General features: G+C 69.1%; 51 protein-coding genes and 1 tRNA gene (1 of these 52 only partly in view). 20 read left to right on the forward strand and 32 right to left on the reverse strand.

Going from position 1 to position 57,414, the window contains the following annotated elements:
- Positions 1-27 precede the first annotated feature (27 nt).
- The 11 genes from ADK55_RS32130 to dnaA form a co-directional block, all read right to left on the reverse strand.
- Positions 28-1,344 carry a hypothetical protein gene (locus tag ADK55_RS32130; RefSeq protein WP_107089370.1) on the reverse strand — a complete coding sequence of 439 codons (1,317 nt, stop codon included), beginning with the start codon at positions 1,342-1,344 and terminating at the stop codon, positions 28-30.
- 145 nt (positions 1,345-1,489) lie between these two features.
- Positions 1,490-1,624 carry a DLW-39 family protein gene (locus ADK55_RS40300; protein WP_208809277.1) on the reverse strand — a complete coding sequence of 45 codons (135 nt, stop codon included), beginning with the start codon at positions 1,622-1,624 and terminating at the stop codon, positions 1,490-1,492.
- A gap of 145 nt (positions 1,625-1,769) precedes the next feature.
- Positions 1,770-1,843: transfer RNA gene (locus tag ADK55_RS32135), tRNA-Ile, on the reverse strand.
- A gap of 153 nt (positions 1,844-1,996) precedes the next feature.
- A complete protein-coding gene (locus ADK55_RS32140; protein ID WP_234350344.1) occupies positions 1,997-2,545 on the reverse strand; it encodes a DUF3566 domain-containing protein in 549 nt (182 codons plus the stop codon).
- Positions 2,546-2,632: 87 nt separating this feature from the next.
- Complete coding sequence (gyrA, locus tag ADK55_RS32145; protein ID WP_053683919.1) at positions 2,633-5,254, reverse strand: DNA gyrase subunit A; 2,622 nt, start codon at positions 5,252-5,254, stop codon at positions 2,633-2,635.
- Positions 5,255-5,295: 41 nt separating this feature from the next.
- Positions 5,296-7,350, reverse strand: coding sequence for a DNA topoisomerase (ATP-hydrolyzing) subunit B (gene gyrB / locus ADK55_RS32150; RefSeq protein WP_053683921.1), 2,055 nt, complete (start codon positions 7,348-7,350; stop codon positions 5,296-5,298).
- Positions 7,351-7,770: 420 nt separating this feature from the next.
- The gene (locus tag ADK55_RS32155) at positions 7,771-8,346 is read right to left on the reverse strand and encodes a DUF721 domain-containing protein (protein WP_371591414.1); all 576 of its coding nucleotides are present in this window, start codon (positions 8,344-8,346) and stop codon (positions 7,771-7,773) included.
- Positions 8,343-9,479, reverse strand: a complete 1,137-nt coding sequence (gene recF, locus ADK55_RS32160; protein WP_053683923.1) for a DNA replication/repair protein RecF — start codon at positions 9,477-9,479, stop codon at positions 8,343-8,345. Before recF ends, ADK55_RS32155 begins: the two co-directional genes overlap by 4 nt.
- A 101-nt stretch (positions 9,480-9,580) precedes the next feature.
- Positions 9,581-10,456, reverse strand: coding sequence for a phosphogluconate dehydrogenase (NAD(+)-dependent, decarboxylating) (gene gnd, locus ADK55_RS32165; RefSeq protein ID WP_053683925.1), 876 nt, complete (start codon positions 10,454-10,456; stop codon positions 9,581-9,583).
- A gap of 178 nt (positions 10,457-10,634) precedes the next feature.
- Entirely contained in the window at positions 10,635-11,765 is a 1,131-nt protein-coding gene (gene dnaN, locus ADK55_RS32170; protein WP_053683927.1) for a DNA polymerase III subunit beta, read from the reverse strand.
- Between the two features lie 901 nt (positions 11,766-12,666).
- Positions 12,667-14,469, reverse strand: a complete 1,803-nt coding sequence (gene dnaA, locus ADK55_RS32175; RefSeq protein ID WP_078999675.1) for a chromosomal replication initiator protein DnaA — start codon at positions 14,467-14,469, stop codon at positions 12,667-12,669.
- Positions 14,470-14,834: 365 nt separating this feature from the next.
- Here dnaA and rpmH point away from each other — a divergent pair, with 365 nt between their 5' ends.
- The 9 genes from rpmH (at position 14,835) to ADK55_RS32210 (ending at position 21,284) form a co-directional block, all read left to right on the forward strand.
- Entirely contained in the window at positions 14,835-14,972 is a 138-nt protein-coding gene (gene rpmH, locus ADK55_RS32180) for a 50S ribosomal protein L34 (RefSeq protein ID WP_008741645.1), read from the forward strand.
- A gap of 22 nt (positions 14,973-14,994) precedes the next feature.
- Entirely contained in the window at positions 14,995-15,369 is a 375-nt protein-coding gene (gene rnpA / locus ADK55_RS37135) for a ribonuclease P protein component (RefSeq protein WP_078999676.1), read from the forward strand.
- Positions 15,366-15,647 carry a membrane protein insertion efficiency factor YidD gene (gene yidD, locus ADK55_RS37140; RefSeq protein WP_078950077.1) on the forward strand — a complete coding sequence of 94 codons (282 nt, stop codon included), beginning with the start codon at positions 15,366-15,368 and terminating at the stop codon, positions 15,645-15,647. Before rnpA ends, yidD begins: the two co-directional genes overlap by 4 nt.
- A gap of 3 nt (positions 15,648-15,650) precedes the next feature.
- Positions 15,651-16,757 carry a membrane protein insertase YidC gene (gene yidC, locus ADK55_RS32185; protein ID WP_053683931.1) on the forward strand — a complete coding sequence of 369 codons (1,107 nt, stop codon included), beginning with the start codon at positions 15,651-15,653 and terminating at the stop codon, positions 16,755-16,757.
- A 14-nt stretch (positions 16,758-16,771) separates the two neighbouring features.
- Positions 16,772-17,281, forward strand: coding sequence for a protein jag (locus ADK55_RS32190; RefSeq protein WP_053683933.1), 510 nt, complete (start codon positions 16,772-16,774; stop codon positions 17,279-17,281).
- Between the two features lie 110 nt (positions 17,282-17,391).
- Positions 17,392-18,108, forward strand: a complete 717-nt coding sequence (gene rsmG, locus ADK55_RS32195) for a 16S rRNA (guanine(527)-N(7))-methyltransferase RsmG (protein ID WP_053683935.1) — start codon at positions 17,392-17,394, stop codon at positions 18,106-18,108.
- A 285-nt stretch (positions 18,109-18,393) separates the two neighbouring features.
- Positions 18,394-19,485 carry a ParA family protein gene (locus tag ADK55_RS32200; protein ID WP_078999678.1) on the forward strand — a complete coding sequence of 364 codons (1,092 nt, stop codon included), beginning with the start codon at positions 18,394-18,396 and terminating at the stop codon, positions 19,483-19,485.
- Positions 19,482-20,570, forward strand: coding sequence for a ParB/RepB/Spo0J family partition protein (locus ADK55_RS32205; RefSeq protein ID WP_078999679.1), 1,089 nt, complete (start codon positions 19,482-19,484; stop codon positions 20,568-20,570). Before ADK55_RS32200 ends, ADK55_RS32205 begins: the two co-directional genes overlap by 4 nt.
- A gap of 90 nt (positions 20,571-20,660) precedes the next feature.
- Positions 20,661-21,284 carry a GNAT family N-acetyltransferase gene (locus ADK55_RS32210; RefSeq protein ID WP_053683939.1) on the forward strand — a complete coding sequence of 208 codons (624 nt, stop codon included), beginning with the start codon at positions 20,661-20,663 and terminating at the stop codon, positions 21,282-21,284.
- A gap of 84 nt (positions 21,285-21,368) precedes the next feature.
- Here the strand turns inward: ADK55_RS32210 and trxA are convergent, their stop codons facing one another.
- The 7 genes from trxA to ADK55_RS32245 all read right to left on the reverse strand — a co-directional run bounded on the left by trxA (position 21,369) and on the right by ADK55_RS32245 (position 31,025).
- Positions 21,369-21,713 carry a thioredoxin gene (gene trxA / locus ADK55_RS32215; protein WP_053683941.1) on the reverse strand — a complete coding sequence of 115 codons (345 nt, stop codon included), beginning with the start codon at positions 21,711-21,713 and terminating at the stop codon, positions 21,369-21,371.
- A gap of 54 nt (positions 21,714-21,767) precedes the next feature.
- Positions 21,768-22,727 (reverse strand): thioredoxin-disulfide reductase, encoded by a 960-nt coding sequence (gene trxB / locus ADK55_RS32220; RefSeq protein ID WP_053683943.1) that lies wholly within the window; start codon positions 22,725-22,727, stop codon positions 21,768-21,770.
- A 124-nt stretch (positions 22,728-22,851) separates the two neighbouring features.
- Entirely contained in the window at positions 22,852-23,781 is a 930-nt protein-coding gene (locus ADK55_RS32225; protein ID WP_053683945.1) for an anti-sigma factor family protein, read from the reverse strand.
- Positions 23,778-24,476 (reverse strand): RNA polymerase sigma factor SigM, encoded by a 699-nt coding sequence (gene sigM, locus ADK55_RS32230; RefSeq protein ID WP_053683948.1) that lies wholly within the window; start codon positions 24,474-24,476, stop codon positions 23,778-23,780. The genes ADK55_RS32225 and sigM overlap by 4 nt, the downstream gene beginning before the upstream one ends.
- Before the next feature lie 196 nt (positions 24,477-24,672).
- The gene (locus ADK55_RS32235) at positions 24,673-26,415 is read right to left on the reverse strand and encodes a protein kinase family protein (protein ID WP_053683950.1); all 1,743 of its coding nucleotides are present in this window, start codon (positions 26,413-26,415) and stop codon (positions 24,673-24,675) included.
- Between the two features lie 117 nt (positions 26,416-26,532).
- Entirely contained in the window at positions 26,533-28,710 is a 2,178-nt protein-coding gene (gene murJ, locus ADK55_RS32240; RefSeq protein WP_053683952.1) for a murein biosynthesis integral membrane protein MurJ, read from the reverse strand.
- 47 nt (positions 28,711-28,757) lie between these two features.
- Entirely contained in the window at positions 28,758-31,025 is a 2,268-nt protein-coding gene (locus ADK55_RS32245) for a DUF6049 family protein (protein WP_053683954.1), read from the reverse strand.
- Positions 31,026-31,211: 186 nt separating this feature from the next.
- Here ADK55_RS32245 and ADK55_RS32250 point away from each other — a divergent pair, with 186 nt between their 5' ends.
- Positions 31,212-32,654, forward strand: a complete 1,443-nt coding sequence (locus ADK55_RS32250; protein ID WP_053683955.1) for a CCA tRNA nucleotidyltransferase — start codon at positions 31,212-31,214, stop codon at positions 32,652-32,654.
- A gap of 66 nt (positions 32,655-32,720) precedes the next feature.
- Here the strand turns inward: ADK55_RS32250 and ADK55_RS32255 are convergent, their stop codons facing one another.
- The 3 genes from ADK55_RS32255 to ADK55_RS32265 form a co-directional block, all read right to left on the reverse strand.
- Complete coding sequence (locus ADK55_RS32255) at positions 32,721-33,989, reverse strand: MFS transporter (RefSeq protein WP_053683957.1); 1,269 nt, start codon at positions 33,987-33,989, stop codon at positions 32,721-32,723.
- A gap of 134 nt (positions 33,990-34,123) precedes the next feature.
- Positions 34,124-35,206, reverse strand: coding sequence for an inositol-3-phosphate synthase (locus tag ADK55_RS32260; protein ID WP_053683960.1), 1,083 nt, complete (start codon positions 35,204-35,206; stop codon positions 34,124-34,126).
- A 49-nt stretch (positions 35,207-35,255) separates the two neighbouring features.
- Positions 35,256-35,858 carry a PadR family transcriptional regulator gene (locus ADK55_RS32265; RefSeq protein ID WP_053683962.1) on the reverse strand — a complete coding sequence of 201 codons (603 nt, stop codon included), beginning with the start codon at positions 35,856-35,858 and terminating at the stop codon, positions 35,256-35,258.
- A 272-nt stretch (positions 35,859-36,130) separates the two neighbouring features.
- Here ADK55_RS32265 and ADK55_RS32270 point away from each other — a divergent pair, with 272 nt between their 5' ends.
- Together ADK55_RS32270 and ADK55_RS32275 are read left to right on the forward strand one after the other, a co-directional pair.
- Entirely contained in the window at positions 36,131-38,812 is a 2,682-nt protein-coding gene (locus tag ADK55_RS32270; protein ID WP_053683964.1) for a transglycosylase domain-containing protein, read from the forward strand.
- Positions 38,813-38,900: 88 nt separating this feature from the next.
- Positions 38,901-40,361 (forward strand): glycosyltransferase family 87 protein, encoded by a 1,461-nt coding sequence (locus ADK55_RS32275; RefSeq protein WP_053683966.1) that lies wholly within the window; start codon positions 38,901-38,903, stop codon positions 40,359-40,361.
- 10 nt (positions 40,362-40,371) lie between these two features.
- Here ADK55_RS32275 and ADK55_RS32280 read toward each other — a convergent pair whose 3' ends face one another.
- The 3 genes from ADK55_RS32280 to ADK55_RS32290 all read right to left on the reverse strand — a co-directional run bounded on the left by ADK55_RS32280 (position 40,372) and on the right by ADK55_RS32290 (position 43,040).
- Positions 40,372-41,403: an alanine racemase gene (locus tag ADK55_RS32280; RefSeq protein WP_053683968.1), complete on the reverse strand. Its 1,032-nt coding sequence runs from the start codon at positions 41,401-41,403 to the stop codon at positions 40,372-40,374.
- A 73-nt stretch (positions 41,404-41,476) separates the two neighbouring features.
- Positions 41,477-42,595 (reverse strand): lipid II:glycine glycyltransferase FemX, encoded by a 1,119-nt coding sequence (locus ADK55_RS32285; RefSeq protein ID WP_053683970.1) that lies wholly within the window; start codon positions 42,593-42,595, stop codon positions 41,477-41,479.
- Between the two features lie 130 nt (positions 42,596-42,725).
- On the reverse strand, positions 42,726-43,040 hold the full coding sequence (locus tag ADK55_RS32290) for a hypothetical protein (RefSeq protein WP_053683972.1): 315 nt from the start codon (positions 43,038-43,040) through the stop codon (positions 42,726-42,728).
- Positions 43,041-43,293: 253 nt separating this feature from the next.
- Between ADK55_RS32290 and rpsF the strand changes: the two genes are divergently transcribed.
- The 4 genes from rpsF (at position 43,294) to rplI (ending at position 45,001) form a co-directional block, all read left to right on the forward strand.
- Complete coding sequence (gene rpsF / locus ADK55_RS32295; RefSeq protein ID WP_004950685.1) at positions 43,294-43,584, forward strand: 30S ribosomal protein S6; 291 nt, start codon at positions 43,294-43,296, stop codon at positions 43,582-43,584.
- A 72-nt stretch (positions 43,585-43,656) separates the two neighbouring features.
- Entirely contained in the window at positions 43,657-44,256 is a 600-nt protein-coding gene (locus tag ADK55_RS32300) for a single-stranded DNA-binding protein (RefSeq protein WP_053683973.1), read from the forward strand.
- A 43-nt stretch (positions 44,257-44,299) separates the two neighbouring features.
- Positions 44,300-44,536: a 30S ribosomal protein S18 gene (gene rpsR, locus ADK55_RS32305; RefSeq protein WP_003956534.1), complete on the forward strand. Its 237-nt coding sequence runs from the start codon at positions 44,300-44,302 to the stop codon at positions 44,534-44,536.
- A gap of 18 nt (positions 44,537-44,554) precedes the next feature.
- Positions 44,555-45,001 carry a 50S ribosomal protein L9 gene (gene rplI, locus ADK55_RS32310; RefSeq protein WP_053683975.1) on the forward strand — a complete coding sequence of 149 codons (447 nt, stop codon included), beginning with the start codon at positions 44,555-44,557 and terminating at the stop codon, positions 44,999-45,001.
- A 210-nt stretch (positions 45,002-45,211) separates the two neighbouring features.
- Here rplI and ADK55_RS32315 read toward each other — a convergent pair whose 3' ends face one another.
- Positions 45,212-46,549 carry an MATE family efflux transporter gene (locus ADK55_RS32315; RefSeq protein WP_053683977.1) on the reverse strand — a complete coding sequence of 446 codons (1,338 nt, stop codon included), beginning with the start codon at positions 46,547-46,549 and terminating at the stop codon, positions 45,212-45,214.
- A gap of 435 nt (positions 46,550-46,984) precedes the next feature.
- On the opposite strand from ADK55_RS32315, the gene dnaB reads away from it, so the two are divergent.
- Complete coding sequence (dnaB, locus tag ADK55_RS32320) at positions 46,985-48,466, forward strand: replicative DNA helicase (RefSeq protein WP_053683979.1); 1,482 nt, start codon at positions 46,985-46,987, stop codon at positions 48,464-48,466.
- Positions 48,467-48,572: 106 nt separating this feature from the next.
- On the opposite strand, the gene ADK55_RS32325 is transcribed toward dnaB, so the two are convergent.
- Positions 48,573-49,136 (reverse strand): dihydrofolate reductase family protein, encoded by a 564-nt coding sequence (locus ADK55_RS32325; protein ID WP_053683981.1) that lies wholly within the window; start codon positions 49,134-49,136, stop codon positions 48,573-48,575.
- A 264-nt stretch (positions 49,137-49,400) separates the two neighbouring features.
- Positions 49,401-50,186 carry a DUF6193 family natural product biosynthesis protein gene (locus ADK55_RS32330; RefSeq protein WP_234350346.1) on the reverse strand — a complete coding sequence of 262 codons (786 nt, stop codon included), beginning with the start codon at positions 50,184-50,186 and terminating at the stop codon, positions 49,401-49,403.
- 257 nt (positions 50,187-50,443) lie between these two features.
- On the opposite strand from ADK55_RS32330, the gene ADK55_RS32335 reads away from it, so the two are divergent.
- Positions 50,444-51,826: a serine hydrolase domain-containing protein gene (locus ADK55_RS32335; protein WP_053683983.1), complete on the forward strand. Its 1,383-nt coding sequence runs from the start codon at positions 50,444-50,446 to the stop codon at positions 51,824-51,826.
- Between the two features lie 11 nt (positions 51,827-51,837).
- Here the strand turns inward: ADK55_RS32335 and ADK55_RS32340 are convergent, their stop codons facing one another.
- From ADK55_RS32340 to ADK55_RS32350, 3 genes are read right to left on the reverse strand one after another with little or no spacing between them, the layout of a single operon-like run.
- Positions 51,838-53,013 (reverse strand): winged helix DNA-binding domain-containing protein, encoded by a 1,176-nt coding sequence (locus tag ADK55_RS32340; RefSeq protein WP_053683984.1) that lies wholly within the window; start codon positions 53,011-53,013, stop codon positions 51,838-51,840.
- Positions 53,014-53,073: 60 nt separating this feature from the next.
- Complete coding sequence (locus tag ADK55_RS32345; RefSeq protein WP_053683986.1) at positions 53,074-53,538, reverse strand: GNAT family N-acetyltransferase; 465 nt, start codon at positions 53,536-53,538, stop codon at positions 53,074-53,076.
- 17 nt (positions 53,539-53,555) lie between these two features.
- Positions 53,556-54,452: a GNAT family N-acetyltransferase gene (locus ADK55_RS32350; protein WP_234350347.1), complete on the reverse strand. Its 897-nt coding sequence runs from the start codon at positions 54,450-54,452 to the stop codon at positions 53,556-53,558.
- Between the two features lie 241 nt (positions 54,453-54,693).
- Between ADK55_RS32350 and ADK55_RS32355 the strand changes: the two genes are divergently transcribed.
- Positions 54,694-55,344 carry an HAD family hydrolase gene (locus ADK55_RS32355; RefSeq protein WP_053683990.1) on the forward strand — a complete coding sequence of 217 codons (651 nt, stop codon included), beginning with the start codon at positions 54,694-54,696 and terminating at the stop codon, positions 55,342-55,344.
- 141 nt (positions 55,345-55,485) lie between these two features.
- Positions 55,486-56,673, forward strand: a complete 1,188-nt coding sequence (locus ADK55_RS32360) for a globin domain-containing protein (protein WP_420713708.1) — start codon at positions 55,486-55,488, stop codon at positions 56,671-56,673.
- A gap of 33 nt (positions 56,674-56,706) precedes the next feature.
- Here the strand turns inward: ADK55_RS32360 and ADK55_RS32365 are convergent, their stop codons facing one another.
- Positions 56,707-57,186, reverse strand: coding sequence for an NUDIX domain-containing protein (locus ADK55_RS32365; protein WP_053683995.1), 480 nt, complete (start codon positions 57,184-57,186; stop codon positions 56,707-56,709).
- 72 nt (positions 57,187-57,258) lie between these two features.
- On the reverse strand, positions 57,259-57,414 hold the final stretch of the coding sequence (locus ADK55_RS32370; RefSeq protein ID WP_053683997.1) for a LysR family transcriptional regulator. Its footprint extends 750 nt past the window's final position; the window shows 156 of its 906 coding nt (coding positions 751-906); its start codon lies off the right edge, out of view; it ends in the stop codon at positions 57,259-57,261.

The following is a 57,414-nucleotide window of genomic DNA, read 5'->3' on the forward strand; positions in this document are numbered from 1 at the left end:
ACCCCCGGAAGCCCCGTCCCCCGGAAGCTACCGGCGTCCCGCCCCGTCACCCCGCCGGGACAGCAGGATCCATCCCCCGAGCACGAGCAGCAGCACCGTCCCCGCTCCGAAGCCGCCGGTGGCCACCACCCGCATCACCGAGCGGTTGTCCTCGGCCGCGGCGGCCTCCGGCCCGGTGAGCCCCTCCTTGGCGGCGGTGCGGTCGGCGGCGTCCACCCCGAACCCGGCCGCGCTCAGGCTCTCCCGGTACGCCGGCGCCTTCCCGGGGGTCCCGAGGACGTCCATCCGCAGGGTCAGCGGCACCGGTACCGCGTCCTCGGTGAACTCCCCGACCTTCCCGCCCAGCGTCACGGCGACGTAGTACCAGCCGGCCACGCGCGTCCCGCGCATCTCCGCGTCGTCGGAGAAACGGTTCTCGTACGCCACCGGAGCCGTCTTGGGCAGCGTGATCCCGGCCTGCTTGCCGTCGTAGGAGGTCGCCTTGGAGTCGACCAGCGCCCGGTAGGGGCTGTAGACCGACACCGTGAGGCCATTGGACGCCGAGCCGTACTCCTTCGTCATCCTGGCGGCCGCGATCTCCGCGCCGATCCCCAACTGCTGTCCCCAGTCCAGCGGGACGCGGTAGTACCGGGTCTGCCCGGGCCGCAGGTCGTCGCGCCACACCCCCGTCCCGAGGGCGCGCGCGTCGTTGAAGCCGGTGCCGCCGGTCCGGGCGAGCGAGGCACCGCCGGGCAGGGTCGGCGAGGCCGAGGGCCAGACGCTGGGCGCGACCGTCGGGGAGCCGCCGCCGAGGGCCGGCTCGCGCAGGACGAGGAGTTCGACCGGCCAGCGCCCCCGATCGGAGTCCTTGGCCGCGGTGCGCGTGACCTTCGCGTAGTAGGTGGCGGCGGCCTGGCACTCGCCGTCCTCCTTGACCCGCCGGACGGCCGCCGCGCTCACCGGGACGGGGTCGTAGCCGAAGCCGGCCCGCGCGTTGCCGGAGCAGCGGGTCCCCGCGCCGGAGATGATCTCGACCTCGATGCCGTCGCCGTAGCCGACCTTGGCGCCGGCGGGCGGGCGGACCACCGCGGAGACGTACACGTCGGACGTGGCGTCGAGCCGGAGTTGGTAGAAGCGTTCCTCCGGGCCGATGGTGTCCTCGTGGACCGTCCCGATCTCCAGCGGCGCGGTGTCCGCGGTGGAGGGCCTGCCCTCGACCCGCTTCGCACCGTCCGCCGCGCGGTACGTCGGCACCGGCTGCGGCGCCGTGCCCGCCGCCCACGCGGCCCCCGGCAGCGCCGCCACGAGCCCCAGCCCGGCGACCCCCGCCAGCACGACGCTCCGAATCCGACGTCCCCGATCCATCACACGCACCCCGAGTTTGCTAGCGCAAGCAAATTCTTTGCATATTGCAAGCTTCATCACGAAACAACACGCAGAACAGCACACAGAACAGCACAAAGCCCCGGCAGCAGCGGCAGCCGGGGCTTCATGGGATCAATCGTGGGTCTCACACGCCAGAACCAGAAGGCACGGAGTCGGTTGCCTCCGTCCACAGGTCCTGCTCGGCACGGTCCGCCTGGATCTGGCGGTACACGAGGAGCCCGCCGATGGCGGCCAGTGCGACCAGGAGCAGCTTCTTCACCGCGCGACCTCGTCTTTCGTTGACGTTGGGGACTTCTGGCGCCCAACAATACACACCGACCGATACCGATCGGTTATCTGGGAACCCCTCAACTGGCCCAACGACAAAGACCCCCAGGCCGGGGGCCTGGGGGTCTTCGACACTGTGGGGCTAACAGGATTTGAACCTGTGGCCTCATCCTTATCAGGGATGCGCTCTAACCAACTGAGCTATAGCCCCATCCGCGCTGCGCGCTGACTCCTGAAGGTTAGCGCACACACCCGGTAGGTCCAAAATCCGTTCCCGGGGGCTCTCCGGAGGTCGACCCGGGGGACGCCACGACGGCGTCCCCGCAGGTCAGTCAGCCGGTGAGCCGGCCCTCGAACGGGTCGGTCACTCGTCCTCGGCCAGCGTCAGCTCGACGCCTCCGACGAAGCCCGCCGACAGGTTGTAGATGAACGAGCCGAGCGTCGCCAGCGCCGTCATGAGCACCACGTCGATGACCGCGATCACCGAGCTGAAGATCAGCACGCGGGGCAGCGAGAGGAACGACTGGAGGTCGAACCCGTTGCTCTCGTTCGATCCGGTCGCCTCGCTGATCGTGCCGCCGACGGTCGAGAAGACGCCCATCGCGTCCATGACCATCCACAGCACCACCGACGCGACGACCGTGCAGACACCGAGCGCGATCGACAGGAGGAAGCTGACCTTCATCACCGACCACGGGTCGGCCTTGGCCACCCGCAGTCGCGCCTTGCGCGTCCGGGGCGCCGTACGGGCCCCGGTGCGCGGCCGGCGCTGCGTGTCCCCGGCCTGGCCCCCGCGCGCCGCCCCCGGGCCCGAGGGCGCCGAGTAGGCCTGCGGGGGCTGGTAGGGCTGACCGCCCCGGTTCTGACCGGCGTCGGTCGGCGACTTCGGCTGCGATCCTCGGGTATCCGTCACGGTTCCCCCCTGGGAGTCCGCGGCGGGGCCACGGGCACCGTTCGCTCCAGTCTTGGCCGGTCCGGCGCCCGCGGCTCCACTCACGACTTACTCCTCGTGCTCCCCAGCCGAGGGCTGCGTGCCCTCGGCGGCCTCGGCGGCCTGTCCGTCGGCCACCTCGGTCCCGATCTCGTTCTCGATCTCGTCGACCTCGTCGACCTCGTCAGCTTCCTGACCGGCCTCCGCGTTGCGCGCGATGCCGACCACGGCGTCGCGCTTACCCAGGTTGATCAGCTGGACGCCCATGGTGTCACGGCCGGTCTCCCTGACTTCGTTGACTCGCGTACGAATCACACCACCGCTGAGCGTGATGGCGAGAATCTCGTCCGTTTCGTCGACCACCAGCGCGCCGACGAGCGAACCGCGATCCTCCACGATCTTCGCCGCCTTGATGCCCAGTCCACCACGACCCTGGACGCGGTACTCGTCCACTGCCGTCCGCTTGGCGTAGCCGCCGTCCGTCGCGGTGAACACGAACGTACCCGGCCGCACCACGCTCATGGAGAGCAGTTCGTCCCCACCTCGGAAACTCATGCCCTTCACGCCGGACGTCGCGCGTCCCATGGGGCGCAACGAGTCGTCCGTCGCGGTGAAACGGATCGACTGCGCCTTCTTGCTGATGAGCAGGAGGTCGTCGTCGGCGGACACCAGCTCCGCGCCGATGAGCTCGTCGTCGCTGCCGTCCTCCGTCTCGCGGAGGTTGATGGCGATTACACCACCCGAACGGGGCGAGTCGTAGTCCTTGAGGGCCGTCTTCTTCACCAGGCCGCCCTTGGTGGCCAGGATCAGGTAGGGCGCCGCCTCGTAGTCGCGGATCGCGAGGATCTGGGCGATCTTCTCGTCCGGCTGGAAGGCCAGCAGGTTCGCCACGTGCTGCCCGCGCGCGTCACGGCCGGCGTCCGGGAGCTCGTACGCCTTCGAGCGGTAGACACGGCCCTTGTTCGTGAAGAACAGCAGCCAGTGGTGCGTGGTGGACACGAAGAAGTGGTCGACCAGGTCGTCCTGCTTCAGCTTCGTGCCGCGCACGCCCTTGCCGCCGCGCTTCTGCGAGCGGTAGTCCTCGGTCTTGGTCCGCTTGACGTAGCCGCCGTGGGTGATCGTGACGACGATGTCCTCTTCGGCGATCAGGTCCTCCATGGACATGTCGCCGTCGAAGGGGACCAGCTTGGAGCGTCGGTCGTCGCCGAACTTCTCGACGATCGCCGCCAGTTCCTCGCTGACGATCTGACGCTGGCGCTCCTCGGAGGCCAGGATCGCGTTGTACTCGTTGATCTTGGCCTGGAGCTCGTCGTGCTCGGCGACGATCTTCTGCCGCTCCAGGGCCGCGAGGCGGCGGAGCTGCATCTCCAGGATGGCGTTGGCCTGGATCTCGTCGATCGACAGCAGGCCCATGAGGCCCTCACGGGCGATCTCGACCGTGTTGCTGCGCCGGATGAGGGCGATGACCTCGTCGATCGCGTCCAGCGCCTTGAGCAGACCGCGCAGGATGTGGGCGCGCTCCTCCGCCTTGCGCAGGCGGAAGCGCGTGCGCCGGACGATGACCTCGATCTGGTGCGTCACCCAGTGGCGGATGAACGCGTCGATCGACAGGGTGCGCGGCACTCCGTCGACGAGCGCCAGCATGTTGGCGCTGAAGTTCGACTGGAGGTCGGTGTGCTTGTACAGGTTGTTCAGCACGACCTTGGCGACGGCGTCGCGCTTGAGGACGATCACCAGGCGCTGGCCGGTCCGCGAGGAGGTCTCGTCGCGGACGTCGGCGATGCCGCCGACCTTGCCGTCCTTCACCAGGTCGGCGATCTTCTGCGCCAGGTTGTCGGGGTTGGTCTGGTACGGAAGCTCCGTGACCACCAGGCACTGGCGGTTCTGGATCTCCTCGACCTCGACCACCGCGCGCATCGTGATGGAGCCGCGCCCGGTCCGGTACGCCTCCTCGATGCCCTTGCGGCCCACGACGAGGGCGCCCGACGGGAAGTCCGGGCCCTTGATCCGCTCGACGAGCGCGTCCTGGAGCTCCTCGTGGGAGGCCTCGGGGTGCTCCAGCGCCCACTGGGCACCGGCGGCGACCTCGCGCAGGTTGTGCGGCGGGATGTTGGTGGCCATGCCGACGGCGATGCCGGCGGAGCCGTTGACCAGGAGGTTCGGGAAGCGCGCCGGCAGGACCGTCGGCTCCTGGTTGCGGCCGTCGTAGTTGTCCTGGAAGTCGACGGTCTCCTCGTCGATGTCCCGGAGCATCTCCATGGCCAGCGGCATCAGCTTGCACTCGGTGTAGCGCATCGCGGCGGCCGGGTCGTTGCCCGGGGAGCCGAAGTTGCCGTTGGAGTCCACGAGCGGCATGCGCATCGACCACGGCTGGGCCAGACGGACCAGGGCGTCGTAGATCGAGCTGTCGCCGTGCGGGTGGTACGTGCCCATGACGTCACCGACGACGCGGGCGCACTTGTAGAAGCCCTTCTCGGGCCGGTAGCCGCCGTCGTACATCGCGTACAGCACACGACGGTGGACCGGCTTGAGGCCGTCCCTCACGTCGGGCAGGGCGCGGGAGACGATGACGGACATCGCGTAGTCGAGGTAGGAGCGCTGCATCTCGGTTTCGAGCCCGACGGGCTCGATGCGCATGACGGGCTGCTCCTCCGCGGGGTTCTCCGCGGTGGGGGTGGTTTCATCGGCCATTGCTGGTCAGAAGTCCTTTCAGGCGGTCAGCGAAGGCCGACTCAGATGTCGAGGAACCGAACGTCCTTGGCGTTGCGCTGGATGAAGGAGCGTCGGGCCTCGACGTCCTCGCCCATGAGCACCGAGAAGAGGTCGTCCGCCTGCGCGGCGTCGTCCAGGGTGACCTGGCCGAGCACGCGGTGGTCCACGTCCATGGTGGTGACGCGCAGTTCCTCGGCGTTCATCTCGCCCAGACCCTTGAAGCGCTGGATCGAGTCTTCCCTGATCCGCTTGCCCTGGCCCTTGCCGAGCTCGACGAGGGCGTCGCGCTCGCGGTCCGAGTACGCGTACTCGAAGTCGTCCCGACCCCACTTGATCTTGTACAGCGGGGGGCGCGAGAGGTAGACGTGCCCGGCCTCGACCAGCGGCCGCATGAAGCGGAACAGGAAGGTCAGCAGCAGGGTGTTGATGTGCTGGCCGTCGACGTCGGCGTCCGCCATCAGGATGATCTTGTGATAGCGGAGCTTCTCGATGTCGAAGTCCTCGTGCACACCGGTACCGAAGGCACTGATCAGCGCCTGGACCTCGGTGTTCTGGAGGATCTTGTCGATACGGGCCTTCTCGACGTTCAGGATCTTGCCGCGGATCGGCAGGATGGCCTGGTACATCGGGTTGCGGCCGGACTTCGCGGAGCCACCGGCCGAGTCGCCCTCGACGATGAAGATCTCGCACTTGGTCGGGTCGTTCGACTGGCAGTCGGACAGCTTGCCCGGCAGCGAGGCCGACTCCAGTAGACCCTTGCGACGGGTGAGGTCACGGGCCTTGCGGGCGGCGACGCGGGCCGTGGCGGCCTGGATCGACTTGCGGATGATGTCCGCGGCCTCGACCGGGTTGCGGTCGAACCAGTCGTTGAGGTGCTCGTGGACGACCTTCTGCACGAAGGTCTTGGCCTCCGTGTTGCCCAGCTTGGTCTTCGTCTGGCCCTCGAACTGGGGCTCGCCCAGCTTGACCGAGATGATCGCCGTCAGACCCTCGCGGATGTCCTCGCCGGCGAGGTTGTCGTCCTTCTCGCGGAGCAGCTTCTTCTCGCGCGCGTAACGGTTCACCAGACCCGTCAGGGCCGCACGGAAGCCTTCCTCGTGCGTTCCGCCCTCGTGGGTGTGGATCGTGTTGGCGAAGGAGTAGACACCCTCGGTGTACTGCGAGTTCCACTGCATCGCGATCTCGACCGAGAGGAGGCGCTCCTTGTCCTCGGCCTCGACGTCGATGACGGTCGGGTGGATCATCTCGCCCTTGCGCGAGTTGAGGTACTTCACGAAGTCGACGATGCCGCCCTCGTAGTAGTACTTCACCGTGCGCGCCTGGTCGTCGTCGGACTCCTCGGCGGAGTCGGCGCCGACGGTCGCCTTCGCGGACTCGCGCTCGTCGGTCAGCGACAGGGTCAGGCCCTTGTTGAGGAAGGCCATCTCCTGGAAGCGCCGGGAGAGCGTCTCGAAGGAGTACTCGGTGGTCTCGAAGACGTCGGGGTCGGCCCAGAAGGTGACCGTGGTGCCCGAGTCGGTGGTCTCCTCGTTCTTCGCGAGCGGGGCGGTCGGCACGCCCAGCTTGTAGTCCTGGGTCCAGCGGTAGCCGTCACGCTTGACCTCGACCGAGACCCTCGTCGACAGCGCGTTCACGACGGAGACACCCACGCCGTGCAGACCACCGGAGACGGCGTAGCCGCCGCCGCCGAACTTGCCGCCCGCGTGCAGCACGGTGAGGACGACCTCGACGGCCGGCTTCCCCTCGGACGGCACGATGTCGACGGGGATGCCGCGACCGTTGTCGATGACGCGTACACCGCCGTCGGCGAGGATCGTGACGTCGATGGTGTCCGCGTGCCCGGCCATGGCCTCGTCGACCGAGTTGTCGACGACTTCCTGGACGAGGTGGTGGAGACCACGCTCACCGGTCGAACCGATGTACATGCCGGGCCGCTTGCGGACCGCGTCCAGGCCCTCGAGGACCTGGATCTGATTGCCGGTGTACGCAACGGGGTCACCGTTGTCGCCGGCTGTGGACTGGTTGTCGTTGGGGTTGCCGGAATCGGCCACGAAGCGCCCTTTCTGGCACAGCACAGGCCGAACTCCGGGCCAGCAGGCATGCAAGCAGGAGCGGCTGCGTCGATCTGCGTTGTCAGCGTGTATCAGCTGAATCCCGCGAACGCGCGGGATTCGGTTCAGTCTACCGGTACCACGGACCTGAATGGGGGTTTGCGGGTACCTGAGTCCGCATGTGCCGCCCTGAACCTCCACTCTCCGACTCCCCATATCCGGGGAGGGGCTCAAAGAGGCTCACACGGGCATTGAGCGCTTCGGCCTGTCAACCTCTCGCTACGGTGAGGGACACCACCCGCGGGAGCGCCCGCGGGGTCGTTCGCGGACCCGCCCCGACCCGGCCGAAACCCGCCCGTCGCCGGACCGTCTCCGCGCCGTGATCACCGTGCGCGGTCGGGCGCCGCGCGGGCGCGCGAGGACACCGCCCGCGGGCGGTGTCGCTCACCCGTAGGTGTCGCCCGGCCCCGTACTGCCCGGCGCGCGCCAGGGCCCGTGCCGTTTCGGCCGGCCACCCGGACCCGACACCTTGATCATCCGTACGGTGCCCTGCCCCAGCTCGGCGTTCAGCCGCGCCACGAGCTGCGGAGCCAGCAGTTTCAGCTGCGCCGCCCACGCCGAGGAATCACACCGCACATGAAGCTCACGGTCCTCGTACCGCTCCGGTTCACAGTGCGCGGCGATCTCCGGGCCGACGATCTCCGACCAGCGCTCCATGACGCCCGCCACCGCCATCGGCATCTCCCAGCCGCGTTCCGTGCGCAGCCGGTCCAACGCGGCCATCAACGGCATCGGGTCCCTGCCGTCGGCGCGGGCGCCGGATCGCAGACCGGGCTGCTGTCGGCGGTTCTTTCCCGTCGCCGCGTTGCCGCGGGCCCGCGCCTGTTCGCGCGCCGCCGCGAGCGCCTGTCGCGCCAGGTCCACCCCGGAGGGTTCCGGGGCCTTGCGCTCCGGCTGCCTCTGCTCCGGTCGCTTCTCCCCGGGGCTCTTCTCCCCGGGGCTCTTCTCGTGATCGCTCACAGTCGGGTCACCTCACCGCCGGACACCCCGAACCGCGTCCCCGCCAGCACCCCCGGGACGTCGTCGTCGACCGCCGCGGTCACCAGGACCTGTTCCCCGGGGGACACCAGTTCGGCCAGCCGCTCCCGGCGCCTGCTGTCCAGCTCCGCGAACACGTCGTCGAGGATCAGCACCGGCTCGCTGCCCTCGGAGCGCAGCAGCTCGTACGAGGCCAGGCGCAGCGCCAGCGCGTACGACCAGGACTCGCCGTGGCTCGCGTAGCCCTTCGCCGGCAGCTCGCCGAGCCGCAGCAGCACGTCGTCGCGGTGCGGCCCCACCAGGGTCACGCCCCGCTCGATCTCCTGCTTGCGCACGTCGGCGAGCGCCGCCAGGACGACCTCGTACAGGGCCTCGCGGGTGCGCGCCTCGCCGCTGTCCACCGCCTCGCCGGCCGAGGACCTGTACGTCAACCCGAGCGGTCCGCCGCCGGGCGCGAGCTGCTCGTACGCCTTGTCGGCCAGCGGCAGCAGGGTGGAGATCAGGTCGAGGCGTTGGGCCAGGAGTTCCGCGCCCGCGCGGGCGAGGTGCTGGTCCCACACGTCGAGGGTGGACAGGTCCATGGACCGGCCGCCGTGCCGGCGCGCCATGGCCGCCGACTTGAGCAGGGTGTTGCGCTGCTTCAGCACGCGTTCGTAGTCGGAGCGGACGGCGGCCATGCGGGGCGAGCGGGCGGTGACCAGCTCGTCGAGGAAGCGGCGGCGCTCCCCCGGGTCGCCCTTGACCAGCGCCAGGTCCTCGGGCGCGAACAGCACCGTCCGTACGATCCCCAGCACGTCCCGGGGCCTGACCTGCGAGGACCGGTTGATCCGGGCCCGGTTCGCGCGGCCCGGGTTCAGTTCCAGTTCGACGAGCTGCTGCCGTTCGCCCTGGGTGACGGCGGCTCGGATGACGGCCCGCTCCGCGCCCATCCGCACCAGCGGGGCGTCCGAGGACACGCGGTGGCTGCCCAGGGTGGCCAGGTAGCCGATGGCCTCGACGAGGTTGGTCTTGCCCTGGCCGTTCGGACCCACGAAAGCGGTGACGCCCGCACCGAGGGGAACCTCGGCCCGGGCGTACGAGCGGAAGTCGGCCAGTGAGAGATGCGAAACGTGCATGTGGCGCCGACCTCCCCCGGCTTCCTGCTTCTCGCTGTGGTGCTGTGGTCGTGTGGTGCGGCCCGGTGGCACGGCCGCACCGGGCCGCCGGGCCTTCCCGACTAGACCTTCTCGACCGCGTGGCCGCCGAACTGGTTGCGCAGCGCGGCGATCATCTTCATCTGCGGGGAGTCGTCCTGGCGGGACGCGAAGCGGGCGAACAGCGACGCGGTGATCGCGGGCAGCGGCACGGCGTTGTCGATGGCCGCCTCGACCGTCCAGCGGCCCTCGCCCGAGTCCGCCGCGAAGCCGCGCAGCTGCTGCAGGTGCTCGTCCTCGTCCAGCGCGTTCACGGCGAGGTCCAGCAGCCAGGAACGGATGACCGTTCCTTCCTGCCAGGACCGGAACACCTCGCGGACGTCGGTGACCGAGTCCACTGCCTCCAGCAGCTCCCAGCCCTCGGCGTAGGCCTGCATCATGGCGTACTCGATGCCGTTGTGGACCATCTTCGCGAAGTGGCCGGCGCCGACCTTGCCCGCGTGCACGGAGCCGAAGTCGCCCTCAGGCTTGAGGGCGTCGAACACCGGCTGGACCGCGGCGACGTGGTCCTTGTCGCCGCCGTACATCAGCGCGTAGCCGTTCGCCAGGCCCCACACGCCGCCAGAGACACCGCAGTCGACGAAGCCGATGCCCTTGGCCTTCAGCTCCTCGGCGTGCTTCTCGTCGTCGGTCCAGCGGGAGTTGCCGCCGTCCACGACGACGTCGCCGGGCGAGAGCAGCTCGCCGAGCTCGTCGATGGTGGACTGCGTCGCCGCGCCTGCCGGGACCATCACCCACACCACGCGGGGGGCCTGCAGGCTGTCCACGAGTTCCCGCAGGCTGTGGACATCGGCGAGGTCAGGGTTGCGGTCGTATCCGATGACGGTGTGGCCTGCGCGGCGGATGCGCTCGCGCATGTTGCCGCCCATCTTGCCGAGACCGACGAGACCAAGCTCCATCAGGTGGTTCCTTAAGCGTTGTGGCCGTCTGTGCCGGGGGCCCTGGAGTACCGGGGTCCGCCCCGGGATCCGAGCCTACGCCGGGCCGCGCCCCGGGGCGCCACGGACGCCCCGAACGTGCGCCGGACGCCGTCGGGCCCGGCCTCGCGGTGGCGAGGCCGGGCCCGACGGGACGAACTCAACCGGACAGGCGCACCGGCATGATCAGGTACTTGTAGGCCTCGTCGGCCTCCGCGTCGATCGCCGGGCGGCCGCTGAGCAGCGCCGGCTTGGTCGACGTGGTGAAGCTGAGCTGCGCGACGGGCGAGTCGATCGCGCTCAGACCGTCCAGCAGGAAGGTCGGGTTGAAGGCGATCGAGATGTCGTCGCCGTCGAGCTTGGCGTCGACGCGCTCCACAGCCTGTGCGTCGTCGGAGGAACCGGCCTCCAGGATCAGCACGCCCTGCTCGAAGCTGAGGCGGACCGGGGTGTTGCGCTCGGCGACCAGGGCCACGCGCTTGACGGCCTCGACGAAGGGCGCCGTCTCGATCACCGCGATGGAGTTGAACTCCGTCGGGAAGAGCGTGCGGTACTTCGGGAGGTCGCCTTCGAGCAGCCGGGTGGTGGTGCGGCGGCCCGCGCCCTCGAAGCCGATGAGGCCCTCGCCGGCGCCGGATCCCGAAAGGGCCAGGGTGACGGTGTCGCCGCTGGTCAGGGACTTGGCGGTGTCCAGGAGCGTCTTGGCGGGCACCAGGGCCACGGCCGAGGCGTCCGGGTTCTCCGGCTTCCAGAGGAACTCGCGGACCGCGAAGCGGTAGCGGTCGGTGGAGGCCAGGGTGACGCGGTCGCCCTCGATCTCGATGCGGACACCGGTCAGCACGGGCAGCGTGTCGTCACGGCCGGCGGCGATGGCGACCTGGGCCGCGGCGGAGGCGAAGACCTCGCCGGGCACGGTGCCGGTCGCGGTCGGCATCTGCGGCAGTGCCGGGTACTCCTCCACAGGCAGGGTGTGGAGTGTGAATCGCGAGGAGCCACAGACCACGGTCGCCCGTACACCGTCTGTGGAAATCTCCACCGGGCGGTTGGGCAGGGCCCGGCAGATGTCGGCGAGCAGCCGGCCGGAGACCAGGACGGTGCCGTCCTCCTCGACGTCCGCCTCGACGGAGACGCGGGCCGAGACCTCGTAGTCGAAGCCGGAGAGCGACAGGGTGCCCTCCTCGGCCTTCAGCAGCAGGCCCGCGAGAACGGGTACCGGCGGCCGGGCCGGGAGGCTGCGGGCCGCCCAAGCCACCGCCTCCGCGAGTACGTCGCGTTCCACCCGGATCTTCACCGGAACCGCCTCCTGCTGTTGCTCGCTCGTCTGCCGGCCTTCGTCATCGGCTCGATGGCTCGCTGTCCCGACGGACCGAGGCCTCGATGCCGGGGACCAGTCTGACGTACGGCGCCGACACTCGTTGCTGCCGGCGGTCAAGTCGGAAGCGAGGTGTCGGGGCGGGTGTCCTCCGAGTTGTGCACAGGACCTGCTTGAAAACCGAATCCGAGCTAACTCTCTATGGGGGTAGTAGTAGGGCCTGTGGAAACGGTGGATAAGCCCGTTCTCGCAGGTCAACCCGCGTTTTTTATCCCCACACCCTGTGGGCGACACCGGTGGACAACACGGTGTCTCTGTGGAGAACGGAAAGTTCTGCACAGGCCGTCCCCAGATGACCCTCACTACTCCACAGGTGCGTCCCCAGCTTTTCCCCAGTACTCCACAGGCCAAACGTCGACTTCCGTGTGACCGCTTTCACTCCGGACGGTGACAGGGGGCTCCTGGTTGCCGAACAGTGGACAACGGTGTGGAGAAGTCATCCACGCCTGTGCACAGGATGCGGGAACCTGTGGGTCGGCGGTGGACAGAGAGGTGGACGAGGCTGTGGATACTTTTTTGTCCACAGGCTGTGGATGGCCCTTGCTCACAATTCCACAGGCGGCTGAGCTGGGCTGATGAGCCCTCAACCTGCACTCCTGTGGACAGATTGTGGGTGACGGAACCCGTCCCCAGGCTGTGGACGGAAGAAAGTCGGCCAATCTGTGGATGACGCGCTCTGTTGGGGGCGTATTCGAACAGCGCAGGGGCGCGCGGACGAAGAAGGGCGCCCCCGCCGTGGTCCGGGAGCGCCCTGTAAACGGGTTTGAGGGGCCCTCACGGGACCTTCGTGGGGCCCGCGCACGGCTCCGGAGAGCCGGCGTCAGGCGTTCTTGATGCGGTTGGTGAGCTCCGTGACCTGGTTGTAGATGGAGCGTCGTTCCGCCATCAGGGCGCGGATCTTGCGGTCCGCGTGCATGACGGTGGTGTGGTCACGGCCGCCGAACTGCGCCCCGATCTTGGGGAGAGAGAGGTCGGTGAGCTCCCGGCAGAGGTACATGGCGATCTGTCGGGCGGTGACCAGGACCCGGCTGCGCGAGGAGCCGCAGAGGTCGTCGACGGTGAGCCCGAAGTAGTCCGCGGTGGCGGCCATGATGTCGGAGGCGGTGATCTCGGGCGCGCTGTCCTCTCCGCCCGGGATCAGGTTCTTGAGGACGTCCTCCGTCAGACCCAGGTCCACCGGCTGCCGATTGAGGCTGGCGAACGCCGTGACCCGGATCAGCGCCCCCTCCAACTCGCGGATGTTGCGCGAGATGCGGGAGGCGATGAACTCCAGTACCTCCGGCGGGGCGTTGAGCTGCTCCTGCACGGCCTTCTTGCGCAGGATCGCGATGCGGGTCTCCAGCTCGGGCGGCTGGACGTCGGTGATCAGGCCCCACTCGAAGCGGTTGCGCAGCCGGTCCTCCAGGGTGACCAGCTGCTTGGGCGGCCGGTCGGAGGACAGCACGATCTGCTTGTTGGCGTTGTGGAGCGTATTGAAGGTGTGGAAGAACTCCTCCTGCGTCGACTCCTTGCTCGCGAGGAACTGGATGTCGTCGACCAGCAGGATGTCCATCTCGCGGTAGCGCTTGCGGAAGGCGTCGCCCTTGCCGTCGCGGATGGAGTTGATGAACTCGTTCGTGAACTCCTCGGAGCTCACGTAGCGCACCCGGGTGCCGGGATAGAGGCTCCGCGCGTAATGCCCGATGGCGTGCAGCAGGTGCGTCTTGCCGAGCCCCGACTCCCCGTAGATGAAGAGGGGGTTGTACGCCTTCGCCGGCGCCTCGGCGACGGCCACCGCGGCGGCGTGCGCGAAGCGGTTGGAGGCGCCGATGACGAAGGTGTCGAAGAGGTACTTGGGGTTCAGCCGGGCGGTCGGCTCCAGCGGCCCCGAAGTGGAGCCGCCGGACGGGGCCGAGGGCGCCGGCCGGTTGGGGATCTGGCGCTGCTGGGGCTGCTCGTACTGCTGGCGTTCGTACCCGTGCTGCTGGTGCGAGTCCTGCTGCTCGTACGAGGACTGCTCGTACTTCTGCTGCTCGTAGCCGCCCTGGTCGTACCCCGAGGGCTCGGACTGCTGGAGGTAGCCGGGCTGGGGGGAGGCGTACGGATCGCGCTCGGGGAAGCCGCCGAGACGGGGCTGCTGCCAGCCGTAGTCGTCCTGTTGACCGCCGCGGGGCCAGGCGCCGGGCTCGGGGCGCTGCTGCTGGTAGTCCGGGTAGGCGGGCCGGGCGGTCGGCAACTGGTCGTCGCCGGGACCGGTGTGACCCCCGGGACCGTTGTGACCCGTGTGACCAGTGTGGCCGCCGGAGCGCTGGCCGCCGTACGGCTCGTAGGACTCGCGCTGCTGCGAGGAGGGGGTGGGCGCCGGCTCGCCGGCGGAGTCGTCCACCGTGATCGCGATGCGGATCGGGCGCCCGCACTCGCGACTGAGCGCGTCACTGATGAGCGGCGCGAGGCGGCCTTCGAGAACCCGCTTGCCCCATTCGTTGGGGACGGCCAGCAAGGCGGTGTCGGCGACGAGCGCGAGGGGCTGGCAGCGTTCGACCCACTGCTTGTCCTTCGGCTCGATACCTTGCTGCCCCTCTCCGAGGAGCTTCTCGAGCACGCGTGGCCACACTGCGGCAAGATCGGCAGGTACGTCAGCCACAGAGCACGCTCTCTCACAGGTCCCGGTCCCACTAATGTGTGGTTCTTGGGGACGGTCGGGACAAAAAATCCGGGATCAGTCAACGGTAGTCAGGCCGGTGGGTAGGGTTCAAGTCGTTGTCCACAGCCTGTGCACAGTGTGGGGCCACCGAGGCTCGGTTTGACCGGATGGCGTAGCCGCGCGTACCGTGACGAGGTCGAGTTGTCGATGGCTGCTGCCGCCTGCCTACCGATGGGCGAAGATCACACACAGTGATCATGTAGCGGTGCCACTCGGGCGAACACGCGAGTTTCATCTCCTTCGTGGGCGCACGGTGACAGCCAGGCGATGTCCCGCCACAACGATTCATTCTCTGGAGCCCCCGAGTGAGCAAGCGCACCTTCCAGCCGAACAACCGCCGTCGTGCCAAGACCCACGGCTTCCGCCTGCGGATGCGTACCCGTGCCGGCCGCGCGATTCTCGCGAACCGCCGCGGCAAGGGCCGCGCCGCCCTTTCCGCGTAACCCACACGCAGGTCGTGACGTCGTGCTGTCTCCCGAAAATCGGCTGAGGCGGCGCGAGGACTTCGCGAGCGCGGTACGACGGGGCCGGCGGGCAGGACGCCCGCTTCTCGTCGTACACCTACGTACCAGCGGTGCAACGGACCCGCACGAGCCGGGGGAGATCGATCCCTCGACGCGTGCGGGTTTCGTCGTCAGCAAGGCTGTCGGCAACGCTGTCGTACGTAACCGGGTCAAGCGCCGTTTGCGCCATCTTGTCCGCGAACGGCTCCCCCAGCTCCCCGCCGGTAGCCTGGTGGTGGTGCGGGCCTTGCCCGGTTCGGGTGACGCCGGCCTCGACGAGCTGGCCCGTGACCTGGATGCCGCCATGCAGCGGCTACTGGGAGGCGCGGCTCGATGAAGTACCCGCTGCTCGCTTTGATCAAGCTGTACCAGTGGACGATCAGTCCGCTGCTCGGGCCGGTGTGCCGTTACTACCCCTCGTGCTCGCACTACGGGTTCACGGCCATCGACCGGCATGGTGCGGTGAAGGGGACGGTTCTGACCGCCTGGCGGATCCTGCGGTGCAATCCGTGGTCCCCGGGTGGTGTGGATCATGTCCCACCCCGGAAACGCCCGCGTTGGCACGAGCAGCTGCGCAGTGCGTTGCGTAGATCTCGCAATGCTCAAGGAGCCTGATTAGTGGACACGATTGCCAGTCTGTTCAGCTTTATCACCACACCCGTGTCATGGATCATCGTCCAGTTCCACACGGTGTACGGCGCGATCTTCGGCGCCGACAGTGGATGGGCCTGGGGCCTGTCCATCGTGTCCCTGGTGATCTTGATTCGTATCTGCCTGATCCCGCTCTTCGTGAAGCAGATCAAGTCGACGCGTGGCATGCAGGCGCTCCAGCCGAAGATGAAGGCGATCCAGGAGCGCTACAAGAACGACAAGCAGCGTCAGTCCGAAGAGATGATGAAGCTGTACAAGGAGACGGGTACCAACCCGCTCTCCTCGTGCCTTCCGATCCTCGCGCAGTCGCCGTTCTTCTTCGCGCTCTACCACGTGCTCGCGAACATCGCCAACGGCAAGCCGATCGGCTACATCAACGAGTCGCTGCTGGTGAGCGCCCAGAAGGCACACATCTTCGGAGCCCCGCTCGCCGCGAAGTTCACGGACAGCGCCGAGAAGATCGCCAGCCTGGACGCCTCGGTGACCAGCGTCCGCGTCGTGACCGCGGTCATGATCGTGATGATGTCGCTGTCGCAGTTCTACACGCAGCGCCAGCTGATGCAGAAGAACGTCGACCTCTCGGTCAAGACGCCGTTCATGCAGCAGCAGAAGATGCTGATGTACATCTTCCCGGTGATCTTCGCCGTCATGGGCATCAACTTCCCCGTCGGTGTCCTCGTCTACTGGCTGACCACGAACCTGTGGACCATGGGCCAGCAGATGTACGTGATCAACCAGAACCCGACGCCGGGAAGCAAGGCCCAGGACCAGTACCTGACCCGCCTGGTCAAGCACGTCACCACGCACGGCACCATCAAGGGCCGCGGCAAGAAGAAGATCGTCGCCGCGATCGTGGCCAAGGGCCCGGACCGCAACGACAACGAGCGCAAGTTCATCACCGCGCTGACGAAGCAGGGCATGGCCGCGCAGGCGGACGGCTCCGTGATCAAGAGTTCTGAGGCCACGGCCGATGAGGACGCGGCGAGCGGCGGTGTCGCGACCAAGCGGCAGCAGCCCAAGCGGCAGACGAAGTCGAAGCGTCAGACGCCCCCCAGCAAGCCCTCCAAGAAGTAGAAGGAGCCCCTCCCGTGACGGAAGGCACCACCACCGCCGCCGCTGAGGGCGGCGACACCCTCACCCGCCTCGAGCAGGAGGGCGAGATCGCGGCCGACTACCTTGAGGGCCTGCTGGACATCGCCGACCTGGACGGCGACATCGACATGGACGTCGAGGCGGACCGCGCCGCGGTGTCGATCGTCAGCGACTCGGCTCGCGACCTGCAGAAGCTCGTGGGCCGCGACGGTGAGGTCCTGGAGGCCCTGCAGGAACTGACCCGCCTCGCCGTGCACCGCGAGACCGGGGACCGCAGCCGGCTGATGCTGGACATCGCCGGGTTCCGCGCCAAGAAGCGCGAGGAACTGGCCGTGATCGGCGCCCAGGCCGCGGCGGACGTGAAGGCGTCCGGTGAGCCGCTGAAGCTGGCTCCCATGACCCCCTTCGAGCGCAAGGTCGTTCACGACGCCGTGGCGGCCGCCGGTCTGAAGAGCGAGTCCGAGGGCGAGGAGCCGCAGCGCTTCGTCGTTGTGCTTCCGGCCTGACCGGAAGAGCGTGAGGTCGGCCCCGTCTGTGTCGCAGGCGGGGCCGATGTTTGTAAGCCTGGCAGTGCCCGTTGTTCGAAGAGTGAGTTCTGTACGGAAGGACGGTCCCCGTGACGGAGGCAGCTGAGCTTCCCCCGGCGCCCGAAGAGGCGCGTGCGGTATTCGGCGAGTTTTTCCCGGAAGCCGTGCGGTACGCGGAGCTGCTGGCGGACGCGGGGGTCCAGCGCGGTCTGATCGGCCCCCGTGAGGTGCCCAGGTTGTGGGAGCGGCACCTGTTGAACTGCGCGGTCCTCTCCGAGGTCGTGCCCGAGGGCGTCACCGTGTGCGATGTGGGCTCCGGCGCCGGTCTCCCCGGAATCCCCCTGGCGCTGGTGCGCCGGGATCTGAAGATCACGTTGCTGGAACCGCTGCTGCGTCGGACGAACTTCCTCCAGGAAGCCGTGGAGCTGCTGGGTCTCGACCACGTCACCGTGGTGCGCGGCCGGGCCGAGGAGGTCCTCGGCAAGGTGCAGCCCGTGCACGTGGTGACGGCGCGCGCGGTGGCCCCGCTCGACCGGCTGGCCGGCTGGGGTGTTCCCCTGCTGCGCCCGTACGGAGAGATGCTGGCGCTCAAGGGTGACACCGCCGAGGAGGAGCTGGTGGCGGCGAAGGTCGCGCTGGCGAAGCTCGGTGTGGTGAAGACTTCGGTTCTGCACGTGGGCGAGGGCGTCGTGGACCCCTTGTCCACGGTGGTGCGGGTCGAGGTGGGCGAGAGCCCCGGCGGGGTGAGGTTCGCGGCCAAACGGGCCAAGGCCGCCCGGACGAGTCGTACGCGCCGCCGCCGCTGACGGACGCCGAGTACCACCGACCGCTGAAATCCCCGAGCGTTCTGCGGGGATTTCAGGCGTGTTGGGGCCTATCGGCAGGGGCGCCGGAGTGTCGGAGGGAGCTTGCGACTCCGTCCGGGCATCGTGTTTCACGTGAAACGTCGCTCTCTGCTGCACGGAATCATCAGCCGCGGTCGTGCGGCTGCGTCCCCCCGCGAACGCAAGGCCGCAGGGGGGACGGAGTTGTCCACATCGGTGGATTCATCCACAGGAGTTCGGGCCCCGCTGGTTCGCGGCCCCGGTGACATGGCAGGCTCTGTTCATCGCGAGCCTGATGTCGAGGAGAGTGACACCGTGCGGTCCGACGCCAACCTCGCGGGGCCGATGGCCGATCCGGTCCCTGGTCCCCGCTCTGAATCGCCGGGCGAGGATGTTTCACGTGAAACATCGCCTCCGCCCCTAGTGGACAACGAAGACACACCCATCGGTCGAGCCGCCCAGATCGCGGTCGACGCGCTGGGCCGTGCGGGTGAACGCCTTCCCCGACCCGCGCAGACGCGGGTCATGGTGGTGGCGAACCAGAAGGGCGGCGTGGGCAAGACCACGACGACCGTCAATCTGGCGGCCTCGCTGGCCCTGCACGGTGCGCGGGTGCTGGTGATCGACCTCGACCCGCAGGGCAACGCCTCCACGGCCCTGGGCATCGACCATCACGCGGACGTGCCGTCCATCTACGACGTGCTCGTGGACAGCCGGCCCTTGCTGGAGGTCGTCCAGCCGGTGGTGGACGTGGAGGGCCTGTTCTGTGCCCCGGCGACGATCGACCTGGCGGGTGCCGAGATCGAGTTGGTGTCTCTGGTCGCCCGCGAGAGCCGGCTCCAGCGGGCGATCCAGGCGTACGAGCAGCCGCTGGACTACATCCTGATCGACTGCCCGCCCTCACTGGGGCTGCTGACGGTGAACGCCATGGTCGCGGGCGCCGAGGTACTGATCCCGATCCAGTGCGAGTACTACGCCCTGGAGGGTCTGGGGCAGCTGCTGCGCAACGTCGATCTGGTGCGGGCCCACCTGAACCCGACGCTGCACGTGTCGACGATCCTGCTGACCATGTACGACGGCAGGACACGGCTGGCCTCGCAGGTGGCGGACGAGGTGCGCACGCACTTCGGCAAGGAGGTGCTGAGGACCAGCATCCCGCGCTCGGTGCGCATCTCCGAGGCGCCGAGCTACGGGCAGACGGTTCTCACGTACGACCCGGGCTCCAGCGGAGCCCTTTCCTACCTGGAAGCCGCGCGGGAGATCGCGCTGCGGGGGGCCGGAATCCATTACGACGCCCAGCACGCCCATCTGGGCGCGGGCACGAACAGCACGCAGAGCATGGCGGAGGGGATCCAGTGAGTGAGCGACGTAGGGGGCTGGGACGGGGGCTCGGCGCGCTGATTCCCGCAGCTCCGCAGGAGAGGACACCGGCGGCCGGGGACGGCTCGACGCCTCCCTCGGCCGGGCAGGTGTTGACGTCCGAACGCGGTATCGCGGCGGCGAAGCTCGCCGCGCTGGCGCAAGCCGATGTTTCACGTGAAACATCGGAGGCGGCCACGCCGGTGCGGGTGCCGGAGCAGGCGGCGCCGACGGCCAATGAGGTGGCCGGGGCGACGTTCGCGGAGCTTCCGATGGACGCGATCGTGCCGAACCCGCGGCAGCCGCGTGATGTGTTCGACGAGGACGCGTTGGCGGAGCTGGTGACCTCCATCCAGGAGGTGGGCCTGCTCCAGCCGGTGGTGGTGCGGCAGTCCGCGCCGGGTCGCTATGAGCTGATCATGGGCGAGCGGCGTTGGCGTGCGTGCCGGGAGGCCGGACTGGACTCCATCCCGGCGATCATCCGGGCCACGGACGACGAGAAGCTGCTTCTGGACGCGCTCCTGGAGAACCTGCACCGGGCGCAGCTCAATCCCCTGGAGGAGGCGGCCGCGTACGACCAACTGCTCAAGGACTTCAACTGCACGCACGACCAGTTGGCCGACCGGATCGGGCGTTCGCGTCCGCAGGTGTCGAACACGCTGCGATTGCTGAGGCTTTCCGCCTCGGTGCAGCGTCGGGTCGCGGCGGGTGTCCTGTCCGCCGGGCACGCGCGGGCCCTCCTGTCCGTGGAGGACTCCGAGGTCCAGGACAAGCTGGCGCACCGGATCGTCGCCGAGGGGCTGTCGGTGCGCGCGGTCGAGGAGATCGTGACGCTGATGGGCTCGGAGCCGTCGAGCGGTGTGAAGCCGAAGGGTCCTCGGGCCGGAGCCCGGGTGGCGCCGGCGCTGAGTGAGTTGGCGACGCGGCTGTCGGACAGGTTCGAGACCCGGGTGAAGGTGGACCTGGGCCAGAAGAAGGGCAAGATCACCGTCGAGTTCGCCTCGATGGAGGATCTGGAGCGGATTCTGGGGACCCTCGCACCGGGCGAGGGTCGGGTGCTCGACCAGGGTCTCTCCGGGGAGTAGACGCAGGGCTTCGACAGTGGAGCCGAGGGGCGGGTCGTGCCGGGTGTCCGGTACGACCCGCCCCTTTGTCGCAGCGGATACGATGCGTGTATGGGTCGTCGGTTGGTGCCGCTCACGCTGGACAACCTCCAGGATCTGCCCCGACGTTGCCGCGCCTGCGTGTTCTGGGAGCTCGATCCGGTCACCGGTGAGGCCGCCGTGAAGGCGGGTACTCCGGAGCTGGAGAAGGAGGCGTGGATCTCCGCCGTCCTGCTGGAGTGGGGCTCGTGCGGCCGAGTGGTCTACGTCGACGAGGTGCCGGTGGGCTTCGTGCTCTACGCACCACCGGCGTACGTGCCGCGTGCTGCTTCGTTCCCCACCAGCCCGGTGTCTCCGGACGCGGTGCAGTTGATCACGGCGTGGATCATGCCCGGATACCAGGGCCAGGGCCTGGGGCGGGTCATGGTCCAGACGGTCGCGAAAGACCTGCTGCGGCGGGGCTTCCGGGCGATCGAGGCATTCGGGGACGCACGCTGGGAACGTCCGGCCTGTCTGCTGCCGGCGGACCATCTGCTGTCGGTGGGCTTCAAGACGGTACGGCCGCACCCGGCGCACCCGAGGTTGCGGCTGGAGCTGCGCTCGACGCTGTCGTGGAAGGAAGACGTGGAGTTGGCGCTGGACCGGCTGTTGGGCGGAGCCCGGGCGCGCAAGGAGCCGGCGCTGCGCCCGTTGTGAAGCGGGCATGCGAAGTGAACCGGGTATGCGAACGGGGCCGCCCCCTTCAGGGGCGGCCCCGTTTCACGTGAAACAAGCGGTGGATCAGCCGACGGGCTTGATGGTGACGAAACCATCGAGGTCGCGCAGGATGGCGGCCTTCGGCTTGGCACCGACGATGGTCTTGACGACCTCGCCGCCCTGGTAGACGTTCAGGGTCGGGATGGACATGACGCCGTACTTGGCGGCGGTGTCCGGGTTCTGGTCGATGTTCAGCTTGACGATCTCGATCTCGTCGCCGTACTCGGCCGCGATGGCCTCCAGGGACGGGGCGATCTGGCGGCACGGGCCGCACCATTCGGCCCAGAAGTCCACCAGGACGGGCTTGTCACTGGCCAGGACGTCCTGATCGAAGCTGGCGTCGGTCACGGTCTTGAGGGTGCCGGCCACAGCGGCCTCCTTATTTCCTTCTGCGGGGTGTGCGGGGTGTGGGGTGGTGCTGGATCAGACGGCCGCGTGGGCCTTCTCGGCGTCCGCCACCGCGGCGAGGAAGCGCTCCGCGTCGAGGGCGGCCGAGCAGCCGGTGCCGGCGGCGGTGATCGCCTGACGGTAGGTGTGGTCCACGACGTCGCCGGCGCCGAAGACACCGGTGAGGTTGGTGCGCGTGGACGGCGCGGCGACCTTGAGGTAGCCCTCGTCGTCCAGGTCCAACTGCCCCGTGAACAGCTCGGTACGCGGGTCGTGGCCGACGGCGATGAAGAGGCCGGTCACGGGCAGCTCGGAGGTCTCACCGGTCTTGGTGTTGCGCAGGGTGAGACCGGAGAGCTTCTGCTCGCCGTGGATCTCGGCGACCTCGCTGTCCCAGGCGAACTTGATCTTCGGGTCGGCGAAGGCGCGGTCCTGCATGGTCTTGGAGGCGCGCAGGCTGTCGCGACGGTGGACGATGGTGACGCTCTTGGCGAACCGGGAGAGGAAGGTCGCCTCCTCCATCGCGGTGTCGCCGCCGCCGACGACGGCGATGTCCTGGTCCTTGAAGAAGAACCCGTCACAGGTGGCGCACCAGGAGACACCGCGGCCGGACAGGGTGTCCTCGTTCGGCAGGCCGAGCTTGCGGTGCTGGGAACCGGTGGTGACGATGACGGCCTTGGCACGGTGGACGGTGCCGGCGGTGTCGGTGACGGTCTTGATGTCGCCGGTGAGGTCCACGGCCACGACGTCGTCGGGCACGAGTTCGGCGCCGAAGCGCTCGGCCTGACCGCGCATGTTGTCCATGAGGTCAGGACCCATGATGCCGTCCTGGAAGCCGGGGAAGTTCTCGACCTCGGTGGTGTTCATGAGCGCACCGCCGGCGGTGACGGCGCCCTCGAAGACCAAGGGGTTGAGCGAAGCGCGTGCGGTGTACAGGGCGGCCGTGTAACCGGCCGGCCCGGAGCCGATGATGATCACGTTTCGTACGTCGCTCACGGGTTCTTTCCTCGTCTCTGCGGACTGCGTGCTGCCTACCGGGGGCCGGTGCGGACCTTCACCCCACCCAACGGATCCTACGGCGCGCGCATTCCCCACTTTTCCCCGTGCCGTCCCGAACGTGTCAGGTCCGCGGGTAGGTCCTGGTCAGGAGGGGCTTCTCCGGGGCTGCCGGAGCGGTTTCACCACCACAGCCGGCGTCGACCAGATAGGCGTCCGCCCTGGCGGGGTCACCGGGGTGCGGAAGGACGACGAGGTACACGTCGGTGCCCCGGTAGGTGCCGCGTTCGGTGGCGATCGGGGTGTCCGGCCGGCCGGTGGCGGCCTGCACGCACGGGGGGACCGGCGCGGCCCGCCGGTCGGAGGGCGCCACCCCGGAAGGAGGAGCGTTCTCCATTCCGTACGTGTTGTTCTTCTCCCCCTGCACGCCCGGGTCTTGCTTCCCCGAGGCGAGCAGTTGCCGGACGCTCTCCTGGAGCCCCTGCGCCGTGTAGGTGCCCTCGTCGGGCCGGCTGGTCGAGGTCGCCGCGTCGCTGCGACCGGCGGTGCTCTGGGGACGCGTGCCGTCGAGCCCGTTGACGAGGAGGATTCCGAGAGCGCAGGCCGCCGCTCCGGCCAGCCCGGCGATGACCGCGATCCGGCGGCGGCCGCGGCGACGCCCGGGGCCGGTTGGGCCGGTCGGGTGACCACCGGGTCGGCGGGCCTCGGATCCGGGGACTCGGGAGGGCGGTGTTTCACGTGAAACATCGCTGTCGCTGTCGGGCGCCTGAGCGGGCCGGGGCTCGGCGTGGTGCGCGGTGGACCCGAGCAGCGCTTCGGCGGCGAGAGCGGCGTCGATCCGGCCCGCGACGTCGGACGGCATCCGGGCGGGGCCGGGAAGGGTGCCGAGCAGGGCGCGGATTTCCTCAAGGGAGGCACGCACGTCGGCGCACAGGGCACACGTGTCGAGGTGCCGGCGTACTTCGACGGCGCGCGACGGCGAGAGCAGCCCTTCGGTCAGGTCGGAGATCTCCGAGACGTCCGGGTGCCGGATCGTGCCGGTTGTGGGGCTCACGGACGTCCACCTCCGCCCTTCACTGCGTCTGGGTCTGGATGCCGGGGGTCTGCCGCTGGTGGGACGGATGGGCCCGGCGTCCGGTTCCTTCCCCGCTCGGTGGCGGTGTTATCCCCGGCATTCGTGCGCAGATGGGTGAGCATCGGAACGAGTTTCGCCCGGCCCCGCGCACAGCGGCTCTTCACGGTGCCGGTCGGCACGTCGAGCAGGCGGGCGGCTTCGGCGACGGGGTATCCCTGCATGTCGACGAGGACCAGCGCGGCCCGCTGATCGGCCGGGAGGGTGCCGAGGGCGGCCAGTAGCTCGCGATGGAGGTCCTGGCGCTCCGCGGGGGCCTCCGCGGACTCGTGGGGCTCCAGGAGCCGCTCCAGCCGCTCCGTGTCGTCGAGCGGGGAGGTCTTGCGGGTGGCCGCCTTGCGGGCGCGGTCGAGGCAGGCGTTCACGGTGATCCGGTGCAGCCAGGTCGTGACCGCCGAGTCACCCCGGAACGTGTGGGCGGCCCGGTAGGCGGAGACCAGGGCGTCCTGCACGGCGTCGGCCGCCTCCTCGCGGTCACCGAGGGTGCGCAGGGCGACGGCCCACAACCGGTCGCGGTGACGGCGTACGAGTTCGCCGAAGGCGTCGGGGTCCCCGTCGACGTGCAGGGCCAGCAGTTCCTGGTCGCTGTGGTCGTCGGCCGTTGCTTCGTGCGTCACACCTCGCTCCCTTCCGGGATGGAGATTAGGGCCTGCGTGGGTCGAGCACGAGGGCCACTGGGGGACGAGCGGCCGGATACGGGTCCCGGTGCCTGCCGGGAGAGGCCGGCGCCATGGCCTCGGGGCACATGAGGAAGCCGCGCGGCCGACGGGGTGCGTTCCGTGCGGCGCGGCGGCTTCGTCATGGGGTGAGGGGTCAGGAGGTCGTACCGAGGATCTTGATCTCGTTGATGCCGCCCCGGTAGTCGCCGGAACTCTCGGGCGGAAGTTCGGTGACGTGGACCAGCAGGTAGCGGGCCCGGACCGGCTTCTCCACGGTGCTCTGAAGCTTCTTCCCGGCCTTCTCCAGCTTGGTGACCTGCTGGGTGAAGTCGGAGAACGAATCGGGCGACGAGGCGTCGGGGGCCGCGGCGCGGACCTGGATCCGCTGGCCGGCCGCGTAGAGGTCCAGGTCGACACCGGTGACGTTCCGGACGCTGCCCAGGTCGACGATGATGCCGCTGCCGTTCTTGCGGTTGTCCAGGTTGCCGAAGTTGGCGGAGCCCACGTATCGGGGGGTGATCCAGGCGGAATCGGGGTCGCCGTCGACGGTCTTGCCGGCGTCCTCCGGCTTCACCGCGTCCCCGCCGGGGGCGATCACGTGGGCGTCCGAGATGGACAGTGGTTTGCCGGGTTCCGGCTTCTTCGGGGTGTCGTCCGTCGAGTCCGTCTGCGTGTTGGTCTCGCCGCCGCTGTTGCCGCCCCGGTTGATGCGGTCCAGGAGGGTGTCGGCGAGCTGCCAACTGCCCAGACCGAGCGCGACGATCAGCAGGGCGGCGACGCTCCACTTGAGGGCGCGGCCGGTGCGGCTCTGCAACGGGGGCGGCGGGGGCGTGACGGAGTGGCTCTGGACGGTCGGCAGGCCCATGGGCGTGGGCCGTCCGTAGCTGCCCTGCTGGTAGGTGGTCTGCTGGTACTCGGGCGGCGCCGTGAAAGCGGGCTCCGGCGGCCGGATGCGGGGCATCGCCGCGACCGCCTTGGCCAGCTCCTCCGGGGTGGTGAAGGCGGGCTCCTGGCGAGAGGCCGTGGCCCCGTCGTTGGCGAGGGCCCGCATGGCGAGTTCGCCGAGGCCCCGGTGGACGCCGGCGCGCACCTGATCGGGAGCGATCAGGCCGACGCCCTTGGGCAGGCCCGCGAGGCCGTACGCGTCGTTCTCGTACGGCCAGCGCTGGGTGAGGGCGGCGTACAGGAGCGCGCCCACGGCCTCGGTGTCGGCCTGCTGAGGGGTGTCGCTGGTGATGCCGCGCAGGGCGGCGTTCACGGCGAGCCCGCGGATCCGGTACTGGCCCGAGGAGGTGCGGAGTATCGCGCTGGGCGTCAGCCGCAGATGGGCCAGACCCTCGCGGTGCGCGGCCGTCATGGCCTGGGAGACCTGGCTGACCAGCTGGTAGGCCTCGTGGGCCTCAAGCGGCCCCAGGGCGAGGATCGAGGTCAGCTCGGTGGCGTCGGGCAGCCACTCGTGGACGACGTAGACCAGGTCGTTCTCCTCCACGGCGTCGAGGACCTGGACGAACCGGGGGTCACCGAGCAGGGCGGAGGAGCGGGCGGCGGCCAGGACGGCCCGCGCCCGGGGGTGGTCGGCGGGCAGCAGGTGGACGCCCACCGCGCGGCGGAGCTTCTCGTCCATCGCGCGCCAACTGCTGAATCCGTCCAGACGGGTGACGCACTCCTCCAGTCGGTAGCGTCTGGCGAGCTTGTGACCGCTGTGGAGTTCGGGAGCGGCCACCGGGGCCGGGGCCGGGTTGATGCGTTCGCCATCCGTTTCGGGCATGGAACCGTCCGCGGCTCGTCCGTTCTGCGTGTCCACCCCGTCGGCCGTGGCCTTGGCCGCTTCTGCGGCCGACGGCTCGTCGCCGCCGTTGTCGGCCACGTCGACGGCAGCTGTACTACGTTCCGCCACCGTCGTCCCTGCCTCCCCATCCGTTGCGCGCTGTCGGCCAGTCTGCGAAGCCATGCCAATTGTGCCCACAGTCCGACGCTATGCACGACACGCGATGGGGCCCGACGGTTGTGCGCATCAGCGACCCAAACGTCCGCGGATCATTCCGACCATCGAGTTCAGCTCTTCGACGCGCATCCGCTTCGCGGCGACGAGGAAGACGGCGGCCAGGGCGATGAAGCCGGTGACCAGCGCCGCGAGGGAACCGCCGGCTCCGTTCCCCAGCAACTGGGTGACCCCGTACGCCACGGCGCCCGCCACGACGGCCGCGGGGACACAGGCTCCGATGAGACGGGTGTAGGTGCGCATCACGTGGGCACCGTCGAGATCGCCGCCGAGCCGGGTGCGCAGTCGGCGCCAGGCCACGCCGACACCGACCGCGTAGCCGAGGCCGTAGGCGGCGGCCATGCCGACGACGGCCCAGCGCTCGGGGAGGACCAGGAAGGCGATGACGGAGACGCCCGCGTTCACGGCGGCGACGATGACCGTGTTGTAGAAGGGCGTGCGGGTGTCCTCGTAGGCGTAGAAGCCACGCAGGACGACGTACTGCACGGAGTACGGGATCAGGCCCAGGCCGAAGGCCATGAGGATGAAGCCGATGTTCTGGGCGTCGTCCGCGCCGGAGCCGGCGTAGAGCAGCGTGGCCATCGGGACACCGAGCGCGAGGAACGCGAAGGCACAGGGCACGATCGCGACGGCTGAGGTGCGCAGACCGTAGGAGATGTCGTCGCGGACCGCGGCGGCGTCGCCGTCGTGGGCGGAACGGGAGATGCGCGGCAGGACCGCGGTCATGACCGAGACGGTGATGATGGCCTGGGGCATCTGCCACAGCAGCAGCGCGTAGTTGTAGCCGGTGATGCCGGTACCGCCGTGGCCCTGCTTGGCGGCGACCTCGCCCGCCCAGGTGGCGAGCTGGGTGACGACGACGAGACCGATCTGGTTGGCGAGGACGAAGAAGAACGTCCACTTGGCCAGGCCCGCGGCCTTGCCCAGACCGTGGCCCTTCCAGTCGAAGCGCAGGCGCGGCCTGAAGCCGGCGTCGCGCAGGTACGGAATCATCGCGAGGGACTGGACCACGAGGCCGAGCAGGGTGCCCAGCCCCAGCAGGCGCACGCCCTCGGGGGTGATGCCGGCTTCGTTCATGCCGGTGGAGGTGAACCCGCCGAACGCCCAGATGAAGGCGCCGAACGTGGCGATGACGACGACGTTGTTGAGGACCGGCGTCCACATCATCGCGCCGAACCGACCGCGGGCGTTGAGGATCTGACCGAGGACCACGTGCACGCCCATGAAGAACATGGTGGGCAGACAGTAGTGGGCGAAGGAGACCGCGACGTCCATCCGGTCCGGGTTGTCGGCGATCGTCGGCGACATCATCGTGATGAACACCGGGGCCGCGAGCACGCAGATGACGGTGACCGCGCCCAGCAGGACCATGACCAGGGTCAGCAGCCGGTTGGCGTACGCCTCCCCGCCGTCCTCGTCGTTCTTCATCGCGCGGACGAGCTGCGGGATGAAGACGGCGTTCAGCGCACCGCCGCCGACGAGGACGTAGATCATCGTCGGCAGCGTGTTGGCGACCTGGTAGGTGTCGTTCAGGGTGACGACGCCGATGGCGCCGCCGATCACGAGCGTGCGCAGGAAGCCGGTGATGCGGGAGACGATCGTGCCGGCGGCCATCAGCGCGCTGGACTTGAGCAGGCCGGAGGCCTTCCCGGCGGGCTTGGTCGGTGCCGGGGTGGCGACGGGCGCCTCCTCGGTGACCGTCCGCGGGGCGGCTTCCTGGTCCCGGTAGAGGTGCGCGAAGGCGTCGGGTGCCGGCTGGTCGTCCGCGGTCTCGGTCACGAGCGAGTCCACACCGACGAACCGGGTGGTCGTGGCGTGGTCCCCGTACGGCATGTGGCGTGACGGACCGTCCGGCTCGGGCGGCGGGGTCTGGGCCCAGACACGCGGATCCGGGCCGTGGGAGGGCGCCTGCGGGGCCGCGTAGAGCGGTCCTGCCTCCTGGTAGGTACCCGGCGGCGGCGGGGGGTGAGAGGCCCGGTCGTACATGACCTCGATGACCGGGTCCTGTGCGGACAGGTCCTGGGACCGGTACGGGTCGTAGTCGTAGGCATCCTGGACATACGGGTCGTGATCCGGCGCGGGTGCGGGCGGAGGGACCTGCCCGGGCACCGGGGTACCCGGAGCAGCGCCCTGCGCGGGCGACGGCCCACCAGTGCCCTGCGCGCGGTCACCGTCGTACGGCGCGTTCATCGAAACCCCACCTCATCGTCCCCAGGCCGACCGGCCACGGCATCGCATCAACGGTCCACTGTCTCACCCGCGCCGGACCCGCCGGCGCTTTGCGGTTCGGTGTCCGGGGACTCGTCACTCGGCTGCGTGCTCTCCTCGGCCGCGGTACGGGCCGCGACGCGCTTGCGACTGGCGTACATCTTGATGCCGGCCAGTACGAGGAGAAGCACACCACCTGCGATGACGAGCATCACGGTGGGGGTGACCTCGGTCGCCTCGACGGTGAACTTGCGCTCCTTGCCGTAGGGAACGCCCTGCTTGGTGAAGAGCTGCGCGGTGACCTCCACGGGACCACTCGCGGTCGCGTTGGCGGTGAACTTCAGCGTCTGACTGTGGTCGGCCTGGACGGTGACCTCCTGCTCGGCGACACCGCTGTCGTCGAACATCAGGCGGGTGGGATTGGCCGACCGCACCCGCAGGACCAGGTTGTGGACGTCCTGGACCAGGCTGTTCTGGACACTGACCGGGATGGTCGCGCTGTGTCCGGACAGGGTGGCGTCCGACTTGGGGATGACCTTGACCTTCTCGGTTAGGCCGATCAGGTACTCCTGCACCTGGTCCCGGTACACGCGGGCCTCTTCGGGGCGACCCCGCCAGGACGTGGACATCTCCCGGTTGGTGGTGTTCCCGAAGGGGATCTCCACGCGTTCCGGCGCCGCCAGGATGACCTTGAAGTGGTCGAGGGTGTTCTGCGTGGTGCGGATCTTCTCGAACGCCGAGACCGGCAGCTCCTGCTTGCTCAGGGACTCCGGGTACTGGCCGGCGCCCGGGACCTGCGTGGCCGCGCCCGGGTCGGGCTTGGCGGCCGCGGCGGCCTCCAGGTCGGAGGGCTGGGCCCAGCGTCCGTTCTGGAGCCCGCGCAGGGCCGCGGCCATCGTTCCCACCTGGCTGACGGACGGCATCCGCTGCGGGGTGACGACGAAGCTGCGCTGCTCTTCGGTGTTCTGGAGGTTGAGGGCCAGGGTGTGGGCGAGGAACCGCTGCACGGCGAGCGTGGAGTTCCCGGCGCTGAGCATGTCGCCCTGGAAGGCGGTGGAGAGCTGGGCGTCGGCGACGACGGCCGTGGTGCCCGCGCCGATGGGGCGGGCGGCCGAGGGCGTGTAGCCGAGGGAGCCGTTCTCCTGGAGGCTGTCGCTGCGGGTGAGCACGTTGTGCGCACCGGCCGAGGTGGCGACATTGACGATCGAGGGGTCGATGGCACCGTCCACGGGCCAGGAGAAGTCGGTGGACGGGGTGACGTGCAGGACCGTCTCGACGGCCTGCTTCGCCTTGTCGGTGGCCGGCCTCAGCTGGCCCAGGGTGCCGGACACGTCCTTGCCGTGGTGGGCGAGGGAGGCGATGTCGGGGTCGGCGAAGGGCAGCGCGACGACCTTCTTGCCCTGCACCGCGGTTTCGAGATCGCTCAGCCACTTCTCCGCGACGGCCTTGTTCTTGCCCTGGACGGGCTTCCCGGCAGGATCGGGATTGCGGATCCGGTAACCCTTGGCCATCGCGTCGACCGTGTAGAGCAGGTCGGGATCGATGACCCAGGTGATGGGGAGGTCCTTGCCGAGCGAGACCATCTGCCCGAGCCGGCCGGCGGGTCCCAGCTCGGCCGCGAGGGAGTCGTCGATGAAGACCGGGGTCTGTGTCTCGTCCGAGCCGGTCTCCGCCGTCACACGGGTGGTGGAGATCAACGGCCACGCGTACGTGAGGTTGGAGCGCTTGGCCGCGGCTTCGGGCTGCCACGGGAGGAAGGTCCGCTGGATGCCCAGGACCTGCTCGTACGGGCGGCCGGAGGTCTCCCCGGACACGGAGACGCCGAGCTGGTACACGCCGTCCTTGCCCAGGTCCAGCTTGTTGACCGGGACCTTGATCGTGAATTCCCGGCTGGCCTTGGACGGCAGCGAGTCGATCTTCACGGCGAAGGCGGGGTCGATCTCGGCCGGATCGGTGCCGGGCCGGAACCCACTGCGGTCCGCGACGTCGTCGATCGCCGAGCGGTCACCGACGACGGGACCGACCCGCAGACCGACGTGTGCGCCCTTGATCGGTTCGTTGCCGTTGTTCACCACGGTGCCCGAAATGGTCAGCGTGTCGGTCTTGACCGGAGAGCTGGGTGCCACCTCGCTCAGCTGGACGTCCACGGGCGACTCGGCCGCCTGGGCCGGCGGGGCGGGGGCATAGACCAGAGCGGCCAGGACCGGTGTCCCGGCGAGCATGACGACTGCCCGCCGCAGCCAGCGGCGCCGGGCAGGAGCCGGAACCGCCCCCTGGATTTCTGCCGCCTCGGCCACGCGTTTCGCCCGTCCTCGAAGTGTCAGTGGTCGTCGTTCGTGCGTCCACGCATGGTAACGAGGCCCGCTGTGCGCGAGTGCCGCGCCTTGCTCCACATGATCGGCTCCGCCTCCGAGCCGGTGTGGGGCGGGGTGGCCGCAAAACGCGGCGGCCCGGACCGGGCAAGCCACGTACCCTTTTCTGTTGTGCCGAACGCCAATGAAGACAGCCCCAGTGCCCTGAGTCAGGTGCAGAGCCGCGCGGTCAGTGAACTGCTGCGGGTCGCCCCTGTCGCCGACGAACTCGGCCGCCGATTCCAGGAGGCCGGCTTCCGCCTGGCCCTGGTCGGAGGGTCCGTTCGGGATGCGCTGCTCGGGCGTCTCGGCAACGATCTCGATTTCACCACCGATGCCCGCCCCGAGGACGTCCTGAAGATCATCAGGCCGTGGGCCGACTCGGTCTGGGACGTGGGCATCGCCTTCGGCACCGTGGGAGCGCAGAAACTGGGCTTCCAGATCGAGGTGACCACCTACCGCTCGGAGTCGTACGACCGGACCTCGCGCAAGCCCGAGGTTTCCTACGGCGACTCGATCGAGGAGGATCTGGTCCGCCGGGACTTCACGGTGAACGCCATGGCGGTCGCGCTGCCCGAAAAGGTGTTCGTGGACCCGCACGGCGGCCTGGAGGACCTCCGGGAGGGCGTTCTGCGCACCCCCGGCACTCCGGAGGATTCCTTCTCGGACGACCCCCTGCGCATGTTGCGTGCGGCCCGGTTCGCGGCGCAGCTCGACTTCGAGGTCGCTCCTGAGGTCGTGGCGGCGATGAAGGAGATGTCCGAGCGGATCGAGATCGTCTCGGCGGAGCGGGTACAGGGCGAGCTGAACAAGCTGCTGCTGTCCGCACACCCCCGCAAGGGCCTGGGTCTGCTCGTGGACACCGGGCTGGCGGACCGGGTGCTCCCCGAGCTGCCCGCCCTGCGGCTGGAGAGTGACGAGCACCACCGTCACAAGGACGTCTACGACCACTCGCTGATCGTGCTGGAACAGGCGATCGACCTGGAGGAGGACGGCCCGGACCTCGTTCTGCGTCTGGCCGCCCTGCTACACGACATCGGCAAGCCGCGCACCCGCCGGTTCGAGGGCGACGGTCGGGTCTCCTTCCACCACCACGAGGTGGTCGGAGCGAAGATGACCAAGAAGCGCATGACCGCGCTGAAGTACTCGAACGACATGATCAAGGACGTGTCCCGGCTCGTGGAGCTGCACCTGCGCTTCCACGGTTACGGGGACGGGGAGTGGACCGACTCGGCCGTGCGGCGCTACGTACGCGATGCCGGTCCCCTGCTGGAGCGGCTGCACAAGCTGACCCGGTCGGACTGCACCACCCGGAACAAGCGCAAGGCCAACGCGCTCTCCCGCACCTACGACGGTCTGGAGGAGCGCATCGCGCAGCTCCAGGAGCAGGAGCAACTGGACTCGATCCGGCCCGACCTGGACGGCAACGAGATCCAGCAGGTGCTGGGTGTCGGTCCCGGGCCGGTGATCGGCAAGGCCTACGCGTTCCTGTTGGAGCTGCGGCTGGAGAACGGACCGATGGAGCGTGACGCCGCCGTCACGGCTCTCAAGGAGTGGTGGGCCGGCCAGGCCTGAGGCGTCCGGGGCGGTCGATGTTTCACGTGAAACATCGACCGCCCCGACCCATCGCCCCCTGATGTTTCACGTGAAACGTCGCTCCTGGCGTCGCAGCAGCGCCGCGGTGAGCCCGTAGAGGAGAGCCACGCTCAGGATCAGGGTGACGGACTGCCCGTCTGCGGGAAGCATGAGCGAGGCCACGGCGGCCGCGCCGACGAAAGCGACGTTGAAGAGCACGTCGTAGACGGAGAACACCCGACCGCGGAACTCGTCGTCCACCTGGGACTGGATCACGGTGTCGGTGGAGATCTTGGCGCCCTGGGTGGCGAGCCCCAGGACGAAGGCCGCGACGAGCATCGGTCCGACGGCGAAGAACAGGCCGAGTGCCGGGACGAGCAGCGCCGCCGTCGCGGCGCAGGCGGTGATCCAGCCCAGGTTGCCCAGACGCTCGACGATCCACGGCGTGACGATGGCGGCCGCGAAGAACCCGGCGCCGGAGACCCCGATCGCGATTCCCAGGAGGGCCAGCCCGTCGGACTCGTTGTCCGACCAGGAGTAGCGGCAGAGCATGAGCAGCATCACCAGGAGTGCGCCGTAGCAGAAGCGCATCATGGTCATCGCGGTGAGTGCCAGGCGTGCGTCCCGGCGGTCGGCGAGATGACGCAGGCCTTCGGCCATGCCCCGCACCGTGAGGGCCACCCCCTCGGCGATGGACGGGTGGACCCGCCCGGGAGGCTGGTCGGGGCCGAGGAGATCGACGGCCAGCCGCAGGGAGACGAGCGCGGCGCAGAGGTAGAACGCGGCGCCGAGGAGCACCACGAGGGCGTTCGACTCGACGGCCAGCAGCCGTACGAGGAAGGCCAGGCCGCCGCCGGCGGTCGCCGCGAGGGTTCCGGCGGTGGGCGAGAGGGCGTTCGCGGTGACCAGTTGGTGGGGGCCGACGACCCGTGGCAGGGAGGCGGCGAGTCCGGCCAGGACGAAGCGGTTGACGGCGGTGACCGACAGCGCCGAGGCGTAGAACAGCCAGTCGGGGACGTGCGCGACGATCAGCACGCCGGTGACGCAGGCGAGGAAGGCCCGCAGCAGGTTGCCGTAGAGGAAGACCTGACGTCGCCGCCAACGGTCCAGCAGCACCCCGGCGAAGGGGCCGATCACCGAGTAGGGCAGCAGAAGCACGGCCATGGCCGAGGCGATGGCCGCGGGCGAGGTCTGCTTCTCCGGGGAGAACACCACGTAGGTGGCGAGTGCGACCTGGTACACCCCGTCCGCGGCCTGGGAGAAGAGCCGTACGGCGAGCAGGTTGCGGAAATTCCTCAGGCGCAGGAGTACGCGCAGATCACGTACGACGGGCATGAGGGAAAGGGTCACATACACCGAGGGTCCCCGGGCACATTGCCCGGGGACCCTCGGTGGAAGAGCAGCCGAAGACCAGGTGTCCGGAAGGACCTTGGTGCTTCGCTTCGCGTCGCGCGGACGCGGCGAGCGGTTTAGCGCTCGACCTCGCCCTTGATGAACTTCTCGACGTTCGCGTAGGCCTCGTCGTCGAAGTACTGCACCGGCGGGGACTTCATGAAGTAGCTCGAAGCCGACAGGATCGGGCCACCGATGCCCCGGTCCTTGGCGATCTTCGCCGCGCGCAGGGCGTCGATGATGACACCGGCGGAGTTCGGGGAGTCCCACACCTCGAGCTTGTACTCGAGGTTCAGCGGAACATCGCCGAAGGCGCGGCCTTCGAGGCGGACGTAGGCCCACTTGCGGTCGTCGAGCCAGGCGACGTAGTCGGACGGGCCGATGTGGACGTTGTTCTCGCCCAGGTCGCGGTCCGGGATCTGCGAGGTGACGGCCTGCGTCTTCGAGATCTTCTTCGATTCGAGGCGGTCACGCTCCAGCATGTTCTTGAAGTCCATGTTGCCGCCGACGTTGAGCTGCATGGTGCGCTCAAGACGGACACCGCGGTCCTCGAACAGCTTCGCCATCACGCGGTGCGTGATGGTCGCGCCGACCTGCGACTTGATGTCGTCGCCGACGATCGGGACGCCGGCCTCGGTGAACTTGTCCGCCCACTCCTTGGTGCCGGCGATGAAGACCGGAAGGGCGTTGACGAAGGCGACCTTCGCGTCGATGGCGCACTGCGCGTAGAACTTCGCCGCCGCCTCGGAGCCGACGGGGAGGTAGCAGATCAGGACGTCGACCTCGCGGTCCTTGAGGACCTGGACCACGTCGACCGGAGTCTCGGCGGACTCCTCGATCGTCATGCGGTAGTACTTGCCCAGGCCGTCCAGGGTGTGGCCGCGCTGCACGGTCACGCCCGCGTTCGGGACGTCGCAGATCTTGATGGTGTTGTTCTCGCTGGCGCCGATGGCGTCCGAGAGGTCGAGGCCGACCTTCTTCGCGTCGACGTCGAACGCGGCGACGAACTCGATGTCACGCACGTGGTAGTCGCCGAACTGGACGTGCATCAGACCGGGGACCTTGGCCGCCGGGTCGGCGTCCTTGTAGTACTCGACGCCCTGCACCAGCGAGGCGGCGCAGTTGCCTACGCCGACGATGGCTACGCGAACCGAACCCATTCCGGTTGCTCCCTGTTTGTTCTCGGACGAGGCCTGCGAGATGCAGGCCTCATTTTGCAGTTTCGTCGGACGGACCGGGTCGTCTCTGATCCCGTCCCGCCCGCTCGCTCTCGATGAGCTCGTTCAGCCAGCGCACTTCGCGCTCCACGGATTCCATGCCGTGGCGCTGCAGCTCAAGCGTGTAGTCGTCGAGCCGCTCCCGCGTACGGACGAGCGAGGCGCGCATCTTCTCCAGACGCTCTTCCAGCCGGCTGCGGCGACCCTCCAGCACCCGCATGCGCACTTCTCGTTCGGTTTGACCGAAGAAGGCGAAACGGGCGGCGAAGGACTCGTCCTCCCAGGTGTCCGGGCCGGTGTGGGAGAGGAGCTCTTCGAAGTGCTCCTTACCTGCTGCCGTCAACCGGTAGACGATCTTGGCGCGGCGCCCTGCGAGTGAAGCGGCGAGAGCGTCTTCCGGGGCGTTGCCCGGTTCTTCGATCAACCAGCCGTTGGCGACGAGCGTCTTGAGGCAGGGGTACAGGGTTCCGTAGCTGAACGCCCTGAACACCCCCAGCGAGGTGTTGAGCCGCTTGCGGAGCTCGTAGCCGTGCATGGGGGATTCGCGAAGCAGGCCGAGGACGGCGAATTCGAGGATGCCTGAGCGCCTGCTCATCCGCCTGCCTCTCCTCTGCCCCTGAGTTTATGTCGAGCTGATGTATCGACTCGATACATCCAGACGATAGAACGGGCGGCCTCCGGCGACAAGGGGTGACGTGGTGACCGGCGTCACATCACTAATTCGACGTACGCAAGTTGCCTGATTTGGGGTGAACTTCGGCACTGATTGGGTTTTGACCGTGCGTAGTCTGTGCGGCATGACACCGGGGGGAACCGGAATGCACCGCCGCTGCCAGGCCACTCGCCTGCCCGAGGAGTAGTCGTTCGATGAGCGAGCATCGCCGTAAACCGCCGCAGCAAGCCCAGGGCGGCGGCCGCGCCGCGTCCCGCCGGCCCGCGCCGCAGCGCTCTGGCCGCGGCGCCGGGGCGGGGCATGACGCCCGCGCGGCGTCTCCCAGTGCTTCGTACGGAGAGCAGTCCCCCTCCGGCGGTCGGGTCGAGTCCCGAAGAGCCGCCCAGAGAGGTTCGGCCGGTCGGGGTCGAGACGGGGCCCAGTCGGGCAGATCCGGAACCGGAGCGAGCCGCCCGAACCGCCGGCTCGTCAACTACCCCCGCTCCGACAGGGACGGGTGGAAACGGTTCGTTCCGTCCTGGAAGCTCGTGAGCGGCACCACGCTGGGCTTCTTCGCGGTGATCATCGCGGGTGCCGGCATCGGTATCGCCATGGTGAGCACGCCCGACGCCAACAAGGCGGCCCAGGCGCAGAACAACGTCTTCTACTGGGCCGACGGCAGTCAGATGGTCGCGACCGGTGGTTCCATGAACCGCCAGATCGTGCAGATCGACGAGATCCCGCTCTCGATGCGCAACGCGGTCATCGCCGCGGAGAACGAGTCCTTCGAGACGGACAAGGGCGTCGACCCGATGGGCATCGCCCGTGCCGTGGTGAACATGGCCAAGGGCGGCTCCACCCAGGGTGGCTCGACGATCACGCAGCAGTACGTGAAGAACAACTTCCTGGACTCCGAGCAGACGCTCAAGCGCAAGGTGACCGAGCTCTTCATCTCGATAAGGCTCGGTCTCACCGCGCCGAAGGACGAGGTGCTCGCCGGTTACCTCAACACCGCCTACTACGGCCGCGACGCCTACGGCATCCAGGCCGCCTCACGCGCCTACTTCGGCAAGGACTGCAAGAACCTGACCCCCTCGGAGAGCGCCTTCCTGGCGTCCGTGCTCAAGGGGCCGAACCTGTACAACCCCGACGGCGGCCTCGGCACGGCGGCCACCCCCGAGCTGAACGAGCAGCGGGCCCGTCAGCGCTGGGCCTGGGTGCTCGACCGCGAGGTCGTGGTCGGTCGGATGGACCAGGCCGAGCGCGCCAAGTACACGGAGTTCCCCGCACGCGTCGAGTCGGAGCAGGCGCGCGGGCTGTCGGGCCAGACCGGCTACCTGGTCGAGACGGCCAAGCAGTACATGATGAGGAAGCTGCACATCAGCGCGGACAAGATGGCGCTGGGCGGCTACCAGATCCGCACCACCTTCGACAAGGCGAGGGTCGAAGCCCTGTCCAAGGCCGTCGACGCGACCCGCAAGGACTTCCTCGACGAGAAGCGCCGGCCCGACACCGACACCCACGTCCAGTTCGGCGCCGCGTCGGTGGACCCGAAGTCCGGGGCGATCGTGGCCCTGTACGGCGGGCCCGGCATGGACAAGAAGCACTTCACCAACAACGCCGACACCCAGGGCGTCCCGGTCGGCTCGACGTGGAAGCCGTACGTGCTGGCGGCCGCGATGGAGTACGGCACCCAGAACTCCGACGGCGAGGGGATCTCGGTCGACAGCAAGTACATGGCCGACGACCTCACGGTGATCACCAACCGTGCGGGCAAGCCCCTGCTCGGCAAGAACCGTCAGCCGTTCAGGCAGAAGAACGAGAGCACCACGCCCTACGGGTACGTGACCCTCAACAAGGCGATGGAAAGCTCCATCAACGTCCCGTTCGCCCAGCTCGTCTTCGACGTCGGCCACGACAAGGTCCGCGAGGTGGCCAAGTCCACCGGCATCCTCGAAGACTCGATGGACCCGAACGACAACGCCTCGTTCGCGCTGGGAACCTCGACCCCGAGCGCGATCCGGATGGCCGACTCGTACGCCACCTTCGCCGCCTCGGGCACGCATCACGAGCCGTTCTCCGTGACCAGTGTGAAGAAGGACGGGGTGGAGCTGCCCGGCTTCGAGGCTCCCAAGCCGCAGCGGGCCATGGACAACGCCATCGCGGACAACATCACCAAGGTCCTGGAGAACGTCGTCCAGAACGGCACCGCGATCAAGGCCAAGAAGCTGGAGCGGCCCGCCGCGGGCAAGACCGGTACCACCGACAAGAACAAGTCGGCCTGGTTCGTCGGCTACACCCCGGAACTGTCCACGGCCGTCACCCTGTTCCGCAGCGACCCCAACGCCAAGGGGCAGTCGCTGCAGTCCATGAACGGTGTCGGAGGCATCGACTCCATCCACGGTGGTGACATCCCGACCGTGATCTGGACCGAGTACATGCGCGAGGCCCTCAAGGGGGCGCCGATCAAGGAGTTCCCGGAGCCGGACGAGATCGGCGTGATCGCCCACGCCTCCGGCGCGCCGAGCCCCACGCCTTCGGCGCCCTCGGTACCGCCCTCCCCCTCGCCCTCGCCCTCCTCCCCGTCGAGCTCCCCGCCGAAGGTGTCCCCGTCCCCCTCCAAGACCGAGGACAAGCCGAAGTGCCGGCCCTGGCAGGTGTGTGAGAAGGACCCCGACGGCGGTACCACCAGCGGCAACGACGTCGGTGGCCTGATCGGCGGCGGCAACGGCGGCAACGGTGGGAACGGAGCCAACGGCGGCGGCAACGGAGGTGACGCGGGAGCCGGCGGCGCGGCCGACGGCGGGGCGGGCGGAGACCCGTCACCGCCCACCTCGGGTAAACCGGGCCGCCCGGGAGGCGGCAGCTGGGGCACCACCGCCGGTGTCGGCGGCTGACCGGTCCGCCACCACCACCTGACGAGGGTCGCCGCACACCGTGCGGCGGCCCTCGTCCGTGCCCGGCCCGGTACGGCAGGATGAGCGCATGACGAAGGTGCACGAGGACCGGCCCGTACTGCCCACCCAGCAGGACGAGGTCGCCGCGGCCGGCAGCGAGCTCATCGGCGGCCCGCTGGGTCGCCATGCCCGGCTGGGCGGCCACTGGCTGACCCCGGTGCGGGTGGTGGTCCTCGTGGCCCTCGGGATGTTCGCGTTGGGTATGGCGCAGAAACTGCCCTGCTACGACTGGGCGTGGTTCCGGGGGGCCGGCTCGCAGTACACGCACGCCTGCTACTCCGACATCCCGCACCTGTACGTCGTACGCGGCTTCGCCGACGGTCTCGTCCCCTACTGGGACCGGCTCACCGGCGACATGGAGTACCTCGAGTACCCGGTGCTGACCGGGCTCTTCATGCAGGTGGCCTCCTGGCTGACGCCCGGCAGCGGCTCCATGCAGCATCGCGAACAGATGTACTGGATGGTCAACGCGGGCATGCTGATGGCGTGCGCCGCGATCATCGCCGTGTGTGTCGCCCGCACCCACCGCCGCCGGCCGTGGGACGCGCTGCTGCTGGCCCTCGCGCCCGCCTTCGCGCTCACGGCGACGATCAACTGGGACCTGCTCGCCCTCGCCCTGACCGCCGTCGCGATGCTCCTGTGGTCCCGCGGGCGGACGGTGCTCTTCGGTGTCTTCATCGGTCTGGCCACCGCGGCCAAGCTCTACCCGGTGCTGCTGCTCGGGGTGCTCTTCGTGCTCTGCCTGCGTGCCGGGAAATGGCGCGCGTTCGCCGGTGCCCTCCTCGGCACGGTCGGTGCCTGGCTCGTGGTGAACCTGCCCGTCATGATCTTCGCATGGGACGGGTGGACGAAGTTCTACACGTTCAGCCAGGAACGGCCCATCGACTTCGGCTCGGTCTGGCTGCTGATCTCCCAGCGCTCCGGGAACCCCCTGGAGGACGCGAACACCTACGCCACGGGCTTGACCCTGCTGCTCTGCGGAGGGATCGCGCTCCTCACCCTGACGGCCCCCCGACGCCCCCGCTTCGCCCAGCTGGCGTTCCTCGTCGTCGCCGCCTTCATCCTGGCCAACAAGGTCTACTCGCCGCAGTACGTGCTGTGGCTCGTCCCGCTCGCCGCCCTGGCCCGGCCGCGCTGGCGCGACTTCCTCATCTGGCAGGCCGGCGAGGTCGTGTACTTCCTCGGGATCTGGTTCTACCTCGCCTACACCTCCAGCGGAGACAAGCACCAGGGCCTGCCCGTGGAGGGCTATCAGGTGGCGATCACCGCCCACCTGCTGGCGACCCTCTACCTCTGCGCCGTGGTCGTACGGGACATCCTGCTGCCCGAGCGCGACGTCGTGCGCCGCGACGGATCGGACGACCCCTCCGGGGGCGTCCTGGACCGGGCCGAGGACGTGTTCGTGCTGTCGGACGCGGCGAGGGCGCCGCACAAGGCGACGCCCTCTGAGGGACGGCGGGTCGACTGGGGTCAGGACCCCGGTCGCTGACCGGAACGGATCAGGCGTCCAACACCCGGTCGAACTGCGTGGTGGTGTGCCGCAGGTGCGCCACCAGCTCGTCGCCCACCTTCGGCTCTGTCGCGTCCGAGGGCACGAACAGGATCGACACCTGCATGTGCGGGGGCTCGGCGAACCAGCGCTGCTTGCCCGCCCACACGAACGGGGACAAGTTGCGGTTCACGGTGGCCAGGCCCGCCCGGGCGACGCCCTTGGCACGCGGCATCACCCCGTGCAGGGCCTTGGGGGCCTCCAGGCCCACTCCGTGCGACGTACCGCCGGCGACGACGACCAACCAGCCGTCGGACGCGGCCTTCTGCTGCCGGTAGCCGAACCGTTCCCCCTTGGAGACCCGGGTGACGTCGAGGACCGCGCCGCGGTACTCGGTCGCCTCGTGGTCGCCCAGCCACAGCCGGGTGCCGATGCGGGCCCGGAAGCGGGTCTGCGGGAACTGCTGCTGGAGCCGCGTCAGCTCCTCGGCCTTCAGGTGGCTGACGAACATGGTGTGCAGCGGCAGCCGGGCCGCGCGCAGCCGATCCATCCAGCCGATGACCTCCTCGACGGCGTCCGAGCCGTCGGGGCGGTCCAGCGGCAGGTGCAGGGCGAAGCCCTCCAGACGGACGTCCTCGATGGCGGAGTGGAGCTGTCCCAGGTCCTGTTCCGAGACGCCGTGGCGGCGCATCGAGCTCATGCACTCGATGACCACTCGGGCGCCGACCAGACCGCGGACCCCGTCCACGGAGGACACCGAGCGGATCACCCGGTCCGGCAGCGGCACCGGGTCCTCGCCGCGCCGGAACGGGGTGAGGACGAGCAGGTCACCGCCGAACCAGTCCTTGATGTTCGCGGCCTCGTAGGTCGTCCCGACGGCGAGGATGTCGGCGCCCATCCGGGTCGCCTCCTCGCACAGCCGCTCGTGGCCGAAGCCGTAGCCGTTGCCCTTGCAGACCGGGATCAACCCGGGGAACCGGTCCGCGACCTGCTTCTGGTGCGCACGCCAGCGCGCGGTGTCGACGTAGAGCGTGAGCGCCATGCCCGTCCGGAGCCTCTCTGGAAAGCCGCTTGGTACAGCGGTGCTGTGTATGTGGGTGGGTCGAAAGTGCGGGTCAGCGGCGGGACATGTAGATGTCGAGCGCCTTGTGCAGCACCTTGTTGAGCGGGAAGTCCCACTCGCCGACGTACTCGACGGCCTCGCCGCCCGTGCCGACCTTGAACTGGATCAGGCCGAACAGGTGGTCGTTCTCGTCCAGCGTGTCACTGATGCCGCGCAGGTCATAGACGCTCGCGCCGAGCGCGTACGAATCGCGGAGCATGCGCCACTGCATCGCGTTCGAGGGCCTTACCTCGCGCTTGTGGTTCGCGGAGGCTCCGTACGAGTACCAGACGTGTTGGCCGACGGTGATCATCGTGGCCGCGGCCAGGGGCTCGCCCTCGTGCGTCGCGATGTACAGCCGCATCCGGTTGGGGTCCTCGGAGTTGAGGGCCGTCCACTGGCGCTGGAAGTAGCTGAGCGGACGCGGGCGGAACTTGTCGCGCTCGGCCGTGATCTCGTAGAGGTGCTGCCAGGTCGGCAGGTCGTCGTAGCCGCCCTGGACCACCTCGACGCCGGCCTTCTCGGCCTTCTTGATGTTGCGGCGCCACAGCTGGTTGAAGCCCTTGAGGACATCGTCCAGCGAGCGGTTGGCCAGCGGTACCTGGAAGACGTAGCGGGGCTGGACGTCGCCGAAGCCGGCGCCGCCGTCCTCGGCCTGCTGCCAGCCCATGCGGCGCAACTTGTCGGACACCTCGAAGGCGCGGGGCTCGATCACCGAGGCCTCCACGTCGCGCAGGCGCTTGACGTCGGGGTCCTGGATGCCCGCCTTGATGGCCGCCGAGTTCCAGCGTCGGATGACGACGGGCGGACCCATCTTCACGGTGAAGGCGCCCTGCTGCTTGAGGTGGCTCAGCATCGGCTGGAGCCACTCCTCCAGATTCGGGGCGTACCAGTTGATGACCGGGCCCTCGGGGAGGTAGGCGAGGTAGCGCTTCACCTTGGGCAGTTGGCGGTACAACACGAGTGCGGCACCGACGAGTTCGCCGGATCCGTCGAACCAACCGAGGTTCTCGGAGCGCCACTCGTTCTTCACGTCGGCCCACGCCGGGACCTGGCAGTGGCTAGCGGAGGGCAGGCTCTGGAGGAAACCCAGATGCTGCTCTCGGCTGATGGTCCTCAGGGACAGGCTCATGCGGGGTGCTCCTCCGGCGGCTTCGCTGGCTATGGCGCGAAGCCTACTGCGACGGGGGCACCACCCTTCTGGGGGACGGGCCGGGCACCGGCCGCCGGCGGCCGGTGCCCTTGTCGCGGAGGTACCCCGATCAGCTCAGCCAGCCGCCGAAGAGACCGCCGTGCGCCATGCCGAGGTAGAAGCCGATGGCCGAGGCGCCAAGCCCGATGATCAGCGCGAAGCGCTCGCGTGTCGTCACCGAGATGAACTGTCCGTAGGCGCCGGTGAGGATCCCGACCAGCCCGGTCCACGAGCTGAGCAGGTGCAGATTGTCGAAGAAGCCCGTGACGAACGCCACGGCGCCGAGGATCAGGGTGGCCGCCAACAGGGTGTCCTGCAGCGGATGGGGCTTGCCATCGGTCGCGAAGAGCGAGATGGCGGACTGGGGCCGCGTTGCCTGTGCCATCGGAAAGGCACCTCCTGGCTGAAGCAGAGCGGTGCTGCGGGGCCTCCTCCGGCGGAGCCGGGGGCATAGCACCGAGCACACCCGATGCATACAGAGTGTGGCCCTCTCCCGCCGGATTTCAACCGGAAGGAGTCGAGCAGGTAGTCTGTACGGTCTGCGCGGTGTCTGCTCTGTGGATGCCGTGCAGTACGCATCACGACCCTCCTGCCACGGAACGACCGTGGCCGCTGAGTCCAAAGGAGGTGGGTTCCACATGCGTCACTACGAAGTGATGGTCATCCTCGACCCCGATCTCGAGGAGCGCGCTGTCTCCCCGCTGATCGAGAACTTCCTCTCCGTCGTCCGTGAGGGCAACGGAAAGGTCGAGAAGGTCGACACCTGGGGCCGTCGTCGTCTCGCTTACGAGATCAAGAAGAAGCCCGAGGGCATCTACTCGGTCATCGACCTTCAGGCCGAGCCTGCGGTCGTCAAGGAGCTTGACCGACAGATGAACCTGAACGAGTCGGTTCTCCGGACCAAGGTCCTTCGCCCCGAGACCCACTGAACTTCGGTTCAGCGGTAATCGGGACCGAGTAGCACAGCAGCCCAGCAGCAATCCCCGCCGAGAGGTTCATCCATGGCAGGCGAGACCGTCATCACGGTCGTCGGCAATCTCGTCGACGACCCCGAGCTGCGCTTCACCCCCTCGGGTGCGGCGGTCGCGAAGTTCCGTGTCGCGTCCACTCCCCGCATCTTCGACAAGCAGACCAATGAGTGGAAGGACGGCGAAGGCCTGTTCCTGACCTGCTCGGTCTGGCGTCAGGCGGCGGAGAACGTCGCCGAGTCCCTTCAGCGGGGCATGCGCGTCATCGTGCAGGGCCGGCTGAAGCAGCGGTCGTACGAGGACCGTGAGGGTGTCAAGCGCACGGTCTACGAGCTGGACGTCGAGGAAGTCGGCCCCAGCCTGAAGAGCGCCACGGCCAAGGTCAACAAGACCACCGGTCGCGGTGGCCAGGGTGGATACGGCGGCGGCGGTCAGCAGCAGGGTGGCGGCGGTGGCAACTGGGGCGGAGCCCCCAGTGGCGGCGCGCCGCAGGGCGGCGGAACTCCCTCCGACGACCCGTGGGCGTCCAGCGCGCCGGCCGGTGGCCAGCAGCAGCAGGGCGGCGGCGGGGGCGGTTGGGGCGGAAGCTCCGGCGGCTCCGGCGGTGGCTACTCGGACGAGCCGCCCTTCTAGGGCAGCTCGCAACCCCACTTCTTGATCACACAGGAGAGACACAATGGCGAAGCCGCCTGTGCGCAAGCCTAAGAAGAAGGTCTGCGCGTTCTGCAAGGACAAGACCGTGTACGTGGACTACAAGGACACGAACATGCTGCGGAAGTTCATTTCCGACCGCGGCAAGATCCGTGCCCGCCGCGTCACCGGCAACTGCACGCAGCACCAGCGTGACGTCGCCACGGCCGTCAAGAACAGCCGTGAGATGGCGCTGCTGCCCTACACGTCCACCGCGCGATAAGGAAAGGGTGACCGAACAATGAAGATCATCCTGACCCACGAGGTCAATGGCCTCGGTGCCGCAGGTGACGTCGTCGACGTCAAGGACGGCTACGCTCGCAACTACCTGATCCCGCGTCGCTTCGCGATCCGCTGGACCAAGGGTGGCGAGCAGGACGTGGCGCAGATTCGCCGCGCCCGCAAGATCCACGAGATCGCGACCATCGAGCAGGCCAACGAGATCAAGGCCAAGCTCGAGGGCGTGAAGGTCCGTCTGGCCACCCGCTCGGGTGACGCCGGCCGTCTCTTCGGTTCCGTCACGCAGTCCGACATCGCCACGGCGATCGAGGCTTCCGGTGGCCCGAAGGTCGACAAGCGCCGCGTCGAGCTGGGCTCGCCGATCAAGACCCTCGGTTCGTACCAGGTCTCCGTGCGTCTGCACACCGAGGTCCTCGCGAACGTGGGCGTCGAGGTCGTCGCCGCCTAAGTGCTGCGCACGAAGGGCCGCACCCCCTTGGGGGTGCGGCCCTTCGTCGTTTTCGGACGTCCACCGTGGCCAGCGGCTGGTGGCCGGGTGCCGAGCGGCGCGATCACGTGAAACGCGGCGTTTCACGGTTTCACGTGAAACAGGCGGAGCGGGGCGCACCGGTGTTTCACGTGAAACACCGGCCATCGGGGGCCTCGGTGGTCGGGTGGCTCAGCGGGTGGCCCCGGCGACCAGCCAGCGGCCCGAGCGGGCGCGGAGCTGGAGCGTCACCATGCGGACCAGCATCATCAGGGCCATGGCCCACCAGAGGGCCGTCAGGCCTCCTCCGAGGGCCGGGACGAGGAGAGCGGCCGGGGCGAACACGGCGAGGGTCAGCAGCATGGCCCAGGCCAGGTAGCGGCTGTCTCCGGCGCCCATCAGGACTCCGTCCAGGACGAAGACGATGCCGGACACCGGCTGGGAGAGCGCCACGACCAGCAGTGCCGGCAGGAGGGCGGACTCGACGGCCGGGTCGCCGGTGAACAAGGGGATGAAGACCGGGCGGGCCACGGCGACCAGCAGCCCCAGGACGATGCCCGCGACGATGCCCCACTGGACCATCCGGCGGCAGACCGCCTTGGCTCCCTCGGTGTCCCCGGCTCCCAGGTAGCGGCCGATGATCGCCTGGCCGGCGATCGCGATGGCGTCCAGGGCGAAGGCGAGCAGGCTCCAGAGGGAGATCAGGATCTGGTGGGCGGCGACATCGGCGTCGCCGAGTCGCGCGGCCACGGCGGTGGCGATCATCAGGACCGCGCGCAGTGACAGGGTGCGGACCAGAAGCGGTACGCCGGCCTGGGCGCAGGCCCGGATTCCCGCCGGGTCGGGGCGCAGGGAGGCGCCGTGCCGGCGGGCTCCGCGTACGACCACGACCAGGTAGGCGGCGGCCATGGCGCACTGGGCGAGCACGGTGCCCCAGGCAGAACCGGCGATGCCGAAACCGGCCCCGTAGACGAGAGTGACGTTCAGGACGCCGTTGAGCGTGAACCCGCCGATGGCGACGTAGAGCGGGGTCCGGGTGTCCTGGAGCCCGCGGATGACACCGGTGGCTGCCAGCACCATGAGCATCGCGGGGATGCCGAGGGCGGAGATCCGCAGGTAGGTGATCGCGTACGGGGCCACGTTGTCGGAGGCGCCGAGGAGGGAGACCAGCCAGGGGGCCGCGGGCAGGACGACGGCGACGACGGCGGCGCCCAGCAGCAGCGCGAGCCAGATGCCGTCCATGCCCTGGCGGATCGCCGCCGGGAGATCGCCCGCGCCCACCCGGCGGGCGACCGCCGCGGTGGTGGCGTAGGCGAGGAAGACGAAGACGCTCACCGCGGTGGTGAGCAGTGCGGCGGCGATGCCCAGACCGGCCAGCTGCGGCGTGCCCAGGTGGCCCACGATGGCGCTGTCGGCCATCAGGAAGAGGGGTTCGGCGACGAGGGCTCCGAACGCGGGGACTGCCAAGGCGAGGATCTCGCGGTCGTGTCGTCTCGGCGCAGCCTTCGGCGCTGTGGAGGCCTGTGTCATGTGCTCAATCTAATCTTCCACAGGTAATGGATGCAAGGCTCTTTGGATCCTTACCGAAGCGCTGACTTGGGTGTTCTTCCCACCCCGTTGGGGGCGATCTTGAGACAGTGGCGAAGAAATTTCTTCCCCACGGCTAGATCGGCAAGAAATCGCAGGTCAGACAGGGTGTGGAGGGTGGTCGGGTGATTTTGTCCACAGCGTCGTCCCCCGGTCCGTACACAGCTTGGAGGCAGTTACCCACAGCATTGGCGCCGTCGTCCACATCTCATCCACACACCCTGTGGATAACAAGATTGGCTGACGTCGCTCGCGGCCCTACCGTGGTGCGTTGCCCCGACGCGCCGACAGCCGATTCGGGCACCCCGAATGTCAGAGCCGTGTCGTAGAAAGAGTGACACGGCGAGGTCCGCGCAGCGGACGGGAGGAGGCGGCCCGGTGAGCATGTCCGAGCCCATGGACGACCCCTGGGCCGACAGCGGTCCAGGTGACCGTCTGCCCGCCCGCTCGCGCCGTAAGGGAGAGGGACGCGGCCGCGGGGACGACCAGCAGGACCAGGGCCGTGAGGGAGGCTCCTGGGACGGCGGGGGCGGCGGCTTCGAGCGCGTTCCGCCGCAGGACCTCGACGCCGAACAATCGGTGCTCGGAGGCATGCTGCTCTCGAAGGACGCCATCGCCGACGTGGTCGAGGTCATCAAGGGCCACGACTTCTACCGGCCGTCCCACGAGACGATCTACCAGGCCATCCTCGATCTGTACGCGAAGGGCGAACCGGCCGACCCGATCACGGTCGGCGCGGAGCTGACCCGCCGCGGCGAGATCAGCAAGGTCGGCGGGGCCTCGTACCTGCACACTCTGGTCCAGTCCGTCCCGACGGCGGCCAACGCCGAGTACTACGCCGAGATCGTCCACGAGAGAGCCGTTCTGCGGCGCCTCGTCGCGGCCGGCACCAAGATCACGCAGATGGGATACGCGGCCGACGGCGATGTGGACGAGATCGTCAACAGCGCCCAGGCGGAGATCTACGCCGTCACCGAGCAGCGCACCTCCGAGGACTACCTGCCGCTCGGCGACATCATGGAAGGCGCCCTCGACGAGATCGAGGCGATCGGTTCGCGCAGCGGCCAGATGTCGGGAGTCCCGACCGGCTTCACCGACCTGGATTCGCTGACCAACGGCCTGCACCCCGGCCAGATGATCGTCATCGCGGCCCGACCCGCCATGGGAAAGTCGACGCTCGCGCTGGACTTCGCCCGCGCCTGTTCCATCAAGAGCAACCTGCCGAGCGTCATCTTCTCCCTCGAAATGGGCCGCAACGAGATCGCGATGCGCCTGCTCTCGGCCGAGGCCCGCGTGGCTCTGCACCACATGCGCTCGGGCACGATGACCGACGACGACTGGACGCGGCTGGCCCGCCGGATGCCGGACGTGTCCGCCGCCCCGCTGTACATCGACGACTCTCCCAACCTGTCGATGATGGAGATCCGGGCGAAGTGTCGCCGGCTCAAGCAGCGCGCCGATCTCTCGCTCGTCGTCATCGACTACCTCCAGCTCATGCAATCGGGTGGCTCGCGCCGTCCCGAGAGCCGTCAGCAGGAGGTCTCGGACATGTCCCGAAACCTCAAGCTGCTGGCCAAGGAGCTTGAGGTGCCGGTGATCGCGCTCTCCCAGCTGAACCGTGGTCCCGAGCAGCGAACCGACAAGAAGCCGATGGTCTCCGACCTGCGTGAATCCGGCTCGATCGAGCAGGACGCGGACATGGTGATCCTGCTCCACCGCGAGGACGCCTACGAGAAGGAGTCCCCCCGCGCCGGCGAGGCGGACCTGATCGTGGCGAAGCACCGTAACGGCCCCACCGCCACCATCACCGTGGCCTTCCAGGGTCATTACTCGCGCTTCGTGGACATGGCCAACACGTGATCCGTGAGGGTGTGGGGTCTCGAACTTCGTGTCGGAATCTCACGGTCGGTGTCGGATGGAAGTCGGATCCGACACCACCGTGAGACCAGCGCGCAGGTGCTGCTGCTCAGCACCTCGTCTCGTACCTGGTCAGGATCACGCCGCCGGGAAGCGTCCGCGTCTCCACCAGGTTCAGGTTCACCCAGTTGTCCAGCGCGGTGAAGAACGGTGTGCCGCCGCCCACCAAAACCGGCGCGGTGGCCAGCACGTACTCGTCAATCAGCCCGGCCCGCATGGCCGCCCCGGCGAGCGTCGCGCCACCGATGTCCATCGGGCCGCCGTCCTCAGCCTTGAGCCGGGTGATCTCGGCGACCGCGTCGCCGGTGACCAGGCGGGTGTTCCAGTCGACCTCGTCGATCGTCGAGGAGAACACCACCTTCGACATATCCCGCCAGCGGCGCGCGAACTCGATCTCCGCCGGGGTGGCGTTGGGCTGCTGGTCGCCGGTCGGCCAGTGGGAGCTCATCGTCTGCCACAGCTTGCGCCCGTACAGCGACAGGTCGGTCGCCTGCAACTGGTCGGACCAAAACTGGAACAGCTCCTCGCTCGGCACGCCCCAGCCGATGTCGTCGCCGGGCGCGGCGATGTAGCCGTCCAGGCTCAGGTTCATGCCGTAGATCAGTTTCCGCATGGCGCCAGCCTTCCGTGAGTCGGTCTCACGCGTACAGACCGGCGCGGCGCGGGAAACTCATCGGTGCGTGATCTGAGCCCACAGGTAGTCCTCGTGGCCCACAGGGAGTCCTCGTGCTCGGTGGCTCAGCCGCAGACTCGTCGTTCAGGTCACGGAAGATCGACATGTCATCGGCGGCGAGACCCTACAGAGGGTGCGGCGGGCTCGTCCTCTCCGTTGCCCCGGCGTCCCACCAAACAGCGTGCCGCCCGGTGTCGTCCGTCGTCATCGATCCCCGGCTGGGCCGGCGACCGCAGGTCCGCAGCCGGCCGGCAGACCGGAGACCACCAGGGCTACGGCCCCTTGCGGGGTGTCGGCATCGCCGATGACGGTCCGGCGGGACGGCGCGTGGACCCGGTACCGGCCGTTGCTCAGTGGATCGACGTGCGGCACGTCCCGTGAATACGGGATCCCGACGCACGTCGTGAAGTGCAGGGACCGGTGACTGGTGAACGGGTAGAGCCGGCGCAGCCTCGGCTCGGCGTACGCGGCCTCCGCGATCCGCAGGGTCGATCGCGCGTAGTAGAACAGGTCTTCCTTTCGCCGCAGGCCTTCCAGGAGCAGGCGCCACCCGACGGCGACGGCGTCGGCGGGACCACGTTCGTGAGCCCGTGCCAGTTCGGTGACCGTGACGAACGGGGCCGCCTCGTGGATCTCCTGGAGCGTCGCGCCGTTTCGCCACCCCTCCAGGGCCAAGGCCATCTCTCCGAGGTCCGGGGTGGAGCCCGAGATCAGCCGTACTCCCCTGCACCACCCGCTGAGGATGAACTGTCGTTCCGCGGATCCGAGCGTGATCCAGCACGTCTCCCGGCCGACGACCTCGCTTGCGACGCCGGCGGATCGCAACGGATCCGATTCGTTCACCAGGACCGGATCCCACGCGAGCGCGAGCTCGGCGGACACCGCCTCCAGCGCCGCGGCGAGGCCGCCGGCGGACATCAGGTCCGGATACGGCTCGGGCTTCGTGGGCGACGGCTCGTGGCGGCTCGGGTCGGCAGAGTTCGAAGTCACCGCCCGAGTCTCCCGCCGATGCGGAGGGGTTCGCCGTCACTTCGGAATATCCACAGAGGGAAATTCCAGATGGGTATGAACCGGGGCACTGACGCGGCCGCGCGCCGGGACGTACTGGGGCTGCGGCACTCGGTGGTCAACGCCGCGCAGGACGCGGCGGCGGGTACGGGCGAACGGGGGATACGGCCGCCGGCTCTGTTCCGGGAGCGCGTGAAACGACGCGCACGTCGGGCGCGTGACCTGAGAGCCTGGGGATCATGGACACCTTTGCCGAAGACCTGGAACTGCTTCCCGCCACCCGACGCGCGCTGAGGCACCGCATCGCCGTCGCCCAGCGCGACGGGCGCGCCCCGTCGGTCGTGGCGGCCGTCGCTCGGGGTGGTGAGGTGGTCTGGGAGGGATCTCGTACGAGTGTCGAGGGCCACGGCCCCGACGGGGACGTGCAGTACCGGATCGGTTCGATCACCAAGACGTTCACCGCCGTGCTGGTGATGCGGCTGCGGGACGAGGGCCTGCTGAGTCTCGGGGATCCGGTGGAGAAGTACCTGCCGGGGACGGGTGTCGGCGAGGTGACGGTGCGGCAACTGTTGGCGCATACGGCCGGCTTGGCCGCCGAGACGCCGGGCGAGTGGTGGGAGCGTACGCCGGCCGCCCTCCGCCCGGAGCTCTCCGCCGTCCTGGGAGAGCGGCCCCTGCTGCACGAGCCCGGCACGCGGTTCCACTACTCGAACCCGGGCTACACGCTGCTGGGATCCCTCGTGGAGGCCGTGCGGGGGACGTCCTGGGAGCAGGCGCTGCGGGCAGAGGTGTTGGAGCCGCTCGGGCTGGACCGGACGACCGCGGGACCAGAGGCTCCGCACGCGGGCGGCTGGGCGGTCCATCCGTGGGCGGACGTGATGATGCCCGAACCGTCTGAGGACCTGGGCCTGATGGCTTCGGCGGGCCAGCTCTGGTCCACGACCCGGGACTTGGCCAGGTTCGCGACGTTCCTCGTGCGGGGCGACGAGCGGGTACTGAGCAGCGAATCTCTGCGGGAGATGCGTACATCGGCCGCCCCGACGGAAGGTGTCGCCGAGCCCGGCTACGGGTTCGGACTCCAGCTGATGGACGGCTCCGGGCGCAGGCTGGTGGGGCACGGGGGGTCGCTGCCCGGCTTCGTCGCGGGTCTGTGGCTGAGCGAGGCGGACGACGTGGCTGCGGTGGTGCTGGCCAACTGCACGTCGGGCCTGCCGGCGACGACGGTGGCCGTGGACCTGGTGACGATCGTGGCGGCGGCGGAACCCCGGTTCCCGGAGCCGTGGCGCCCCTTCCGCGAGGCCGATCCGGTGGCGTTGGACCTCTGCGGACCCTGGTACTGGGGCACCTCGGCCCAGGTGGTTCGGCTGACCTCCGACGGAATCCTGGAGTTGGCACCGGTCGGAGCGACGGGTCGTACCGCTCGCTTCCGCGCCGAGTCGGACGGGAGCTGGACGGGCCTCAACGGTTACTACGCGGGGGAGACGCTCCGGGCGGTACGCGGGGCGGACGGCCGCGTGAGCCATCTCGACCTGGGCTCCTTCGTGTTCACCCGGGAGCCGTACGACGCCCAGGCCCCGGTGCCCGGCGGGGTGGACCCGCGAGGTTGGCGCGGTATCGGCTGAGACATCGGCTCCTACGTCACCAGCTCGCGTTCCAGTGGGGTACGGAAGCGGGGGGTGACGCGCGCGTCGCCGATCCACTCCGAGAGGCGGGCCGCCTCGGTGGTGACCGCTTCCCCGGCCGCGCGGCCGGGATCGCCCAGCAACCGCCAGACGATCTCGCCGTCGGGTCGCTGGGCCCAAGCGCCGATGATCTCGCCGTTCCACCAGACGGTGGGGCCGACGTTGCCCGCGTAGTCGAACAGAGCGCTCCGGTGGGCGGGATCGAGGTGGAAGCCGCGGTCGGCCCAGCCCATGGCGCTCGGGTCGAGCCCGGGCAACAGCGCGGCCCAGGGCTCGGGGGCCGGTTCGGGTCCGATGTCACCGGGGCTGACGAGGGCGACGGTGCCGTCGTCGAGGCGGACCTGGCCGGGGCCGACGACGGCCAGAGCCTTGCGTACGTCGGTGAGGGTCCAGCCGGTCCACCACTTGAGGTCGGCTTCGGTGGCCGGCCCGTACGCGTACAACCAGCGGCGGGCGAGCTCGGCGCGTGCCTCGGCTGCCGGCACGGCCGGCCAGGGGTCGGTGTGGACCCAGCGGTACTGGCTGGAGGTCCAGGAGCCGCGCGGACGGTCGCGGCGGATACGGCCGTCCGCGGCCAGGAGCCTGATGACGCGGGTGGCGACCCCGGTCTCGGTCTCGTACTTCTTGCCCCGGCCCACGGTGATCTTCTGCCGCAGAGCGGGCACGGCGGCGGAGAGTTGGCTGCCGGTGGAGGGGCCGAGGCGATCGAGGGCGTCGAGCGCGGCCGTCTCGACGCGGGCGAGCCAGTCCGTGTCGAGACCCTGGCCGTCCTCGTCGAGGTGCTTGAGGAAGGTACGGCGCTCCTTGGCAGCGATCCCCCGGGCCGTGGAGGCGTCCACATAAGGGGCCAGTTCGGCGGAGACGGCGAAGAGCGTATTGCGCATGCTCAGCAGTCGTACGAGGCTCACGTCCTCGTACAGCGCCTGCTCGACGGCCGCGGAACCCACCCTGGTGAGGCGGGCGCGGGCCGACAGGAACACGGTCGCGGCGTCGGTGGCGTGCAGGGCCACGACGGCGTCCGCGGCCTCGTGCACGCGGGTGGCGCGGGCCGAGGGAGCCAGCCGGTGCCGACGGCCGAGCCGGGCGCGACGCTCGACGGTGGTCACGAGGGGGAGGCTGGGGCTCATCCTCCCGATCGTAGGCCGGACCGCCGCAGCCGGCCCGGCCTTTCGGTTCGGTTCGGTCCGTCAGAGCTGAAGCTTGAACCCGACGTGGGAGGCGGTGAACCCGAGCCGCTCGTAGAAGCGGTGGGCGTCGACCCGCGTCACGTCCGAGGTGAGCTGGACCAACTGGCAGTTCTCCAGACGGGACTGCTCGATCGCCCACTCGATGAAGCGGGTGCCCAGGCCGCTGCCCCGTTCGTCGGCGTGGACGCGCACGCCTTCGATGATGGAGCGGGAGGCTCCCTTGCGGGAGAGCCCCGGGACGATGGTGAGCTGGAGCGTGCCCACGACCCGGTCCTCGCGTACGGCGACCATCAACCGCTGGTTGGGGTCGTCGTTGATGTGCTTGAAGGCCCTGACGTACGGGGCGAGATCGTCCGGGGACTCGCGGGTCGCTCCCAGCGGGTCATCGGCCAGCATGGCGACGATGGCGGGCAGATCGGCCTCGGTGGCCGTCCGGATGGCGAGTTCGGTGGTGGCGTCGGTCATGTGCGGTGGTTCCTTCCTCAGCCCGCGGCGACGGTGAGCGGTGCCCAGCGTCGGGCCCAGTCACCGGGGAGACCGGGGATGTCGCGGGTCATGACTGCGTTGAAGGCGATCGAGTCGAGTCCGCGGTCCTTCAGCCAGGCGAGGAGCTCTTCGTGGCGTACGTCGACATCGGTGCGCAGGGGGCGTTCGGTGGTGGCGGCCAGCGCCGTCACGAGGGACTGGGCCACGAGGGTGTCGCGGGCGATCAACGGGCCGATGACATGGGTCTCCATGTTGGGCCAGAGGGCCGCGTAGCCGATGAGTTCGCCGGAGCCGTCCTCGGCGACGAGCAGTCGATCCGCGAAGGCGGGAAGCCGCGTGATCATGTGCGTTCGATCGGTGCCGAACACTTCGGTGTCCAGCCCGATGATCCGCCCGATGTCCTCGGCGCCGGCGGGCCTGATCGAGGTCGTTCCGGGGCCGGGACCCCTGGTCGTCGGTGGTTCCGTCCGGAAGGTGCCCCTCAGCATCTCGGCGCGGCCCGTGGTGTCGAAACCGAGCTCCTCGTAGAGAGGTCGGCCGTAGGGGGTGGCATGGAGGGTGAGTGCGATGCCCTTGAGGACGTGGTCGCAGACGTGCGTCATGAGGCGGCGGCCGATGCCCTGACGGGCGTACCGGTCGGCTACGAGGACCATTCCGATGGCGGCGAGTTCCGGTGCGGCCGGGCTACCGCCGTATCGGGTGACCACGCAGGCCGCGGCGAGGCCGCGTCCGTCGGGGGCGTCGATGCCATAGCCGTCCCCGGCGGCAAGGAGCAGCCCCCATTTGTGCTCCTCGCGGGGCCAGCCGCGGTCCTCGGAGAGGTCGGCGCAGCGAAGGAGATCGTCCATGGCCAGCGCGCGGATCGGCAGGTCGGTGAGCTGTGGTGGTGTCACCGGACCAGACTGGATCATGAGCCGGTGGGGAGTCCAGAGGATTCCGGGAATCGGATCGGGTGGGGACGCGGAGCGCGGGAGCGAGCGCGAGTGAGGGGTGCCAGGTGGAGAGGACGCGGATGTTTCACGTGAAACGGCTCGATGTTTCACGTGAAACGTGGCGCGATTCCGGCGGCGGCGGAGTTCGTTTCACGTGAAACACGGTGTTTCACGTGAAACACACCGGCTAGCCTCGACGGCTATGAAGCTTCTCCACCTTTTCGATCTCGACGGAACCCTGATGTACGGCTCGGCGGCGCCGGTGGAGATCTCCCGGCAGCTCGGGGTGAGCGAGGAGATCGCCGAGCTTGAGCGAGCATTCGCAGCACGTGAGATCGGACCGCACGAGTTTTCCGTGGCGGCCCACGCCCTGTGGTCGGGATTGACGTCCGAGCACGTCAGGGCCGCCTTTGACGGTTCCCCGTGGCTGTCGGGGATCCGAGAGGTCTGGCAGGAGATCCGGGAGCGCGGGGACCACTGCGCGGTGATCTCCCTGTCGCCGTCCTTCTTCGTGGAACTGCTGCTGGAGTGGGGCGCGGACGCCGCGCACGGCTCGCTCTATCCGGAGGTGCCGTTCACCCGGCCCCTCGATGTGGCGGGGATCCTGACGCCCGAGCTGAAAGTCGATGTCGCGGACCGACTGTGCGCACGGTTCGGGGTGACCCGGAGCGACTGCGTGGCGTACGGGGATTCCCTGACCGACGCGGTGCTTTTCGAAGCGGTGCCGAGGTCCGTGGCGGTCAATGCCAGGCCGTATCTGGCGGAACGCGCCACGTACGTCTATGAGGGTCGGGACCTCCGCGAGGCTTACCAGCTCCTGGGGCCGGCACGCCCGGGGGTTCAGGCATCCTAAGGGGAAAGGGGGTTCGAAACTCGGAATTTGCCCATTCCCGCGCAGTGCTCTTGGGTGGCCGGCACGCTGTGAAGCCCGGAACCACGGATTCGAGGCCGTGGCGTGTGCAGACCTACCGAGATTCTCGAAGCGAGGCACCGCATGGACGCTCCGTCCACCAGATCGGCAAGACGGCGGACGGGCCGGATACCGTCCGGGGAAGGTGAGGTCGAGCCGTCCCCCGATGCCGTGCTCATCCGCCGGACCCTCGCGGAGATCGCGCCCGTCGCCGACCGAGTCACTTCGTACTTCTACGCCCTGGTGTTCACCGCACATCCCGAGGTGCGGGGCATGTTCCCCGTGGCGATGGACACCCAGCGCGACCGCCTGCTGAAAGCCCTGCTGACCGCCGCCGAGCACATCGACAACCCGGATGTGCTCGGCCCGTATCTGCGCCGCCTGGGCACCGGACACCGCAAGTACGGCACCATGGCGGCCCACTATCCCGCGGTGGGCGAGGCGCTGTTGGGCGCGCTGGCCCGGTACGCCGAGCTGACGTGGGGGTCGGAGACCGAGGCGGCGTGGGTGCGGGCGTACACGGCGATCTCCCAGATCATGATCGACGCGGCGTCCGAGGACGAGATCAAGGCGCCGGCCTGGTGGCACGCCGAGGTGGTCTCCCACGACCTGCGCACCTCGGACATCGCGGTGTTGACCGTCAGGCCCGACCAGCCGTATCCGTTTGTCGCCGGGCAGTACACGAGCCTGGAGACCCCGTGGTGGCCACGGGTGTGGCGGCACTACTCCTTCGCCTCCGCCCCCCGCGCGGACGGCTTGCTGTCCTTCCACGTCAAGGCCGTTCCGGCGGGCTGGGTCTCCAACGCCCTGGTACGGCACGCCCGGCCGGGCGACGTGCTGCGCCTGGGCCCTCCGGCCGGTTCGATGGTGGTGGACCACACGACCGACAACGGGATGCTGTGCTTGGGCGGCGGCACCGGAATCGCCCCGATCAAGGCACTGATCGAAGACGTGGCCGAGCACGGGGAACGACGTCCGATGGAGGTCTTCTTCGGTGCGCGCAGCGATCACGACCTGTATGACAAGGACACCCTGCTCGGACTGCAGCGCTCGCACCCCTGGTTGTCGGTGCGTCCCGTGATCGGCGGCGGGCTGGACGGACAGCTGCCGCAGGCGGTCGGAGAGCACGGGCCGTGGAGTTCGTACGACGCGTTCATCTCGGGCCCGCCGGCGATGATCCGCAGTGGTGTGGACGCGCTCAAGCGGATCGGGATTCCCGGGGAGCGGATCCGCTACGACGCGGTGGAGGAGCTGGCGGGCGTCGAGGGTTGAGACCGCGGGACGCCTGCCGGCTCGTCGGGGGGATCAGCCCAGGTCGGCGGCGTGCATGGCGCGCACGCCTTCGATGTTGCCGTCGAGGTAGTGGCGCAGGGACAGCGGGACGAGATGGACGGCGGCGATGCCGACCCGGCTGAACGGCACGCGGACGATCTCGTATTCGCCTTCGGGCTCGTCGATCTCGGGGCCGTGGCGTTGGTCGGGGTCCATGGACTCGAGGTGGCAGACGAAGAAGTGCTGCACCTTCACGCCGGTGACGCCACCGTCGGCGATGTGCTCCACGGTGTCGACGAAGCAGGGGACCACATCGGTGATCTTCGCACCGAGCTCTTCGTGGACCTCGCGATGGAGGGCGTCGACGACGGTGGCGTCCGAGGATTCCACTCCACCGCCTGGGGTGAGCCAGTACGGGTCGACGCCGGGCCTGGTGCGCTTGATGAGGATCAGGTCGTCACCGTCGAGCAGGATCGCGCGGGCGGTGCGTTTGACCACGGGGCGTTCGGTCATGGGAGAAGAGTGGCCCAGACTTCCGCTTCTGAAACGCGGGCCCGTGAAACGGACGGTTCCGGGCGGGGCGACTCACCAGTCCGCGGCTGCGTGCAGGAGCCGGTCGTGGGCCCGTGCGAGATGGGCGAGGGCCAGGCTTCCGGTGCGTACGACGAGGAACCAGGTGCGCAGGGGTGGCACGGCGGGCTCCAGCAGCGAGACGATCCGCCGGCTGTCGAGGGCGTCTTG

Source organism: Streptomyces sp. WM4235, assembly GCF_001279725.1.
Classification (GTDB): domain Bacteria; phylum Actinomycetota; class Actinomycetes; order Streptomycetales; family Streptomycetaceae; genus Streptomyces.

What these genes read in the sequence shown, in the direction of transcription:
- ADK55_RS32130 (WP_107089370.1), bottom strand. Translation starts at nt 1,344, where the DNA reads ATGGATCGGGGACGTCGGATTCGGAGCGTCGTGCTGGCGGGGGTCGCC.
- gyrA (WP_053683919.1), bottom strand. Translation starts at nt 5,254, where the DNA reads ATGGCCGATGAAACCACCCCCACCGCGGAGAACCCCGCGGAGGAGCAG.
- recF (WP_053683923.1), bottom strand. Translation starts at nt 9,479, where the DNA reads ATGCACGTTTCGCATCTCTCACTGGCCGACTTCCGCTCGTACGCCCGG.
- gnd (WP_053683925.1), bottom strand. Translation starts at nt 10,456, where the DNA reads ATGGAGCTTGGTCTCGTCGGTCTCGGCAAGATGGGCGGCAACATGCGC.
- yidD (WP_078950077.1), top strand. Translation starts at nt 15,366, where the DNA reads ATGAAGTACCCGCTGCTCGCTTTGATCAAGCTGTACCAGTGGACGATC.
- ADK55_RS32200 (WP_078999678.1), top strand. Translation starts at nt 18,394, where the DNA reads ATGGCAGGCTCTGTTCATCGCGAGCCTGATGTCGAGGAGAGTGACACC.
- ADK55_RS32210 (WP_053683939.1), top strand. Translation starts at nt 20,661, where the DNA reads ATGGGTCGTCGGTTGGTGCCGCTCACGCTGGACAACCTCCAGGATCTG.
- murJ (WP_053683952.1), bottom strand. Translation starts at nt 28,710, where the DNA reads ATGAACGCGCCGTACGACGGTGACCGCGCGCAGGGCACTGGTGGGCCG.
- ADK55_RS32255 (WP_053683957.1), bottom strand. Translation starts at nt 33,989, where the DNA reads ATGCCCGTCGTACGTGATCTGCGCGTACTCCTGCGCCTGAGGAATTTC.
- ADK55_RS32260 (WP_053683960.1), bottom strand. Translation starts at nt 35,206, where the DNA reads ATGGGTTCGGTTCGCGTAGCCATCGTCGGCGTAGGCAACTGCGCCGCC.
- ADK55_RS32265 (WP_053683962.1), bottom strand. Translation starts at nt 35,858, where the DNA reads ATGAGCAGGCGCTCAGGCATCCTCGAATTCGCCGTCCTCGGCCTGCTT.
- ADK55_RS32270 (WP_053683964.1), top strand. Translation starts at nt 36,131, where the DNA reads ATGAGCGAGCATCGCCGTAAACCGCCGCAGCAAGCCCAGGGCGGCGGC.
- ADK55_RS32275 (WP_053683966.1), top strand. Translation starts at nt 38,901, where the DNA reads ATGACGAAGGTGCACGAGGACCGGCCCGTACTGCCCACCCAGCAGGAC.
- ADK55_RS32280 (WP_053683968.1), bottom strand. Translation starts at nt 41,403, where the DNA reads ATGGCGCTCACGCTCTACGTCGACACCGCGCGCTGGCGTGCGCACCAG.
- ADK55_RS32285 (WP_053683970.1), bottom strand. Translation starts at nt 42,595, where the DNA reads ATGAGCCTGTCCCTGAGGACCATCAGCCGAGAGCAGCATCTGGGTTTC.
- ADK55_RS32290 (WP_053683972.1), bottom strand. Translation starts at nt 43,040, where the DNA reads ATGGCACAGGCAACGCGGCCCCAGTCCGCCATCTCGCTCTTCGCGACC.
- rpsF (WP_004950685.1), top strand. Translation starts at nt 43,294, where the DNA reads ATGCGTCACTACGAAGTGATGGTCATCCTCGACCCCGATCTCGAGGAG.
- ADK55_RS32300 (WP_053683973.1), top strand. Translation starts at nt 43,657, where the DNA reads ATGGCAGGCGAGACCGTCATCACGGTCGTCGGCAATCTCGTCGACGAC.
- rpsR (WP_003956534.1), top strand. Translation starts at nt 44,300, where the DNA reads ATGGCGAAGCCGCCTGTGCGCAAGCCTAAGAAGAAGGTCTGCGCGTTC.
- rplI (WP_053683975.1), top strand. Translation starts at nt 44,555, where the DNA reads ATGAAGATCATCCTGACCCACGAGGTCAATGGCCTCGGTGCCGCAGGT.
- ADK55_RS32315 (WP_053683977.1), bottom strand. Translation starts at nt 46,549, where the DNA reads ATGACACAGGCCTCCACAGCGCCGAAGGCTGCGCCGAGACGACACGAC.
- ADK55_RS32325 (WP_053683981.1), bottom strand. Translation starts at nt 49,136, where the DNA reads ATGCGGAAACTGATCTACGGCATGAACCTGAGCCTGGACGGCTACATC.
- ADK55_RS32335 (WP_053683983.1), top strand. Translation starts at nt 50,444, where the DNA reads ATGGACACCTTTGCCGAAGACCTGGAACTGCTTCCCGCCACCCGACGC.
- ADK55_RS32340 (WP_053683984.1), bottom strand. Translation starts at nt 53,013, where the DNA reads ATGAGCCCCAGCCTCCCCCTCGTGACCACCGTCGAGCGTCGCGCCCGG.
- ADK55_RS32345 (WP_053683986.1), bottom strand. Translation starts at nt 53,538, where the DNA reads ATGACCGACGCCACCACCGAACTCGCCATCCGGACGGCCACCGAGGCC.
- ADK55_RS32355 (WP_053683990.1), top strand. Translation starts at nt 54,694, where the DNA reads ATGAAGCTTCTCCACCTTTTCGATCTCGACGGAACCCTGATGTACGGC.
- ADK55_RS32360 (WP_420713708.1), top strand. Translation starts at nt 55,486, where the DNA reads ATGGACGCTCCGTCCACCAGATCGGCAAGACGGCGGACGGGCCGGATA.
- ADK55_RS32365 (WP_053683995.1), bottom strand. Translation starts at nt 57,186, where the DNA reads ATGACCGAACGCCCCGTGGTCAAACGCACCGCCCGCGCGATCCTGCTC.